The organism is Mucilaginibacter sp. Bleaf8, from assembly GCF_018390515.1.
Lineage (GTDB): Bacteria > Bacteroidota > Bacteroidia > Sphingobacteriales > Sphingobacteriaceae > Mucilaginibacter.
In genome coordinates this window covers 57,672-114,995 of record NZ_JAHBBK010000004.1, presented here as the reverse complement: position 1 = coordinate 114,995, position 57,324 = coordinate 57,672, and the positions used below count along the sequence as shown (strand labels likewise).

Sequence of the window (57,324 nt, the reverse complement as noted above, 5' to 3'; positions counted from 1 at the left end):
GATGTTGGGTTACCTGGTGCAACGCCCGGTATAAAGCCACCATTCTTTTTCATATCGTCTGACATCTGTTTAGGATTAACAGTGATTGCAGTATAGAAATACGTAAACAAGATGATCAATACCGCGAACACGATATTGTGTAACCATGACGTATAGCTCGACAAAGCAATCATTACACTGTTAGATGCCAGATTAGGAAAGAATGAAGAGATAGTAGCCGGAATAAACATCAACGCCTGAGCAAAGATGATTGGCATAACACCTGCGGCATTAACCTTTAATGGAATGTATTGACGAACGCCACCATATTGCTTATTACCAACAATACGTTTAGCATATTGAACAGCGATTTTACGGGTACCTTGTACAACTAAAATTGTGAACATAATAACCGCAACTAAAGCTAAAATTTCAACTACAAACAGCAATGGGCCACCGGTCGCATTTTTACCGCTGACACGTGAGCTGAACTCGTCAACAATAGCAGCAGGTAATTGAGCGATGATACCTACCATGATGATCAAAGAGATACCGTTACCAATACCTTTATCTGTAATTTTTTCTCCCAACCACATTACGAATAATGTACCGGCGGTTAGTATAATTACTGATGAGAAAGTAAATAGCGCCTGTCCCATAACCGGACTGATGGCAGTTTGGTTGATCTGCGAACGCACATAACCAACACCTTGCAGTAAGGTAATCAGGATAGTCAGGTAACGGGTCCATTGGTTTAATTTGGTACGGCCGCTCTCACCCTCTTTTTGCAACTTGGTGAAGTAAGGTACTGCAATACCTAATAACTGCACCACGATAGACGCAGAAATATAAGGCATTACACCTAACGCAAAAATGGAGGCACGTGAAAACGAGCCACCAGCAAACATATTCAATAAACCTAACAGGCCTTCTTTATTAGCCTGGTTACCTAATGCATTCGCGTCAACACCCGGAAGTGCAACGTATGAACCTACACGGTATATTAAAAGAAATAAGAGTGTGTTTATAATACGCACTCTTAAATCTTCAATTTTCCAAATATTGGATAATGTGTTGAAAAAATTTTTCATTGAAAATTACAACTTAACGATTGAACCGCCTGCTGCTTCAATAGCTTTTTGGGCCGTAGCAGAAAACGCATGAGCCTGAACATCGATTTTAGCAGTCAGTGTACCACGACCCAGTATTTTCACTACGTCGTTTTTAGACACTAAACCGTGTTCTTTCAATGTATCAAAGTTAATAGAAGATACTGAATAAGTATCAGCTAATTGTTGTAATGTATCTAAATTGATACCGTTATACTCAACACGGTTAGGGTTTTTGAAGCCTACTTTAGGTAAGCGACGTTGTAAAGGCATTTGACCACCTTCAAAACCTACTTTAGTGCTGGTACCTGAACGTGAACCCGCACCTTTGTGACCACGGGTTGATGTTCCGCCACGGCCTGAACCAGTACCACGGCCAATTCTTTTTCTATTTTTAGTAGAACCTTCTGCAGGTTTAAGATTACTTAAATTCATAACATTAAATGTTTTCTACTGCTACCAAATGATTAACTTTTCTAATCATGCCAATGATTGCAGGATTAGCTTCAACTTCAACGCTATGGTTAATTTTCTTTAAACCTAAAGCTTCGATGGTCTTTTTCTGGCGCTCGCTTCTATCGATCACGCTTTTAATCTGAGTTATTTTGATTTTCGCCATGACTGATTATCCGTTAAATACTTTACCTAAATTAACGCCACGGTGCTGAGCTACAGTATAAGCATCACGCAGTTGCGCTAACGCTGATACAGTTGCTTTAACCACGTTGTGCGGGTTTGATGAACCTTTTGATTTTGCCAATACGTTGTGTACTCCAGCACTTTCCAAAACGGCACGCATCGCACCACCTGCAATTACACCGGTACCGTTAGCAGCTGGCTTGATGAACACAAAACCACCTGAAAATTTACCAGTTTGCTCATGAGGAACAGTACCATTGATAATTGGAACTTTTACCAGGTTCTTTTTAGCATCATCAATACCTTTGGCAATAGCCTCAGTAACCTCTTTTGCTTTACCTAAACCGTAACCGACAACACCGTTTTCATCACCTACTACCACAATGGCAGAGAAGCTGAAAGTACGGCCACCTTTGGTTACTTTGGCAACACGTTGTATGCTTACCAAGCGATCTTTTAATTCAATTTCGCTTGTTTTTACTCTCTTAATATTTATAGTTGACATTACTTCTTACGGTTAAAAGTTTAAACCACCTTCACGTGCACCTTCAGCCAGTTGTTTAACACGGCCATGATATAAGTATCCGTTTCTATCAAACACTACTTGCTCGATACCAGCTGCTTTCGCTTTCTCAGCGATAAGTTTACCTACTGCTACTGATTGCTCACCTTTAGTACCTTCAGCACTGAAATCTTTAGATAAAGATGATGCTGATACGATAGTTTTGCCAGCAACATCGTCAATAATCTGTGCATAGATGCCTTTGTTGCTTCTGTACACTGACAAGCGCGGACGTTCTGCAGAACCTGAAAGACGTTTTCTAATTCCTTTTTTAATTCTGTCTCTTCTTGAAAATTTACCTGCCATGACGATTATTTTTTAGATGCTGATTTACCTGCTTTTCTTCTTAATACTTCGCCAACAAACTTGATACCTTTACCTTTGTATGGCTCTGGAGCACGCAGTGAGCGGATTTTAGCGGCAACCTGACCGATCAGCTGTTTGTCGATAGACTCCAGGATGATAGTTGGGTTTTTACCTTTCTCAGCAGTAGTGGATACTTTAATTTCTTTTGGTAACTCAAATACGTAGTGGTGAGAATAACCCAGCACTAAGTCTAAAGTATTACCAGTGTTGGTTGCACGGTAACCTACACCTACCAACTCTTGTTCCATTTTGTAACCAGCTGTAACACCAGTAACCATGTTGTTGATAAGCGCACGATACAAACCATGTAATGCTTTGTGACGTTTTTGATCAGTTGGACGGGTTACAGTTAACACGCCATCTTCTTGAGATACAGTGATATCACTGTCTATCGCCTGTTGCAGTTCGCCTTTTGGGCCTTTTACAGTTACAACGTTGCTGTCAGATACAGTAACGGTAACACCTGCAGGGATAGTAATTGGGGCTTTTCCTACTCTTGACATTTTCTAATTTCTACTTGCAATTAATAAACGAAGCATAATACCTCGCCACCGATGTTTTGCTGACGGGCCTCTTTATCAGTCATTACTCCTTTTGAAGTTGACAGGATAGCGATACCCAAACCATTTAATACTCTTGGCATAGTGTCCATGCCTGCATATTTTCTCAAACCTGGTTTGCTAACACGGGTTAACGTGCGGATTGCAGGAATTTTGGTTACTGGATGGTATTTCAAAGCAACTTTGATAGTTCCTTGAGGACCATTGTCTTCAAATTTGAAGTTAGCGATGTAACCTTTGTCGAAAAGCACTTTAGTGATTTCCTTTTTCAGATTTGATGCAGGAATTTCAACAACCCTATGGTTGGCTTTAATAGCATTCCTTACTCTGGTAAGATAATCTGCGATTGGATCTGTATTCATTATTGTTAAAATGTGATGGTGGTTTCCTTCACTTCACAGCGACGACCTTCCATCGGTTAAAAATTCTGTTTGGGCTATTGCAGGTATAATTTGCAAATTGCCGGCCGCAAAGGTAAGAAATTAATTCTCAACCTGCAACCGGCAATTATATACCTGTAATGCTGAATATTACCAGCTTGCTTTTTTTACTCCAGGGATTTTACCGGCCAGTGCCATTTCACGGAATGTAACACGTGAAATACCGAACTGACGCATATATCCGCGTGGGCGGCCAGTAAGCTTGCAACGATTGTGCAATTTAACAGGTGATGATGCTTTAGGTAATTGATCTAAAGCTACCCAATCACCAGCGGCTTTAAGGGCTGCTCTTTTTTCAGCATATCTAGCTACTAACTGAGCACGTTTACGTTCACGTGCTTTTACACCTTCTTTAGCCATTATTGATTATTTTGATTTTGATTCTTAAATGGTAAACCGAATTGTTTCAGCAATTCCAGAGCTTCAACGTCATTGGTTGCCGAAGTTACAAAGGTAATATCCATACCTTGGATTTTATTGATTTTGTCAATATTAATCTCCGGGAAAATGATTTGCTCGGTGATACCTAAGGTATAGTTGCCTTTACCGTCAAAACCTTTGTCGTTGATACCTTTGAAGTCACGGATACGTGGCAGGGCAACAGCGATCAAACGATCTAAGAACTCGTACATATTGTTATCACGTAAAGTTACACGTACACCTACCGGCATACCTTTACGCAATTTGAAGTTAGAGATATCCTTTTTAGATTTTGAAGAAACTGCTTTTTGACCAGTGATAGTAGTTAATTCAGAAATAGTAGTATCGATTAACTTCTTATCGGTAGTGGCAGCGCCAACACCTTGGTTGATAGCAATTTTTTCCAGCTTAGGAACTTGCATTACGCTTTTGTACTGAAACTTATCTTTCAGTGCAGTGCGGATCTCGTCTTTGTATTTAGATTTTAATCTTGGAACGTATGCCATTACTTAATTTCCTCCCCTGATTTTTTTGCAACTCTAACTAATTTACCAGCATCATTTTTCTTACGGCCAACGCGGGTAGCTGCACCTGTTTTAGGATCAACCAACGCCAGGTTAGAAATATGAATAGGAGCTTCTTTTTTTACAATACCACCGTTAGGGTTAGCTGCGTTTGGTTTAGTGTGTTTAGATATCATGTTGATACCTTCAACTACCGCACGGTTTTTCTCAACCAGAATTTCAGTTACTTTACCTTGCTGACCTTTAGAGTCGCCGGCGATAACTTTAACCAGGTCACCTTTACGGATCTTTAATTTAAATTTCTTGTTTTCCATGTTACAATACCTCCGGTGCTAATGATACAATTTTCATGAATTGTTTTTCGCGTAACTCTCTTGCTACCGGACCGAAGATACGTGTACCACGAGGCTCATCCTGGTTATTTAACAAAACAGCTGCGTTATCGTCGAAACGGATATAAGAACCATCTTTGCGGCGTACCTCTTTTTTGGTTCTTACTACTACGGCTTTAGATACAGTACCTTTTTTTACGTTACCTGATGGGATAGCGCTTTTTACAGTAACTACAATCTTATCGCCAACAGAGGCATAGCGTTTAGCTGTACCGCCTAAAACGCGGATAACCAACACTTCTTTAGCGCCGCTGTTATCAGCTACATTCAATCTTGATTCCTGTTGTACCATCTTATTTAGCCCTCTCTAGAATTTGAACTAATCTCCAATTTTTATTTTTACTCAGCGGACGAGTTTCCATGATCAGTACGGTATCACCAATACCACATGTGTTAGTCTCGTCATGAGCCATGAACTTGGCAGTTTTGTTTACGAACTTACCATAGATCGGGTGTTTCACCTTCCGCTCTACTGCAACAACAATAGATTTATCCATCTTATTGCTAACTACCAGACCGGTACGTGTTTTTCTTAAATTTCTTTCCATTGTTTCGACGCTTTAATTATTGCTGTTCAGAAGCTGACGCCGCTTTGCGCTTGGTTAATTCAGTACTTAAGCGAGCAACCTCCCTGCGTACATTTGTAATACGGATAGGGTTCTCAATCGCTGAAACCGCGTGAGCAAATTTCAGTTTAGTAAGATTGGTTTTTTCCTCGTTAATTCTTGCAACCAACTCTTCAGTTGACAGCGCTGATATTTCTGAGCTTTTCATTTTTGTTTCAATTTTGAATGGTGAGAGGTAAGTTGGAGCCTTACATCACGCTTCTTTCTGTTATTTAACTTTGTTTTCAGGTTACAGGTTGCAAGCTCTTACACTGAACCTGCAACCTGAAAATTTTTATGCTTCTACGTAATCTCTACGTACAACAAATTTGGTTTGTACCGGCAGTTTCTGAGCGGCCAGGCGAAGTGCTTCTTTAGCAATTTCTAATGGCACACCTTCTGCTTCGAAGATAATCCTTCCGGGGCGCACAACGGCTACCCAATATTCAGGAGCACCTTTACCTTTACCCATACGTACCTCTGCAGGCTTTTTGGTTACAGGTTTGTCAGGGAAAATTCTGATCCATACCTGACCTTCACGTTTCATGAAACGTGTTACAGCGATACGGGCGGCCTCGATTTGACGGCTGGTGATCCAAGCCGGCTCGAGTGATTTTATACCGAAAGATCCGAATGAAAGCTCAGCTCCGCGAGAAGCTACTCCTTTCATCCTGCCTTTTTGCATCTTTCTGAACTTCGTTCTTTTTGGCTGTAGCATTTTATTAGCTTTTTATATCTAAACGATGTCTGTCTCGACTTTGATTAATTATCTGTTGCCGCCTGGACGGTTACCACCTGGGCGATTGCCACCACCTGGACGGTTTTGGCCACCTGGACGGTTACCACCACCTTGGCCACCACGTTGGTTGTTGTTGTTACCACCTCTGCGGTCACCACCGCCTTGACGACGATCACCACCTCTGCGGTCATTACCACCACGCTCGTTGCCGTATGCAGCAGCGCCTTCCGGACGACCGCCTCTACCGCTTGGGTTGCTGGTTGAACCGATGTTTGGAGAAAGATCACGTTTACCGTAAACTTCACCTTTACAGATCCAAACTTTTACACCGATTTTACCATAAGTGGTTAAAGCTTCAGCTAAAGCGTAATCGATGTCAGCACGCAGTGTGTGCAGTGGAATTCTACCTTCTTTGTATTGCTCGGTACGTGCCATCTCAGCACCGCCTAAACGGCCAGATGTCATTACCTTGATACCTTCAGCACCCATTCTCATGGTTGATGCAATAGTAGTTTTCATTGCACGACGGAAAGAGATACGGGCTTCCAGTTGTTTTGCAATACCTTCGGCAACTAACTGAGCATCCAGTTCTGGACGTTTGATCTCGAAGATGTTGATTTGAACATCTTTTTTAGTTAGTTTCTTTAACTCTTCTTTAATCTTGTCAACTTCCTGACCACCTTTACCGATAACGATACCCGGGCGGGCGGTGTGGATAGTAACAGTGATACGTTTTAAAGTACGTTCAATAACTACTTTAGATACGCCACCTTTAGCGATACGAACTGAAAGATATTTGCGGATTTTTTCGTCCTCAACTAATTTATCGGAGTAGTTGTTGCCACCGAACCAGTTAGAATCCCAACCTCTGATGATTCCTAAACGGTTACCTATTGGATGTGCTTTCTGTCCCATTTTAATTAGTTGATTTCGGTTTTACTATCCACAATTAAAGTAACGTGGTTAGAGCGTTTACGGATACGGTATCCGCGGCCCTGAGGAGCCGGACGCAGTCTTTTTAACTGACGGCCACCACCAACTGAAACTTCTTTTACATATAAAGCGCTATCTTCAACGCGTTTGCCTTCATTTTTTGCTTCCCAGTTTTTGATAGCTGACAGCAATAATTTTTCGACACGGATAGCCGCTTCTTTGTTGGTATATTTTAAGATATACAGTGCTTTTTCTACCTGCTCACCGCGAATCAGATCTACCACTAAGCGCATTTTACGCGGCGAAGTTGGACAGTTCTGTAATTTGGCAACAGAAGCTCCTCCTTGCTGAGCTTTCTCCTGCTCTTTGCGTTGTCTGATTAAAACAGACTTTTTAATTTTTGTTGTTGCTTCCATTGCCTATTATTTTTTCTTTTCTGCGTGACCACGGAATGTACGGGTTGGAGCAAACTCTCCCAGCTTGTGACCAACCATGTTTTCTGTTACGTACACAGGGATAAATTTGTTACCGTTGTGTACTGCGAATGTATGACCAACGAAGTCAGGAGAAATCATGGAACGGCGTGACCATGTCTTTACAACTGACTTTTTACTGGTTTCATTTAACACCAGAACTTTACGCTCCAGGTTATGATCAATATAAGGTCCTTTTTTAATTGAACGAGCCATTATTTCTTCCTTCTTTCAATGATGTAACGATCCGATGTTTTCTTCTTGTCGCGGGTTTTGTAGCCTTTAGCTAATAAACCTTTGCGTGAACGTGGGTGACCACCTGATGAACGGCCTTCACCACCACCCATTGGGTGATCGACAGGGTTCATAGCAACACCACGTACTCTTGGACGACGGCCAATCCAACGTTTACGACCAGCTTTACCCAACACTTCGTTAGCTTTCTCAGCATTTGATACAGTACCGATAGTAGCTAAACAGGTTGACAAGATCATACGTGTTTCACCTGAAGGCAATTTGATGATGGCGTATTTACCATCACGAGCTGACAGCTGTGCGTAAGTACCTGCTGAACGGGCGATAGTACCACCCTGGCCAGGATTTAACTCAATGTTATGAATGATAGAACCTAAAGGAATGTTCTTTAAAGGCAAGGTATTACCTACTTCAGGAGGTGAACCTGCGCCTGAAAGAACTACCTGACCTACGGTCAAGCCTTCTGGAGCGATCATGTAGCGCTTTTCGCCATCTGCATAATGTAACAGGGCGATACGCGCTGAACGGTTTGGATCGTACTCAATAGTCGCAACTGTTGCGGGGATGTCAAACTTGTCACGTTTAAAGTCGATCAATCGGTATGATTTCTTATGTCCCCCACCGATGTAACGCATGGTCATTTTACCGGTGTTGTTACGACCACCTGATTTTTTGTGTGATACTACCAATGATTTTTCAGGAACGTTGGTTGTAACATCAGAGTAATCGGCGCCCACTCTGAAGCGGGTACCCGGGGTAACCGGTTTAAATCTTTTAACTGCCATTTCTCTTTTTATATAGTGCTATAAAAATCTATTGTTTCACCATCCTGTAAAGTTATAATCGCTTTTTTGAAAGCAGCTGGACGACCAGTTACGGTACCTGCTTTAGTGTAGCGGCTTTTCAGCTTGCCAGAATATTTCATAGTGTTTACTGCTTTCACATTCACACCATACATTGCTTCAATTGCTCCCTTGATCTGAATTTTGTTAGCTCTGGGATCAACTTTAAAAGCATAACGATTAAGTTTCTCTGTTAGCAGAGATACTTTTTCAGTAAGTAAAGGTTTTTTTAATATCTCCATAATTACTTAGCGAACGCTTCCTCCAGAGTTTTAACAGAACCAGTAGTTAATAACAGCTTGCCAGCGTTTAACACATCATAAGTGCTTAACTGATCAGCAGTGATAACTTTTGCTTTTTTCAGGTTTCTGCTTGATAAATAAATATTGTTATTAGCAGCAGGCAGTACCAGCAATGTTTTTTCGTTAGTGAAATTCAAGTCGGCTACCAGTTGTACGTAGTTTTTAGTTTTAACTGAATCAAAGTTAAAATCTTCTAAAACTACGATGCTGTTATCCTGAGCTTTATAGGTCAGTGCTGATTTACGAGCCAGTTGTTTAAGCTTTTTGTTCAGCTTAAAGCTATAGTCGCGAGGTTGCGGACCGAATACACGGCCACCACCGTTAAACAAAGGAGATTTGATGCTACCTGCACGGGCACCACCAGTACCTTTTTGTTTATGTAATTTGCGGGTTGAACCTGCAATTTCGTTACGTTGTTTTGCTTTGTGTGTACCTTGACGTTGGTTAGCTAAAAATTGCTTAACATCAAGATAGATAGCATGATCGTTAGGTTCGACACCGAAAACCGAATCAGGAAGCTGCACCTTGGCACCTGTTTCTTTACCTGATACATTTAATACATTAACTTCCATCTTATTTGTCTACGATTACGAATGAACCTTTAGCTCCTGGGATAGAACCTTTAACTACCAGCAGGTTTTGCTCAGCAAATACTTTAACCACTTCAAGGTTTTGTACTTTAACACGAACATTACCAGTTTGACCGGCCATACGCATACCTTTAAATACGCGTGAAGGCCATGATGAAGCACCCAGTGAACCTGGCGCACGCAAACGGTTATGCTGACCGTGAGTTTGCATACCCACACCACCGAAACCGTGACGTTTTACAACACCCTGAAAACCTTTACCTTTTGAGGTACCTACCACATCCACAAAATCTCCGGCAGCAAAAATCTCAACAGTAACAGTGTCACCAAGAGTTTTTTCGTCTACGAAGGTTTTGAATTCAACCACTTTGCGTTTAGGCGTAGTGTTTGCTTTTTGGAAGTGGCCTTTTAAAGGAGCAGGGGTGTTTTTTTCTTTTTGCTCATCATATGCCAGCTGAACAGCTGCATACCCGTCTGCTTCAACAGACTTCACTTGTGTAACTACACAAGGCCCAGCTTCGATTACTGTACAAGGAATATTCTTTCCTGCCTCATCGAAAATGCTGGTCATTCCTACTTTTTTACCAATAATTCCTGACATTTTTTTGTTTTTTTGTTTTGCCCATCGAAGCAGTAGGGCTTCGTTCAAGGCATAGTTGCCCCCGAAAGGGACGGCAAAGATAGAGAATTTTAATTAACTATCAAACAGTTACAAAATAATTTTTTGTAGTTTTTTAGTCTGATTCTCAGTCAAAAAGCGTCAGAAATTTTGGCACCAAACAGCCCACTTTAGGATAGAGGTGCTTATTTGTTACATAGGGTTAAAAACTTTGATGTATTTTTGGCGTTTTGCACGGCTACATTAGCCTCCTGATCAGATCTGCACTCTGCTTCTGCCCATCCTGCAATCGCCCCTGGAAAAAATTCTGCACCTGATTGAAATGCTTTTTATACCCCTCTATATCGCCGTAATTAATAATTGATGCCCATTCGCGTACAGCCGAGTGAAACTCCAGATCGTCGCCCCGTATAGATTTGTCGTAAAGTGCGGTTTGGATAGATTCTTCCAGCAGATCTTCATTCTTGAATAAGTATTCGGCTATGCCTAAACGCAGGCGAAAAGGCGGCGTTTGGCCAATCAGATTATCATAAGGGTTTACGCCCAGATGGTGCCAGGCATCAACCATACTTAATATACTTAAGTGCGAATTGGGTTTACGCTCATTTACTTCGCCATGAAAGGTAAATTCATCCATAATGGCGTCATTAAGCATTATAGGTGCGCGGCTTTCATGAAAAACAAAGTCTCGTGCGGCATATAGCCTTTTACGGAACGTATCTTCATCTTCCCGGATCATCAGCTTGAACAGCTCAGATTCGGATTGAGCATAACGTTTTACATGCTGCCGGGCATAGGGATTCAATATAGCTAGGCCGGCATATACGTGTGCCTTGTAACTGAATATACGGAGGGTTATCAGGATCTTAACATTATCAATCCCTCCCAGGTAGGAAGCATTTTCCCAGGGGAAGAAGCCGGCAGAGGCCCAGGCGGTACCCATGCTTTCAAATCCTACGTGCGTTACGGCCTGTGTATCGGCAGCTATCCGATCATGTTCATGATAGTCGGCCAGCTCAACGATATCCGTACCGATGGCAATAAACAAACTAAGCATGCGCTGGTAGGCTGCATCATCGGCCCGGTGGCGAATTAGAATTAACTTTTGCCCTGCCGGCTCAAAAGCGCCGCCATGCATAGCATGGAAGGTAATGATCTGCGCATCGGAAGGCAGATAGTTTTCAAAGATAGCTATCTCAGGGCTTTTAACCGACGTTTGGCCGGCTACTATAGCACCATATTTGGTTGATTCGCTACACTCTGCCACTACTTTGGCCATATGCTCAGCTTCAACCGAATAAATAATAAGATCAGATATACGCGACACTTGTTTACCATCATCCATTAAGGTTATATTCAGAGACGACAGTTCTTCCTCCAACGCCTCGCGGTTTTGCGGCAGGTCACAACCACATACCCGGTATCCGGCTTTAGCAAATGCTTTTGCATAAACCTTTCCCATGTCTCCCAGCCCTATAATTCCGATGTTCATGCCGCTAATATAATTATGATTGGTAAATTTAAGACGGATATGCTATTTTCGTTTTTTTAGAAGCTGCAAAGCATCCGCAGTAAAATACGTAGCGGCATTCTAAACAATTTCAAACTTACTTAATTTACATTGAATGAAATTGAGCAATCAACCTATGAACAAGTCCGGCTTTGTGAATACCTTAATGGCTGTTGTATTATCCTTAATAAGCCTAACCGCCTATACTCAAGATACAGCAAGAGCCAGCCGTAAACCCGCCACGCCTAAGCCATCGGGCTGGCAAAAACCGGCTGCTGCAGCAAAACCTGCAGCCACTTATCAGCCAACTGCCAGAACGCCTTATGGTACACAACCCGCTGTTGTTAATACCGATAAAAGCCTGAATGGACAATATCAATATCTGCTAACTAAGGTATATAACTATCAGCGTCCGCAACTATCTGCCTTTTATAAAAACTTAATGGATTCCTTGCGTACCGAGCGCCGAAAGCTTAAGGAGGCGCAGCAAAAGCTATCAGCACAGGGCAAAGCGGTTGAAAACCTGCAATCGGACGTAAGTGCTAAGGAACAAAGCCTGAACGAATCTAATTCAAAGGCTGATGCCATCAGCTTACTGGGAGTAGACGTATCAAAATCAACCTACAACATGATTATGTGGGGCTTGGTTATTGTATTTGGTATAGTTGCAACTGTAGTTATCATACAATCGGCCAGCGCCCGCCGCGAGGCCCGCTACCGTACCAAGCTTTATGATGAACTTGATGAGGAGTATAAATCTTACAAGATCAAAGCCAATGAGAAAGAGAAAAAGCTCGCCCGCGAATTACAAACTGAGCGGAATAAACTGGATGAGTTATTAGGTAGAGGATAGCTTAAAATACAATAAAACAGAAAGGGCAGATCTTTAAATAGTATCTGCCCTTTCTGTTAGTAGGTGTCCTACTCTGCTCTGAGGCTTTTTACCGGATTGGTAACTGCTGCTTTGATAGCCTGAAAGCTTACAGTTAGCAATGTGATCAATAAGGCTCCGGCAACAGCTGCTGCAAATATCCACCACGATGTATCTGTACGGTATTCATACCGCTGTAACCACTGGTTTAAGCTATACCATGCAATGGGTATGGCAATAAAGCAGGATATAAGCACCAGCGTTATAAAATCAGTAGACAGCATGCGCCATAAGTTATATACTGATGCACCGAGCACCTTGCGTACGCCAATTTCTTTCACACGCTGCTCGGCCACAAACGAGGCCAAACCAAATAAACCCAAACAAGATATAAATATGGCTAATATGGCGAAGAAGGTGGCCAGGTTGCCTATACGTTCTTCGTTAGCGAACTTCTTCGCATAGTCATCATCCACAAACTTATAATCAAAAGGGCTATCCGGGTTAAACTTCTTAAACGCCGGTTCAATCCGGGCTAACGCATCTCGTACCGGCATATCGGGTTTCAGTCTGATCGTAATCACATTTGACCACTCGTAACTAACCATAAAAATAGTTGGCTGTACCGGTATATAAGGCGAATCCATTACCATATCTTTTATAACGCCCACAATGGTAAGTGGCTTGCCATTAAACTTAATTATTTTCCCTATGGGATTTTTAAAGCCAATCATTTTTGCTGAAGCTTCGTTAATAATGGCCGCAGATGTGTCCGTAGAGAAACTGCGCGAAAAGTCGCGCCCCTGTTTAATTTGCCAGTTGATGGTATTTCCAAAATCTGGCGTAACAGCGATTGTTCCCAACAGTGGACTGCTGTTAGGTTCCATACCTTCCCACTCAAAACCAATCTGATTACTATTCACGGATGTTGACGGACTGGATGACTGAGCCATATTAGCCACGGCGCCTGTTCTAAGCAGATCTCCCCGTATAGCATCGTAATGCCCCCGTAAGGCGGGCGTATTCATTTCCACCATAATTAATCCGTCGCGACTGTAACCCACCGGCCTGTTCTTGGCATGCTGTATTTGCTTGAAAACGATGATGGTGCCTATAATCAATGTTACCGAAACAGTAAACTGGATCACAACCAGCACTTTGCGTGGCAGGGTGGCATATCGCCCGGCTTTAAATGTGCCCTTTAAAACTTTGACCGGATTGAAGCTGGATAAGTAAAATGCCGGATAACTACCCGATATGATACCCGTAAGCATGGTAAAGAACAACGACACTATCCAAAACACAGGGCTTCCCCATGGGAGTTGAATACGTTTGTCTGATAGACTATTAAACAAAGGCAGGCAAATCAGTACTAAAATAACACATAGCACAAATGCCAGTAAAGCCATCACTAATGATTCGCTTAAGAACTGAGCTATCACTTGTTTACGCATAGAGCCTATTGCTTTACGTATACCTACCTCCTTTGCTCTTTTCTCACTACGTGCGGTACTTAGGTTCATGAAGTTGATACAGGCAAGTAACAGCACAAAAATCCCGATAATGCCAAACAGCCACACAAACTGGATACGACCACCAACCGATTTACCGTTTACAAACTCGCTATATAAGTGCCAGCGGGGCATAGGATGCAATTGCATCTCGGCATTTCCTTCTTTAAAATGTACTTTCTCCAAATCCTTGATTTCGGCATTGATCTTTTTCAGATCAGCATTTTCATGCACCTGAGCAAATAACTGCCAACTATGATTTCCCCAATTATCTTGAGAATTCTTTATCCAATCCATTTTAGCATACTTACCCCAGGGCATGAAAATTTGCACTTCATTAAATTTGGTATTATAAGGCATATCTTCATATACACCAGCAATTTTTACATCCTCCATGTCATTAATCCGTACCGTTTTAGACATCGGATCCATATTACCAAACAGGGCCTTGGCAAGTGATTGGTTGATAATAGCCGATGAAGGATCGGCCAGTGCATTACGGCTCCCTTTAACCATTTTTAAAGTCAGCATCTCCGGCAAATCAGCCTGAACCCACATACCTTTACCCGACATGCTTTTATCACCAGTTTTGAGTACATAAGTTTCATCCCATGATGCTAAAGCCAAACGTTTAAAGTCCTGAGGAAACTTCGTTTTAAGTTCTTTAGCTAAGGGTATGGATACTGATTCGCTTGTGCTCACATGACCATTAAAGGTCTGTGTATTCATTACCTGCATTATGGTCTTGTAATTTTGATGATAGGTATCATACGACATTTCATCATAAATCCACAATCCAATTAGCATGGATACGGCCATACCTAATGCTAAGCCCCAGATATTAATTGATGAGTAAACTTTATTTTTAAGCAGACTGCGCCAGGCTATGGTAATGTAATTTTTAAGCATAAGTGATAACGGTTAGTAATATACGATTATACTGTTTACAAGGAAAGATACCAAAACGATGCCTGTAGCATAAACAACTGATTACCTGAATATTAAGACCACCCCAGGTAACAGAAGGTGTTCGCTTGCGATACAAATGCACGTTCAGTACCGAACAGGCTAAAAACAACAAAGGCTGCCTTTTGCAAGGCAGCCTTTGTTTGAAGTATCATTATAAAATCAAAAACTCACACTTTGATTTCAACTTCAACACCGCTAGGTAATTCAAGTTTCATTAAAGCGTCTACTGTTTTAGAGTTAGAGCTGTAAATATCCAGCAGGCGTTTGTAGCTGCACAGTTGGAATTGCTCACGCGCTTTTTTGTTTACGTGTGGTGAACGTAATACAGTAAAAGTTTTCTTTTCAGTAGGTAAAGGAAGCGGACCGCTTACTACAGCGCCGGTTGGCTTTACAGTTTTTACGATTTTCTCAGCTGATTTATCAACCAAGTTATAATCGTAAGATTTTAATTTGATTCTGATTCTTTGGCTCATTTTGTTGTTTGTTTAAACCATGTGTAAGAGCTATTTATTACAGCATGGCGGTTATTTATTTACAGATGTGCTGATATAAAATCAACACATCTGTTTAATTGCATTTAATTAAGCAATAGCGCCTTTTGATTTACCTTTTGATTTGGCAACCACTTCTTCTTGTACGTTACGTGGTGCTTCTTCATAATGGTCAAACTCCATGGTTGATGTTGCACGACCTGATGTGATAGTACGTAACTGTGTTACGTAACCAAACATTTCAGAAAGTGGAACCATCGCTTTAATTACCTGAGCACCGTTACGGCTGTCCATACCTTGCAGCTGGCCACGACGACGGTTCATGTCACCGATTACATCACCCATGTTTTCTTCAGGGGTTAAGATTTCGATTTTCATGATTGGCTCTAACAGTACAGGACGACATTTCGGTAATGCCTCGCGGTAAGCCGAACGTGCTGCAATCTCGAAAGATAATGCATCAGAATCGACTGCGTGGAATGAACCATCAATCAAACGTACTTTTAAGCTGGTTAAAGGATAGCCGGCTAATACACCATTTGCCATAGCAGCAGCAAAGCCTTTTTCAACAGATGGAATGAACTCACGAGGGATAGCACCACCAGTGATTTCGTTCACAAACTGTAAACCTTCTTTACCTTCGTCGGCAGGAGAAACGATGATTTGAATATCAGCGAATTTACCACGACCACCGGTTTGTTTCTTATAAGTTTCACGGTGTTGCGCCTGACCTGTGATAGCCTCTTTATAAGCCACCTGAGGAGCACCTTGGTTTACTTCCACTTTAAACTCACGTTTTAAGCGGTCCATGATGATGTCAAGGTGTAACTCGCCCATACCAGAAATAACGGTTTGACCAGTTTCTTCGTCAGAGTTTACACGGAAAGTTGGATCCTCTTCAGCTAATTTACCTAAAGCCATACCCAGTTTATCAACGTCGGCCTGAGTTTTAGGCTCAATAGCTAAACCGATAACCGGCTCAGGGAATACCATTGACTCCAGAACGATAGGGTTCTTTTCGTCGCAAAGGGTATCACCTGTTTTGATATCTTTAAAGCCTACTACCGCAGCAATATCACCTGCACCTACGTTAGGGATAGGGTTTTGCTTGTTAGCGTGCATTTGGAAGATACGTGAAATACGCTCTTTGTTATCTGAACGCATGTTATGCACATACGAACCAGCTTCCAGGTTACCTGAGTAAACGCGGATAAAGCACAAACGGCCTACAAACGGGTCGGTTGCAATTTTAAACGCTAAAGCAGCAAACGGCTCTTTTACGTCTGGTTTAACTAAAATTTCTTCGCCAGTGTTAGGGTTGGTACCAACTACACCTTTTGAATCAATTGGTGAAGGAAGTAATTCCATCACGTAATCCAGCATGGTTTGTACACCTTTATTTTTGAAAGATGAACCACAAGTCATCGGAACGATTTTACCAGCTAAAGTAGCTTGGCGTAAAGCGTCCAACACTTCGCGCTCAGTGATGGTAGTCGGATCGTCAAAGAATTTCTCCATTAACGTATCGTCATACTCAGCAACAGCTTCCAGTAATTTTTCTCTCCACTCAGTAGCTTCGTCAATCAGGTCGTCAGGGATTGGCACTTCGGTAAAGGTCATACCTTTATCATGCTCATTCCAAACCACACCACGGAAGTTGATTAAGTCAACCACACCTTTAAAGTTGTCTTCAGCACCGATAGGGATTTGCAGAGGCACCGCGTGGCTACCCAACATATCACGTACTTGCTTAACAACTTTCAGGAAATCAGCACCTGAACGGTCCATTTTGTTAACGAAACCGATACGTGGTACGTTGTAGTTGTTAGCCAAACGCCAGTTAGTTTCTGACTGAGGCTCAACACCGTCAACTGCCGAGAACAGGAACACTAAACCGTCCAGTACACGCAGTGAACGGTTTACCTCTACGGTAAAGTCCACGTGTCCTGGGGTATCGATTACGTTTACCTGATATTTATCACCACGATAGTTCCAGAATACGGTAGTAGCAGCCGAAGTGATGGTAATACCACGCTCCTGCTCCTGTGCCATCCAGTCCATGGTAGCTGCACCTTCGTGTACCTCACCAATTTTGTGGCTTACACCAGCATAGTAAAGGATACGCTCAGTAGTAGTGGTTTTACCGGCATCAATGTGAGCGGCAATACCAATGTTTCTTGTATATTTAAGATCTCTTGACATTTTCTTTTTTATTAAGCAAGGGAGCAATTATTCATTACTCCCTTACAACTTTCTATATTAGAAACGGAAATGCGAGAACGCTTTGTTGGCTTCAGCCATCTTGTGCGTGTCTTCTTTTTTCTTAACGGCAGCACCTTCACCTTTTGAAGCAGAGATGATCTCACCGGCTAGTTTCTCCATCATGGTTTTTTCACCACGACGACGGGCATAGCTGATTAACCATTTCATACCTAAAGCGATTTTACGCTCCGGACGAACCTCGGTAGGTACCTGGAAGTTAGCACCACCCACACGACGAGATTTAACCTCAACAGCAGGCATAACGTTGTTTAATGCTTTTTTCCAAGTTTCCAGACCATTCTCGCTGGTTTTTTTCTCAACGATTTCAACAGCGTTGTAGAAAATGCCGTATGCGGTAGATTTTTTACCGTCATACATCATGTTATTTACAAACCTGGTTACCAAAACATCATTGAATTTTGGATCAGGCAGAAGGATTCTCTTTTTTGGTTTTGACTTTCTCATTGTTACTATCCTCCTTTAATTATTTCTTTTTGCCTTTAGCTGGTGCACCTTTAGTTGCTGCTGCCGGTTGACCTGGTTTAGGGCGTTTAGTACCATATTTAGAACGACGTTGGTTACGACCGTTTACACCTGAGGTATCCAGTGCACCACGGATGATGTGGTAACGAACACCCGGTAAGTCTTTAACACGACCGCCACGGATCAACACGATAGAGTGCTCCTGTAAGTTGTGACCTTCACCAGGGATATAGGCATTCACCTCTTTACCGTTGGTTAGGCGCACACGGGCCACTTTACGCATTGCTGAGTTTGGTTTTTTAGGGGTAGTGGTGTATACACGGGTACACACGCCTCTTCGCTGTGGACAGCTGTCCAACGCTGGGGATTTACTCTTATCCTCCAGAGCTACTCTACCTTTTCTAACTAATTGTTGAATAGTAGGCATTTCTTCCTTTTGTTGTTTCTTTGTTTTATCCCGCCTGCCGTTCAGACAAGTATACTTTTCGGGACTGCAAAAGTACACAGTTATTTTTTGATTTTCAATAGGTTGAGCAAAAGTTTTTTCGATAAAAAGCAAATAGTTAATAAGTGCCTGTATTTCCGGCAAATCGCTATACTTCTGCGCATTACACTTAACAATAAGATTACAATCATTTGAAGCAAACGTGGTATGAACATTTACTATTGCCGCTTCTTTTTACACAAACAAAAAAGCCGCCCGGGGCTTTCGCCACGGGCAGCTTCATCATATATCAATCAACAATTATTAAGCTTTATCGGCTTTATGGTGACGGCGAAAGCCGCCATGCTCACGGCGATCTTTCATCAGCTCTTTCATTTTGACTTTCTGATCATCGCTTAGGGTAGCTACAAATGCTTTGTGGTTAGCTTTACGCACTTCTTTGTTGGCAGCCATCACTTTTTTCTGCTCGTCGGTCAGTGTACTGTTCAGCTTTTCTTTACGCTCCTTATGAGAAAGGGCTTTATCTTTCATAATCGCTTTCTGATCGGCGGTCAGTGTAGCGTGGAAAGCTTTCATGGCTTCACGTTGCTTTTCATGGTTTGCTTTCAACATCGCTTGCTGTTCCGGAGTCAGTATAGCCTTCAGCTTACTTCTAAAGTGGATGCTGTCAGCTTTGGCATGTACAGCATGAGTTTTAGTTTGGGCGTTAGCGCCGGCAACGGTTGCAGTAGCTAATACAGCAACCATCATTATAGATTTCAATAGCTTTTTCATTTTCTTTTCTTGCTTTGTTGATATCATAGATGCTTAGTTGGAGCAATGGTTTAATTAACATTTTTGTTACCAGCGGCTAATAATGGCTTTTAACACTTTTTAACGTTTTGCCCGGTTACCATTCAACGAATATCTGCATCTTGCATATACAACCCACCCTTGTTTGTAACATGAAATCACTACTATCTATACTGCTGTTTTTAACCATCGGCCAAATTGCTTTTGCACAAACGTATACGGTAAGCGGCACTATTAAAGACGACCAAGGCAAGCCGGTTCCCTTTGCCAGTATTCTGGTTAAAAGCACTAGCAAAGGCACATCGGCCAATAGTGAAGGGCACTATGCTCTTATTTTAAGCAAAGGAACTCATGAGCTGCTGTTTAAAGCCATTGGCTACCGGCAGGAAAGTCGCAAAATAAACGTGGACGATGATCAGCGTATCTCTATTGTATTAACGCCCGAAACCTATGAATTGCAAAATGTAACCATCCGCTCTGGCGGCGAGGACCCTGCATATGCCATTATCCGCAAAGCCATTCGCAAACGTAAAGCCTACCTTAACGAGGTAAAGGCTTACACTTGCGAAACCTATATCAAGGGACTGCAAAAGCTACTGGCTGCACCCAAAAAGTTTATGGGTCAGGATATTAACCAAATTGGCCGGGAGTTAGGGCTTGACTCAAACCGCAAAGGCATCGTTTACCTGTCCGAATCAGAGTCAAAATATAGTTTTATGCAACCCAATCTGGTACACGAGGAAATGATCTCCTCAAAAGTATCGGGCAGTAACCGAGCGTTCAGTTTTAACCGCGCATCCGAGTTAAACGTTAATTTCTATGAGAATCTGCAAAACTGGGAAGGAATCAGTAATCGCCCACTGGTATCCCCTATTGCCGATAACGCCTTATCATTCTATAACTATAAATGGCTGGGCATTACCATTGAAAATGGCGAAACTATCAACAAGATTGGCATTACGCCCAAACGCCCTTACGAACCTGCCTTTACCGGCTACATCTATATAATAGAGGACAGCTGGCGCATACATAGTGTAGACCTGGAGCTCAATAAATCGGCCGGTATAAATTTTGCCGATACCATACGGGTAAAACAACAATACATTCCTGTAGCTAACAAAGCATGGATGCCCTCGCTGGTTAAATTTGAGTTTAGCGGAGGCCTGTTTGGGTTTAGGCTGGGCGGCTACTTTCTGGCTTTATATAAAAACTATGACCTAAACCCAACATTTGATAAACATGCTTTCAAAGAAGTAATGCGTGTATCAACAAGTGTTAATAAAAAGGATTCCACCTACTGGCAGCAAACACGCCCTATACCACTAACGGACGAAGAAAAGACCGATTACCAGAAAAAGGAAGTTTTAGCCCAAAAGCGGGAATCGAAACCTTATCTGGATTCACTGGACAGTGTGTATAATAAAATCACTCCGGGCAAGATCTTATTAACCGGCATCAGCGTACGTAATCGCTACAATAAATCCTACTTTAATACCGATGGCCTGCTTGGCTCATTACTGTATAATACAGTAGAAGGCGTAGCTATAAACTATGGCACCAGTTATAGCAAACAGATAGACAGCCTAAATAACAGATACCTGCGCATAGGCGGTAAAATACGTTATGGTTTTAGCAACCAGCTATTACATGGCAGCCTTAATGCCACGGTACCGGTGAATAGTTATACCTGGAACTTTAACGTGGGCTCGGATGTGGTGGATATGAACAATACCTTGCCTATACCAGCATTCTTTAACACGGCTTCGAGTTTGCTTTATCGCCGCAATTACCAGAAGCTTTACGACAAGCACTTTGCATCCGTATCCTTGTCGCGCCGTATATCCGGTGGCTGGCAGGCCAGCATAACCGCCGAAGCTTCTGAACGCCGCTGGCTGGATAACACATCCTATTACAGCTTTTTTAATCGCGACAGAAAGTATGGCAGCAATAATCCATTAGTGCCATATCAGGAGGGTGCCCTTCCGTTGTTTGACCGTAACCAGTCGTTCAAAGTAAATATTTCTACAAGTTATAATTTCAGCAACCGTTATGTTACCTATCCATCCGGGCGGTATTATCTGCCATCGCGCTATCCGACTGTAGCTTTGTCTTACACCAAAGGCATCAAGAACATTTTTGGATCTGATGTGGACTATGATTTGCTTCAGGCCAGCGTTAGTAAAGACAATATCAACCTGGGGCTGTATGGCAACTTCTCGTTTTACGTTGGGGCCGGTAAGTTTCTAAACAATAAACAGTTGTATTATATAGATTACAAACACTTCTCGGGTAACCAAATGGTATTGTATCACAGTGCACCAAATGCGTTTTTAATGCTCGACTATTATCGTTACAGCACGTCGCAACAATACCTGGAAGCGCATATCAACCATTCATTCGGTGGCGTATTGCTCAGCAAAATACCATTGATCCGTTCTCTAAAACTACAGGAGGTTATTAACGCCAATTACCTTACCACACCCGATTTAAAAAGCTATACTGAACTGGGCGTAGGCATTAAGTATTTGAGTTTCCGGGTGCTTTATGGCTGGTCATTCAACCGGCAGGACAACAGCAAATCAGCCTTCCGCATCGACCTGAACTTTTAATTTAACCCATCAATAATTTTACCTTCATATAGCTGCTAAAAGATTATCTTAGCATCCTTTTAATTGAATAACATGAATATGTTTCACGGAACCGGTGTAGCTATGGTTACGCCGTTTGATGGCAGTGGACAGGTTGATTACGACGGCCTGAAAAACCTGATTAACTATTTGATTGACGGTGGTGTTGAGTACCTGGTATCATTAGGTACCACCGGCGAGAGCGCAACCCTGAGCAAGGAAGAAAAGAAAAAGATTTGGGCGTTTACTGCCGAGGTTGTAAACAAGCGTGTAAACCTGGTAGCCGGCATTGGCGGCAACAACACTTATGAAGTAGTTGAAGCTGTAAAGCAATTTGATACTACCGGTTATGATGCAATACTGTCTGCCAGTCCGTACTATAACAAGCCCATACAAGAAGGCATATATCAGCATTATAAGGCAATTGCCGAAGCATCGGCTTTGCCAATTATTTTATATAATGTACCGGGCCGTACCGGCAGCAATGTAAGCGCCGAAACCATTGTACGTTTAGCTAACGATTTTGAAAACATCATTGGCGTAAAGGAAGCATCGGGCAACTTTGACCAGTTTAACCAGATTATGCGCGATAAGCCGGAGAACTTCTTATTTATCTCGGGCGATGATCCGGTTACGCTGCCAATGATAGCAATGGGTGCCGTAGGTGTAATTTCGGTAGTAGGCAACGCCCTGCCGCGTCAGTTTTCGGACATGATACGTACCTGCCTGGCCGGCGATTTTAAAGCGGCTCAAAAAGCACACTACGCCATGATAGAATTTACCCGACTGATGTTTACAGAAGGCAGCCCCGGCGGCATCAAAACAGCATTAAAGCAAAGAGACGTTTGTGGCGATACACTTCGCTTGCCGTTAGTGCAGGTGAGCCCTAAAGTGGCTGAAAGCATTGCTGCTGAATTAACGAAGCTATTTTAGTTCGATTCTGATAACGCAAAAAGCCGGTTAAATAACCGGCTTTTTTTATGGAATATATTTTCCTGATAATTATTCAGCTTTGTTTTTAGCATCCTGAACTTCCAGACGGATAGCCTGAGCCAGGTTTTTCAAATCTTGCATACCTTTGCGAACGCGGGTACCGGCAGCGCTGTTACCTTTGTTGTAAAATTTGTCAACGTCGCCTTCTAAAGATGCGATAAGATTTTTTACTTCTGTGAATTTGTCCATTTTAAATTACTCCTTAAAAATTGGGATTTTGTTGTTTTTAAACTTGGGCTAATCTAAAACGTTTTTTTTGAATAAAAAAGATTTGAGGGCTTAAAAGCGGCCTCGAAAGGCATTTTAAGGCCGTTTTATGCAATCTAACTCAAACTGCTAACGATCAACTATCCTTTACCGCTAATAGTTTAACTATTACAATATCACTTACCTATAATTTAAAAAATGATCTATACAAAAAAGGCCCTGTGCATACACAGGGCCTTCCGTTTATTTAGTATTGCTGCTTATGCAACAACCATACTATTCTCTTTATAAAAACCAGCTTTTAATTTTTCAGACACCTCGCTGTAAGCATCCAATGTGCGCTGTACGTCCTCAAGTGAGTGAGTTGCTGTAGGTATCAATCGCAGTATAATTAATCCTTTAGGGATAACCGGATAAACCACGATGGAACAGAAGATACCATAGTTTTCGCGCAGATCACGTGTTAAGCTGGTGGCTTCAAACAAGTCGCCTTTTAAAAATACCGGTGTTACCATGGTATTGGTTACACCAATATCAAAACCGCGCTCTTTTAAACCAGCTTGTAAAGCGTTAGCCACTTCCCAAAGCTTTTCGCGTAATTGCGGCTGAGATTTTAGCAGCTCAAAACGTTTTTTCAAGCCCATAACCATTGGCATAGGCAATGCTTTGGCAAATGTTTGCGAACGCATGTTATAACGCAAGTAGCTTACAATATCTTTTTGAGCGGCTACAAACGCACCAATACCTGCCATTGATTTAGCAAAGGTTCCGAAGTATACATCTACCCCCTCTATACAATTCTGCTCTTCATGCGTACCGGCACCGGTTTTACCCATGGTACCAAAACCATGTGCATCATCAATCAGCAAACGGAAGTTATATTTGCTCTTCAGCTCGATAATTTCTTTTAATTTACCTTGTGCACCCGACATACCAAATACACCTTCGGTAATTACCAAAATACCACCACCCGACTGATCGGTTAGGCGTTTAGCGCGTTCCAGTTGTTTTTCAAAGCTGGCAATATCATTATGCTGGTAAACATAACGCTTACCCATGTGCAAACGTACACCATCAATAATGCAAGCATGCGATTCTGCATCATACACAATTACATCATTACGGTCAACCAGCGTATCAATTATTGATACCATACCCTGATAGCCATAGTTCAGTAAAAAGGCGTCTTCCATACCCACAAATTGAGCAAGACCTTGCTCTAACTGCTCGTGGTGAATGGTATTGCCAGACATCATACGGGCACCCATAGGGTAAGCTAAACCGTAATCGGCCGCTGCCTGAGCATCTGCCTCACGCACTTCGGGATGATTGGCCAGACCCAGGTAGTTATTCAAACTCCAAACGATATGCTCTTTCCCGTTAAACTTCATATGAGGGGCAATCTCGCCTTCCAGCTTTGGAAAGGAGAAGTAGCCATGCGACCATTTTTGGTGCTGACCGATTGGACCACCTACATTCTTTGATATTTTCTCAAATAAATCCACTACGCTCTAAATAATGTATTAATATCCATACAAATATAGTGCAAATTAAAAGGCTACACAATCATTATAACTTTTTATAATAGCTTATAACAACAAAAAGCCCTTACAAACCATAATTTGTAAGGGCTTTTCGTACAGTTATTTAATCTTTCTTAGTCTACATTATCATGCAGAAAAGAGTTATTTCTGCGGATTTCGGTGTTCCCGTCATTATCAGATAATGAGAATTTAGAGATCTGGCTTTCATTCGAAGCTGGTGTTTGCTGTAAGGCAATCTCTTTACGGCGATAAGCAGGAATGTTTTCCATTTCCTGGATATTACCGGTACGCAGCTTCATGCTCAGATCTTTTAAACGCAGAATACGCTCGCGGGATTTGCGCAATTGCTCCTCAATTGATTCATCCGTTTTATTTTCATCAGCACTTACTGGTGCTGGTTCTGGCTGTGCAACCTCCTTAGCCGGCTCAAAGTTCATTACCGACTCTGCTACCTTGAACACAAAATCATCCTGCTCCGGCTCGTGCGAGGCTTGTGGCTCTTCAGCCATTAAGCTGTGACGCACCACCACAGGCTCTTCGTTTTGCGGTAACATATCAAACAACCCGCTTTGTTTTTGTTGCGGAGCGGCTGCTTTAGCATATACAGGTTCTTTAGTGGTACCAGGTTTCACAAATTCGTTAACCGGCTTTACCAAAGGTGTATTTTCTGGCATCAGCATAGATACCACTTTTTTGTTGCTGTGCTCTTTTTCGCGCTCATCACGGGTTTGGAAACCAGTAGCAATAATAGTTACAGAAAGTTTATCACCCAATGTTTCATCAACACAGTTACCCCAAATCAAATCGGCGGCTAAGCCAGCTTCTTCCTGGATGTAGTCAGTAATAATACTTACCTCATCCATGGTTACTTCCTGCACACCAGAACTGATATTTAACAAGATGTAACGAGCACCTTCAATTTGGTTATCTTTTAACAGCGGAGATGACAATGCGCCTTCAACTGCACGCAATGCACGGTTATCACCTTCTGCTGCACTGCTACCCATGATAGCTACACCGCTGTCTTTCATTACTGTACGCACGTCTTTAAAATCGACGTTGATATAACCAGGGTGTGTAATAATTTCGGCAATACCTTTGGCTGCAGTAGTTAAAATATCATCAGCCATAGCAAACGCCGATCCCAAGGTTAAGTTACCATAAATCTGGCGCAGCCTGTCGTTAGAAATCACCAGGAAAGAATCGACGTACTTTTTCAGTTCTTCCAAACCTTCTTCGGCCTGCAGCTTACGGCGCTTGCCTTCAAAAGAGAATGGCGTGGTGATAATACCTACAGTTAAAATATCCAGTTCACGTGCTGCTTTTGCAATAATAGGGCTGGCACCGGTACCGGTACCACCACCCATACCTGCTGTGATGAACAGCATTTTGGTATTGGTGCCCAGCATTTGCTTCACGTCTTCAATATTTTCAATAGCTGAGTTTTTACCCACTTCCGGTATTGAGCCTGCTCCCATCCCCTCGGTTAAGCTGGCACCCAATTGTACTTTGTTTGGTATAGGGCTAAGCTCAAGAGCTTGTGCATCGGTGTTACAAATAATAAAGTCAACACCGGTTATACCTTGCTTGTACATATGGTTTACCGCATTACCACCGCCGCCGCCAACACCAACTACTTTGATGATTGACGACTTTTCTTTTAACATCTCAAACTGCATGGCTCTTATTTTCAGGAATATGTGTATTCGTGGATATTTTATTTTCGCAATCTCAATATTAACACTTTTTTCGGTTACATTTTTGAAATATTTATCATTTTATTGAGCAACATTTCAGGCCTGTTTTTACTTCAAAAAGTCTTCGTCTTTGATGTCATCCTTGATGAACTTTTTACCGGTTTCCAGTATTTTTCCAAGCAAACCAAACCGGCGCTCATCTGCATTAAACTTCGGCTTTTCAGTCTTAGTTTCTGTCTGCACGTTAGCCTGGTTGTTGTATTCCATTTTCTGAATACCTTTTATTAATAAACCGATACCAGTGGCAAATGTTGGGCTTTGCAGCTCTTCATAAATATTTTTTGGCAACACTTCATTTTTAGCCAAATGCTCGTTCGGGTAACCCACACGGCAATCCAAACCGGTTACATATTCAACCAACTGCGGCAAATGTTTTAACTGCGCACCACCACCTGTAATTACGATACCGGCAATCAGTTTCTTTTCGTAACCTGATGATTTGATCTCATAATAAACGTGCTCAATGATTTCCTCAACGCGTGCCTGAATAATGTAAGCTAAGTTTTTAACCGAAATCTCTTTAGCGTCGCGGCCACGTAAGCCCGGTACGCATACAATCTCGTTTTCACGGTTCTCATCGGCCAGGGCTGATCCGAATCTTACTTTCAATTGCTCAGCGATGTTACGCATTACGGAACAGCCTTCGCGGATATCTTCCGTTACACTGTTACCACCAAACGGGATAACGGCCGTATGGCGAATAATGCCCTCATGGAAAATTGCAACGTCAGTAGTACCGCCACCAATATCAACCAGCACTACACCAGCTTCTTTCTCTTCATCGCTCAATACCGATTCGGATGAAGCCAATGGTTCCAGAATAAGCTCCTGGCTTTCTAGATGTGCTTTAGTAACACATTTTACGATATTTTTGATAGCAGTAACCTGTCCGGAAATGATATGGAAATTCGCTTCCAGACGTACGCCCGACATCCCGATCGGATCTTTAATACCTGGCTCATTATCAACAGTAAACTCCTGCGGTAATACATGGATAATCTCTTCGCCCGGAGGCATCACCAGGTTATACATATCCTCAATCAGCTTTTCAATATCCTTACGGCTGATCTCAGAATTTAAATCACGACGGGTAATTAACCCGCGGTGCTGCAGGCTTTTGATGTGCTGACCGGCAATACCTACGTTTACCACACGAATTTCGACGTTGGATTGGGAACCGGCTATTTCAACAGCCTGGTTTATTCCCTGCACGGTCTTATCTATATTCGATACCATCCCGCGGGTAACGCCTGCCGACTCGGCTTTACCAATTCCTAATATTTCAATTTTGCCGTTTTTGCTGCGGCGGCCAACAATAGCGCATATTTTGGTTGTACCAATATCCAACCCTACTACTATCGGCGAACTCTTCTCTTGCGGTATGCTCTTTTCCATAATTTAATTCATTGGGGATGTTTCTTTATCCAGGACATCTGTTACAGAATCCTGTTTAACGGGCAAACTGCGCTTTGCCGCACTATCTGCCTTAAAATTTTCACTCTTAACACCAATCACCTGATTGGCGTATTTAATGTTTATTACCTTGTACTTGTCCCACCCGGTTTGCGGCAGGGCCTGTTTGTAAAATATCTTCAGGTTATGAAACTTGTTTTCCAGTGAGTCGGCGTCGCCCAGCAAAATCTTATGGCTACCCACACGCGGAACCAGTTCCATCTCATGGTTTTGATTCACATAAATCTGTGCAATCTGTGCATTCCACAAAGTATCCTTCCGGATAAAATCGGCAGTTCTAAACAAATCCTTAGCCAGTTTGGCATGCAAGCTATCTACCCGGTTAGCAAAAAGCTCATCGATATAACCATTGGCAACCAGTACCGGGGCCGTAAAATTTGCTGATAGCGGCAATTTCAGCCCATGCTGATCAACGTAAAAATCCTGATCGAACCGGTTGAGTATACGCATGATAGGTTGACGCTGACTGATCTCCACCCGGATGATCCCGTCCATATCGGCATACACTTTTGCTGATTCTATAAATGGATTTGCCTTTAACTTGTTTTCTAAATCATGAATATTTATTTCGTCCATTTTGCGGCCCACCAAACGGTGATTACTTACCTGCAAAATGTTGTCAACCTCCTCACGGTCAATGAACGATTGCGTACCTGGAATGTATACATTAACGGCACTGCAAACCACCTCCGACTTCTTTATATCAATAAAGCTCATCAGTACAACCAGGCCGCTCAGGCTGGCTATCCAGCTAAAGGCGATGCCTATACGTTTCCAAGGTATCCTACTCCACATATCCTAACGCACTCTTTAATGGTTCAATAATCTGATCAATATCTCCGGCGCCTACCGTTAACAGCAACTCAGGTTTTTCTTTGTGCACGCGGTCAATCACATCCTGCATACTGCCGCACATGCGCTTGTTTTTCAGCTTCATGCGGTCCAATATCATTTCCGAGTTTACACCATCAATAGGTAGCTCACGCGCAGGATAAATATCCAGCATTAGTAACTCGTCCGACAGATCAAGCGCTTCGGCAAAGCCATCCGCAAAATCACGGGTGCGGGTGTATAAATGCGGCTGAAATACGGTTGTAAGCTTACGATGCGGATACAACTTTTTAACAGATGACAAACACGCCTTCAACTCTTCGGGGTGATGGGCATAATCATCGATAAAAATATGCTGCCCTGTTTTGATAACATACTCGAACCGCCTTTTTACACCTTTAAACGAAGCTAATGCGGCTTTAACTTGTGCCGGCGAAACCCCCATATATAAAGCCGCTTGTACAGCAGCCGTTGCATTTTCCACATTATGTGTACCTGGAATACCCATTTTAATGTTTCCGATAACCGTATCCCGGCTCAGAAAATCAAAATAAAAATCACCACGCACTATCTTTATATTTTCGGCCACAGCGTCGGCATGCTCGCCTTTGATGCTGTATGATGTACTTAGTGGTGATGCTAACGGCAAGCCTTTTTTAACGATCAAACGGCCGTTTTCTTTTACCTGTGAGGCAAACATCCGGAATGATTCGTTCAGGTGCTCATGATCGCCATAGATATCCAGGTGGTCGGCATCCATAGACGTAACGATAGCCACATCCGGAAACAACGTCAGAAAAGAACGGTCATATTCATCAGCCTCGACCACTACGATATCCGACTTACCGTAAAGCACATTGCTTTTATAATTTACCGTTAATCCACCCAAAAATGCAGAGCAATCCTTACCCGACTGTTTAAGTATATGGGCAATCATGCTCGAAGTAGTGGTTTTGCCATGGGTACCGGCAACAGCAACGGTAAACTTGCCTTTACTGATAATACCCAATACCTGCGAGCGCTTATAAAGTTCAAACCCGTTATCCTGAAAGTAATTCAGGATCCGCAGATTTTTTGGAACAGCAGGTGTATAAATCACCAAAACGTTATCGCCGGGCTTACTGAATGCTGTCGGAATAAAATCGGGCGTATCTGAAAAAATCACGGATATGCCTTCTGCCTGTAAAGCGTCAGTAAGGGGTGTAGGGGTTTTATCGTAACCGCAAACAATACAACCCAAATGATGGAAATAGCGGGCCAGGCCGCTCATGCCTATACCGCCAATACCAATCAAATAAACGTGTTGTATTTTTTGCAGTTCCATATCTTTTATCTTCTTTATTGAGAAGAGTATTATTTATTAGTGTTAATAATTTCAATTACATGCTCGGCAATTACCTCGTCTGCACCAGGCAGGGCCAGTTTGCTAATGTTAGCGCTTAGCTTTTCTTGCTCTGCATTGTTGTTTAACAATTGCAAGGCCTGGGTTACCAGTTTGGCCTCGGCCTCTATATCGCTTACCAATACCGCCGCATCGTGCTCTACCAATGCCAAGGCATTTTTGGTTTGATGGTCTTCGGCTACGTTAGGCGATGGTACCAGCAATACCGGTTTTCCTACAATACATAGTTCGGCAATGGTACCGGCACCGGCACGTGATATGATCACATCGGCTGCGGCATAGGCCAGGTCCATCCGGTTTACAAACTCCATAATCCGGATATTGGGATGGTAATTTTCGCCCAGCTTTTCAATAATGCCTTTATAATACACCTTGCCGGTTTGCCAAATCAGCTGCACATCTACATCAATAATTTGCTGCAAGCCTGCGATAATGCTGTTATTGAGTGTACGTGCGCCCAAACTGCCACCGGTAACCAATATTGTTTTCTTTTGCGGAGACAAGCTGTATTCAGCAAAAGCAGCCTCGCGCTTGCCGGCCGTCTGTACGGATTCGCGGCGAACAGGGTTACCTGTTTTTATAATTTTATCGGCCGGAAAAAACTTATCCATGCCATCAAACGCTACACAAATCTTCTTAGCCTTTTTACTTAGCCATTTATTGGTAATACCTGCATAGGAGTTTTGCTCCTGTATCAGGGTTGGAATACCTTTTTGTGAAGCTGCGTACAGCAAAGGACCAGAGGCATAACCGCCTACACCAACCGCAGCATCCGGTTTAAAATCATCAATGATGCTACCTGCTTTACTGATGCTGCGCAGCAATTTGATAGGCAACATCAGGTTTTTCCAGATGGATTTACGCTGAATGCCCTGTATATCCAGACCTATAATTTGATAGCCTGCTGCCGGGACTTTTTCCATCTCCATGCGGCCATTGGCACCTACAAACAATATTTCGATGTCCGGGCGCAGCTTTTTCAATGCGTTGGCAATAGATACAGCCGGGAAAATATGCCCACCTGTGCCACCACCACTAATGATGATGCGCAACGCACGCCCCTGCGGGGATTGCATTGATTTAGCAGTATTTTCCTTTTCAGCTTGCATTATATCTTTAATCAAATGTGTTTAAACAAAAAATACCCACTGAAGGGTTTCAGGCTTTAAGCCTCTATAATTTGTCCGACTACAACTTTTTTATTCTCTTCGTTCTCGTCGATATGCCGGCTTACCGATAAAATAATACCGAAAGCCACACTGGTAAACAAAATGGACGTACCACCCATACTTACCAGCGGTAACGGCACCCCGGTTACCGGCCCCAGCCCTACTGCAACCGCCATGTTGGCAAAGGCCTGTATGGTTAAGCTAAAACTTAGCCCGGCTGCCAGCAAGGCCCCAAATGCCTTGGGTGCTTTGGTTACAATTTTTATACAACGGTAAAGCAGAAACAGGTAAATAACAATGATGGCAAAACCACCAAACAAACCATATTCTTCAATAATAGTAGCATATATAAAATCCGAATACGGGTGCGGCAAAAAGTTCCGCTCGGTACTATTGCCAGGCCCCTTGCCAAATACGCCGCCTGTTGCGATGGCTATTTTGGCATGATCGGATTGAAATGATTTATCGACATCTACCTTTTCGGGATGCATGTATGTATTGATACGCGAAATGTATGTTTTGCGACGCGGACCTAACAGCACAACCCCGGTTAACAAAACTGCCCCGGCCAAGCATACTACCGCAATTTGCTTTACACTGATACGACCTATGATCAACAACAAAATGCTTACACCAAAAAGCATCAATGCGGTTGACAGGTTAGCCAGTGCAATAAGGATAAACACCACGCAGACCGAGCCCATAATAGGGATAAACGATTGTTTAACATCCTTAATATTTTCCTGCTTACGCGATAAAGTACGTGCCAGATAAGTAATCAGTGCTAACTTAGCCAAATCCGATGTTTGAAAGGTAAAACCGGTACCCGGAATCACAATCCAGCGACTGGCATCATTTACGTGGCTACCAAACAACAGTGTGTATAACAACAACGGAATGGTTATGAGCATCAGCAATTTAGAAATACCAGCATAGTAGCGGTAGTCCAATTTGTGCGAGATGTACATCAAAGCCACACCACCAATCATCATAAACAAATGCTTCATCAATATCGATTCAGCCCCTACCCCACGTTTATAAGCCAACGTTCCGGTTGAACTGTATACAGCCAGCAGTGATATTACCGAAAGCATTATCACAATAAGCCATATCCAGCGGTCGCCCTTGGTTCTGCTTAAAATCCTATCCATTTTTCTCTTACCGAATTAATATAAATTCAACGAATCAGCTACGTATACAAGTACCTTTAATTACAGCTCCATTACAGCTCTCTTGAACTGCTCGCCACGGTCTTCGTAACTTTTGAACAGATCGAAGCTTGCGCAGGCAGGTGAAAGCAATACTGTGTCGCCTTTCTTAGCCAGCTCATAAGCAGCCTGTACCGCATCTTTAGCAGAAGCAGTATCAACGATATTTTTAACAACATCAGCAAATGCCTGATGAATGCGGCCGTTATCTTTACCTAAACAAACAATTGCTTTTACTTTTTTCTGTACCAGGTCGCGCAGTTCATTGTAATCGTTGCCTTTATCAACGCCGCCTAAAATAAGCACTACCTCGCCAGGCATGCTTTCCAAAGCGTACCATGTTGAATTTACGTTGGTAGCTTTTGAATCATTGATAAAATTGATACCGGAAATTTGCGCTACATGCTCCAGACGATGTTCAACATTTTTGAAATCGCCCATGCTTTCACGGATAGACTGATTCCGCAATTCCAATACTTTCGACACAATTCCGGACGCCATTGAATTGTAGATGTTGTGCTTACCCTGCAGGGCCAATTTGTTGATAGTCATTTGAAGATGGTTGTTTGGTGTATTTATATTAATCTCTTCGCCGTCGAGGTATGCCCCCAACGCTAATTTATTTTGAATAGAAAATGGCAGCAACTGTGCTGCAAACGTGCGGCCTTCCATGTACTTTACAGTTTCCGGATCATCGGCACAGTAGATAAAATAATCCTGAGCAGTTTGATTTTGCGTAATACGGAACTTGGAAGCCACATAGTTGGCCATCTGGTATTCGTAACGGTCCAGATGATCGGGCGTGATGTTGAGCAATACCGCAATGTTTACCCTAAATTGGTACATATCATCCAGCATAAAGCTGCTTAGTTCCAAAACGTAGTGATCAAACTTTTCGGTAGCTACCTGGTAGGCAAAGCTTTTACCAATATTGCCAGCCAAGCCAACATTTAATCCAGCATTTTTCAGGATATGATAAGTTAAGCTGGTAGTAGTGGTTTTGCCGTTTGACCCGGTAATACCAATAATATTTGCATTGGTGTAGCGGCCTGCAAATTCAATCTCAGAAATAATAGCAATTCCTCTCTCACGTAGTGCTTTTACAATCGGAGCCTTTTCGGGAATGCCCGGACTTTTCACAACCTCAACAGCTGTAAATATTTCTTCTTCGGTATGCTGCTTCTCTTCGAAGCGGATATCCCAGCCTTGTAACTGCTGTTTATATTTATCGGCTATAGCGCCAAAATCTGAAACAAAAACATCATACCCCTGCTGCTGAGCCAGGTAAGCAGCGCCTACGCCGCTTTCGCCGGCGCCCAGCACCACAAGCCTTGCCCCTGCTCCGTGCAATGCAGGAGAGTTAGCTTGGTTGGGTATGTTATTCGTTTCGTTCATTTTATTTATTTTTTACTATTGAACTGCTGCTTATCTCAGCTTTAAAGTGATTACCGTAATAATTGCCAGCATAATACCAATGATCCAGAAGCGGGTTACAATTTTAGCTTCATGAAAGCCTTTTTTCTGGTAATGGTGGTGCAACGGCGCCATCAGGAAAATACGGCGACCTTCGCCAAATCTTTTCTTGGTGAATTTAAAGTAACCTACCTGAAGCAATACCGAAGCATTTTCAAACAGGAACACACCGCATAGTATAGGCAATAGCAGTTCTTTGCGTATTACAATAGCAAATACAGCGATAATACCGCCAATAGCCAAGCTACCGGTATCACCCATAAATACTTGCGCCGGGAATGAGTTGTACCACAAGAAACCCACGCATGCTCCAACAAAAGCACCGGCAAAAATTACAAGCTCGCCGGAGTTGGGGATATACATAATATTCAGGTAATCCGACATAAGCACGTTACCCGAAACATAAGCCAAAATTGCCAGCGTAACGCCTATAATGGCCGATGTGCCTGTAGCCAAACCATCAATACCATCGGTAATATTTGCCCCGTTGGATATGAAGGTGATGATGAAGATAACAAACAGCAAAAACACCATCAGTGCATAGTGTTCATAACCCGGACCAATAAACTTTAATACCTTGCCGTAATCAAATTCATTGTTTTTGTAGAACGGCATGGTAGTTTTAGTGGATTTGATATCCTGCGTATATACCGGCGTATTGTTTTTCATGTGAAAGTTTACCGGTGCATCGTACTTTACAGGCAACTTTACTTCCTGACGGATGATAACGTCTGAATGGAAGTACAGCGTCCAGCCTACGATGAGTGATAAACCCACCTGGCCAACAATCTTGAAACGACCGGCCAAGCCTTCTTTGTTCTTTTTGAAAACTTTGATATAATCATCTAAAAAACCGATAGCGCCCAACCAAACAGTGGTAGTCAGCATCAGTATGATATAAATATTATCGAGCTTGGCAAACAGCAGCGTAGGAATTAAAATACCCAGCAAAATAATGATACCACCCATAGTAGGCGTACCGGCTTTTTGCATCTGGCCTTCCAAACCCAGGTTACGTACAGTTTCGCCCACTTGTTTAAAACGTAGATAGTCGATCAGCCTGCGGCCCCAAACGGTGGTTACAATCAGCGATACGATTACCGCCATAGCCATACGGAACGTAATGTACTGGAACACCCCTGCACCAGGGATATTATAGTTACGGTCCAAATAGCTAAACAGGTAATAAAGCATGTTCTATAAATTATGTATTGAGTTACTGAGCTAATGCGTTGAATGCGTTAATTAATTCTTCTTTATCGTCGAAGTGGTTTTTCACTCCTTTTATTTCCTGGTACTTTTCGTGCCCTTTGCCAGCCAGCAAAATAATGTCGCCCGGTTGTGCCAGGTGCACTGCAGTTTTAATGGCCTCATGCCTGTCGGCAATACTGATGGTTTTACGCCTGGCCGAAATATCTACACCAGCCTCCATATCTTTAATGATTTGAGCAGGATCTTCCGAGCGTGGATTATCAGAGGTCAATATCACCTTGTCGCTCCAGTCGCACGCCACCTTAGCCATTACCGGGCGCTTGGTTTTGTCACGATCTCCGCCACAGCCAATCACCGTAATTACCTGCTCGGTACCTTTGCGAATGTCACGCACGGTGCTCAATACATTTTGTACAGCATCGGGTGTATGGGCGTAATCAACAATACCAATCACCTTATTAGGTGCTATCACATAATCAAACCTGCCCTCAGCGCCGGATAGTGTGCTTAAACTGGTTAGCACCTTGCTTTTATCCTGTCGCAACAATACCGCAGCCGCATACACAGCCAGTAAGTTGTAAGCATTGAAGCTGCCTACCATCTTGAACCACACCTCGTCGCCATCTACATTGAGCAGCAGGCCACCGAATTGGTTTTCCAATACCTTAACCTTAAAGTCGGCCATGTTTTTAAGGCCATAGGTCTTTTTGGTGGCTTTGGTGTTTTGCAGCATCACGTTGCCATTTTTATCGTCAACATTGGTTAAAGCAAAAGCACCTTTAGGCAGCGCATCAAAAAACCCTTTCTTGGCTTTTAAGTAAGCATCGAAAGTTTTATGGTAATCGAGATGATCGTGTGTAATGTTGGAGAATATACCGCCTGCGAAGGTTAACCCTTCAATACGGTGTTGGGCCACGGCATGCGAACTCACTTCCATAAAGCAATAATCGCAACCTTTAGCCACCATTTCATCCAGCAGGCTATTAAGCGCCACCGGGTCGGGCGTAGTATGGGTTGATGGAATTACCTGCCCATTGATTTGATTTTCAACAGTTGAAAGCAATCCGCATTTGTAACCTAAATCGCGGAACAACTGGTATAAAAGTGTAGCAGTGGTAGTTTTGCCGTTGGTACCGGTTACACCAACCAGCTTTAGTTTTTGCGACGGGCTATCGTAAAAATTTGCCGCCACAATACCCAGCGCAACGGCTGAGTCAGCAACCATTAAAAAATCGGCCTCATTTATGGTATGACCCGGCAAATCTTCGCAGATGATGGCCACAGCACCATCTTTAACCGCCTGCTCAATATAATCATGACCATCTACATGGGTACCACGTACGGCCACAAACAGCGACCCCGGCACTACCTTGCGCGAATCGAAAACCACAGCTGTGATTTCCACATCGGCGCTACCCTGCAGTTCGGTAAAGGCCAGGCCTTCTATAATGTCGCTTAAATACTTCATTCTAATTCAATTGATATTTTAGACCCTTTCGGGATAACACTGCCGCCGGTAACCGACTGCTTGGCCACAAATCCGCTACCGCGAACAGTGGTTTTAAAGCCTGCGTTGCCTAACACATACAAGGCATCACTTAAACTCATGCCGGTTACCGATGGCACAGTACCCGGTTTATATTTAATATTTTGCGAAGGGATACCATTACTGGTATCTACACTTTTAGGCAGATTAGATGCATACAAGGGCTTTATACCCAACTTGGTGTAAACCTGTTGCAATGCTTTAAAATTGCCTGTTTTGATTTTTGGCAACTGCGTATTACCAACGTAATGCGTTGGCAGGTTTTGGTGCATTTCCAAGTCGCTTGAATACACACGATCGGCAATTTCCCGGAACACCGGACCAGCCACCTGAGCACCGTAGTAACCATTTTTTGGATCGTTGATTACCACAATCAGTGAATATTTAGGCTTATCGGCCGGGAAATAACCGCAAAAAGATGCCTGATACTGTAATTTAGCATGGTAACCATGACGGCCATCAGCCACCTGTGCAGTACCGGTTTTACCGGCTACTTTATACAATGGGTTATAGATAATGCCGTGGCCTGTACCTTCGTTAATTACACCTTCCAGCATGGCTTTAATCTTGTTCAAGGTTACGTCCGAGCATATTTTTTCGTTCACCACACGGGTTTGGAAACGCTCTACCGTATTACCCAGCCTTCTTATCTCACGCACAAAAATCGGCGTTACATATTTACCATTATTGGCAACCGCATTATAAAACGACAGCATCTTCAATGGCGTAAGCTGCATTTCATAACCGTAGGCCATTTGCGGCAGGGTCATGTTTTTATTCCAGCTTTTGTTGCTTGGATTTTTCACCACCGGCTGTGCCTCGCCCGGAATTTGCAATTGCATTTTCTCATTCAGGTGCCAATCATACAAATGGTCAGTAAATTTCGATTGGTTATCGTGGTAGCTTCTGTTTACCAGATAAGCTATAGCTGCGTTGGATGATTCTTCAAATGCCCTTTTTACAGTTACCACGCCAATACTACCATGCGAATCTTTAATGGTGTGACCCGGAATCTGGTATGTCCCAGTACCTACCATGGTATTGGTATCTACCATTTTATCTTCCAAAAGCGCCATATAAGAAGCTACTTTGAAGGTAGAACCCGGATCCTGGTTACCGGCTATAGCATAATTGAACTTTTCTTTATACTCGCCATCTGCTACTTTGGTGAAGTTGGCTACGGCACGTATTTCACCTGTAGCAACCTCCATTAAAATTACTGCACCGTGGTCGGCACTGCTTTTAATCAGCTGTTTTTTCAGGGCGCTTTGAGCCACATCCTGAAAGTTAACATCAATGGTTGAAATAATATCGGCACCATCTTTAGGCGCAATTTCCTCATCCTCATTTACTGGCATCCATACACCACCGGCAATGCGCTGCATTAAACGCTTGCCAGTTTCGCCGTTTATATAGCTGGCATAGGCGCCTTCCAAACCTACCGGGTTTTTAACATTTTCGTTTTTATAACCAATGGTACGCATAGCCAGGTCACGGAACGGCAGGATGCGCTTGTTTTTCTGAATTACAATGAGGCCGCCTTTGTATTTACCCATTTTGAAAATGGGAAACTGACGGATCTTTTTTAATTCCTGATAAGATACCTTACGGCGAATAAGTTGATAACGGGAGCTGTCACGGCGGGCTTCGCGTAATATGGCAGAGTACTCGCGGGCTGATTTATCACCAAAGTACTGCGACAGCTTCATTGCCAACGAGTCTACCTTGTCGTAAAAAATCTTATCATCAGCAATACCTCCTGCTAGCATATCCATGTGCAGCTCATACTCTGGAACTGATGTTGCCAGCAAACTACCATCCACAGCAAAAATATTACCGCGTGCGGCATCTACGTTTACATAACGTGTTGATAAACTATCGGCCATGGAACGCCACTTTTTGCCCTGTACAAACTGCAGGTGGCACAGTTTAAAAAACACCGCAAATGCCAAAAACACGATCAGGCCAAAGGCCAGATACACGCGCAGCAATATGTTGGTCCTGATATTCATGGCTTCACCTCCTCATCTATCAATTTTTGAGGCGGCTCTACAGGCTCACTTATACCTAATGTATCGGCACGCTTGGCCACTTCCGTAAGCGTGCTTTTATAGGCCAAATCCGCTTTGGTTGTTTTAAAATCCCAGCTCAATTCTTTTACTTCTTTACTCACTTTATCAATGCTGCGGATATTATTTTCGGCCAGGTGACGATTACCAATGTAAACCATACCTAAAAAGGCCAGGTAAAATACAAACGGCAATGCCTTGGTTACCGAATCCGTGGAAACCAAACCTTTGGACAGGAGGTTACTTAACGCAAAAGTATCCGGGTTATCAATTGCCGGGGTTTCTTTTACGATAAGCTCTCTTTCAGCTTCTTCTTCCTGAATTTCTGTACGCAAACGGTTGCTCATTTTTTTACAGCTATTCTTAGTTTAGCACTGCGTGCCCTGTTATTTTCTTTTATTTCTTCTTCTGTTGCAGTTATCACCCCACGGCTCACGGCCTCCAGCGGTTTTTGATCGTTGCCGTACAAATCCTTCTCAACCTCGCCGCTAAATTTACCTTTGGCAATAAAGTTTTTTACCAAACGATCTTCCAGCGAGTGATAAGACATAACCACTAACCTGCCGCCCGGTGCCAGCACATCGGCTGCCTGAGCTAAAAAGTCTTTTAGAACCTCCAACTCCTGATTTACCTCAATGCGCAAAGCCTGAAATACCTGCGCCAAATACTTATTTTCTTTACCACGGGGAATTAATCCCTGAATGGTATTTTTCAGATCGGCTACCGTATTCAGCGGGCCATTCAGCCTTGCGGTAGCAATGGTTTTAGCCAGTGATTTTGCATTTTGAATTTCACCATAAACACCAAAAATGCGATGCAAATCAGCCTCGGCATAAGTATTCACCACCTCTTTAGCGGTAAGTGAGGATGCCTGGTTCATGCGCATATCCAGCTCGGCATCAAAACGGATCGAAAAACCACGATCGGCCTGATCAAACTGATAGGATGATACACCCAAATCAGCCAGTATACCATGTACCGGAACGGCATCATGCAGGCGGCAAAAGTTTTTCAGGTACCTGAAGTTCTGATCCACAAACTCAAACCGATCATCATCAATTAAATTCTGCTGCGCATCGGCATCCTGGTCAAAAGCCAGCAACCTGCCGCCTTGGCCCAGATGTTTCAATATCTCGCGGGAATGACCACCACCACCAAAGGTTACATCTACATAAGTACCATCAGGGCGAATATCAAGCGCCTCGATACACTCCTGTAACATTACCGGCTTATGGTAATTACTCATTATCCCTCCTTCCGGCACCGCCCATTACTTCTTCGGCCAAACCGGCAAAGTTTTCAGGGGCGCTATCCATCTGCTCATCATATGCATTCTGATCCCAAACCTCAATTTTATTGAACTGGCAAGACAGTACCACATCAGCAGTAATGCCTGCATACTCCAACAAAGCTTTCGGTAAATTCACCCGGTTGGCTGAATCCAATGTCAACTCCGTAGCGCCTCGGGTAAAATAGCGTATAAACTCGCGGGTACGTTTTTCATACTGGTTCAGCTTACTTAAATCGTCCACAATTTTATCCCACTCTTTTCGGGTGTAAATAACCAGATGCCGCTCAAAACCACGGTTAATGACCAGGCCCTCGCGCTCAGCTTCGGGAAGCTGCTTCTTGAGGCCCGAAGGGATCATCATCCGCCCTTTGGCATCCAGTTTACACTCAAATTCACCTAAAAAGTGAGACATATTGACAACTCGGGTAAAATTCAATGTAAAAGTAACACAGAATTTCCACTTTCCTCCACTTTTCCCCACCAAAAAGTTATTAACACCACTGTTAAAAACTTTTCTCCCACTAAACGCAAACAGCCCGGTTTTTACCGGGCTGCAGCCATTTAACTCCTATTTATTAAGGTAAATGAGTATTTAAATATTTTAACTTTTAATAGTTGACCAAGAGAAATTTTGCTTGCTTATCAACACATGTTAAGAGCCGCTGTAAAGAAAGCTGTTAAACATTGTTACTTTCGCTCTCCTCAAGTGTACCTGTATCTGAGTTTGTTAAACCGGCAGGTAATATCTCACCACTGTTGTTAATAATACTTTTGATAACCTGATCCAGTTCTTTTACCGATATATCCAGATAGGATAATACCTGCGGATCGGGCGGAGCTGTGAGATTTTGAGTGATTAAGCCTGAAAGGCCCATAATACGTGCTAATGGCGCACGTATTACATGAGATTGCATAAATGCAATTTCCCTAAGCTTCTGATTTTGCTCTTCAATCGCTTTAATATGATTTAGTTGCTGGGTAATATCCCTGCCTATGGCCAAGCGGCATTCTTTTCCATCCAACGGAATAGTATTACATCTTAACTCTATAGATACGTTCTCGCCATCTTTATACCGGTGTTGCGTAACCAGCCGTTCACCTTCTTTTTTTGCCGGCTGCTTAAGCCCCGTTAATAGTTCGGTCAGGGCTTCGGGAGTGCATATGTTTTCAAACGTCATGCACAAAAATTCCGGTTCTGTATACTTATATTTAAGCACAGCTGCCTCATTGACCTGCAAAATCTGTAGCGTATCAATATCAAAAATCCACATGGGTGATGGATTTAAATAAAACAGGCTCTTATAATGCTCTTCTGACTCCTGCAATTGTTGATTGCGACTGTTAATTTCAATCAGCTTTTCTTCCAGCTGGCCAAGCAGTTGTACTTTATCCTGCAGGGTACGTTCTATACCATCCAATACATAGCTGATAGTAGAGACTATAACTACATTCAAAAACACAAAGTTGAGCGAATAAGCAATCCAAGTCCCGGCGGTATAAGCGTGAATTAAAGGCATATCAAATGGCTTCCAATAAATAACCATACCTAATAATGCATAGATAACAGCGTTAACTATTACGGTAAGATAAGCAGCCCCTCTGGAAAAAAGCAAAGCGGCATACGCAGCTATAGAGAGCAGATAAATACTACCTAAGCCAAATGAACCAAGCATGGTAATGAGGACGATGCTCAGAAAAGTAAGAGCTACGGCAACAAATTTCTTTTTAAATGACAGGGAAAAATAGCCACTGAATACCACTAGGCTAATAGCCAGCACAACGCTGATATCAATTAAGGGAACGTATTTATACCCCTGCAGATATTTAATTAAAATACTGGGTATGGCAGTTATGGAACTAAGCGGAAGTGCATAGAGAATAATCTTTTTAAACACCTTATCCTGCCAGTACGCCAAATCCTGTTGCTCCTGGTGCTCTCCCCTTTCAATAGCCGTCATCAATGACTGCTGAAAGTTTTCCCATATTGATGCGGCAGGCATCCTAAAGTTATTATTTTTCATTGGCGTTGATGAAACTGCAAATCGGAAGAGAATGAATTCGTCGGTATATTCTATCGTCCAATCAAATAGTCAAATTACATAGTTAAAGCAACACTCTTTAACACCTTGTTCCTCTTATTATTTCTATTCACAGAAACAAGCAAGTCCTTCTTCTGCGGCTACGCGAGTGTTTTACTGGTTTATTTAAATAAAAGTTACTAAAAAAGTATTCTATCGAAGCATATATAAAATAAAGTACTTGATTTTCAGCAACATAATACACCTATTTTATATTGAAGTACTTTAGACTAGCCCTCTTAATAACATCCGCTACAGCTAACCAGCGGGTAATCATAGGAAGCTTTTGAAAGACAAAGTAGTTATAAACAAAAACTGGCTGCCAGGGTGGCAACCAGTTTTTGTTTAGCTAAATGCGGAATCAGCTGCATTACGTTTATAAATTATTGATATATGCATCTAACTTATCATATTGTGCACTGTACCAGCTTTTCATGTAGCTTGTTTCTGTATTCAAATCCTGTTCAAAATTGTTCCAGGTGGCTTTTTCTCGTGCAAAAGCATTGGTAGAAACCAGCTGATTCCGGTACGCCTCAACGCGTTTATCGAATGCATTTTTGCTTAGCTGGTTATATTTCAAATTACTCCAGCGTTGTTTGATCAATTCCCGGGTACCACCTACGTTCCAGCTTACCAACCTGTCGAGTAAATTATTATCACCGGCACCTATGATAAAGTTGTCCGATTTTTCGCCTTTCCACAGTCTACCCAGCGTTGCATCAAGATCCCATACCGAGTAAAAGAACTTGTTGTTTTTTCTGTTGTCATAAAAACTCAGAAAAGTATTCTTGCTCTGGTTATCCTGCGCACTCAAGATGTTCATGAAAATATAGTAATCTACCATATTGTTGATATCAACCTTATCTGGTGCCTCACTTACAAAGTCTTGTTGGGAGGTTTTACTTACAAAGCCAACAAAATCGTATAAGTACTTCCAATCAGGGGCAGGTGTATCTCCCAACTCAGGATATTCCAGCTCCCACCCTCCCCAGGTATCGCTATTATTGTTGTAAGGCGCTACGCCTTTAAGGTCAACCTCTAGGCCTCTTTCGTTCGCTTTGTACATTACCCCATATTCTTTCTTGATTTTAAGCTGCTTACGATCAAGCTTTTCAGTTAAGCAATATACTCCGGCATACTCGTTATTAAGAAACACTTCGACCATATAGCCACGCGTACCATTTAAGGCTTTGGGTTCGCTATCAATATAAGGTACGTTGTTGAAGCTATTCCAAATGTCGGTACTCAGGCGGTTACGCATGCGTGACTGATCAATATACATGGCATCTAAAATCCAGCTATTGTCATCGCGCAGGCCCATAAGCGACTGGTCTATGTCCTCACCACTATTATCAACCAGCTTAACCGCATATGATTTTTTGGGATAAGCACGCGATGAAGCCCCTCTTATTTTAATGTTGATTTTCGATGCTATCTGCAACTGACTCTTCTGTGCAGCAAAATCAGGGTTGATCAAGGTAAAATCAGCGCCTATTTCATCATCGCCAATATCCTGCCGGGTGCTTAACTGAACTATAGGCAACCCTGTAATCAAGAGTTTGTAATTAAGCGTTCTGTTCTCTTTATCAGTAGCCTGTATTTGAACCTCCTGATTTGTTTTAAGGGCATAATTAACAGCTGCACCATTCGCAACTTTTACATCTCCAATTTGTACCGATGTTAAGGTAGAATCAAAGCTAAGTGTATAGTTATTAAGGGAAGCTCCAAGAGAAACCGGATAATAATAGGTACTATCAACCAGGGCACATGCTGCACCATTAATTTTAAGTGCTAAGCTCTTTACAATTGCAGGTTTTGACGGATCGATCTCTAAATCTGAAGTATCTTTTTTACACCCGGTAGCAGTAACAAAGAGTATTAAAAATACCGGCCATACTTTTTTCCATATTCTTTCCATCATTATCTATATAAATCAAATAAAATAAACGCAAAACTTTTTATCCGCAGCTACGATAAGCACAACACATCTTTAACAATTTATACAGTGCATACCGATGATATCAAATTGAATATTGCACAAAGCCGGGGTAGTTACCAGAATAACTTCGAAGAAAGAAACGGCTATAAATGGTTATAGAATAACTGCTATCCTTGTTATTCTATCCATTCGCCAGTGTGCTATGCGGATCCAACACCTACTATACATTTAACAGGCAATATGGTTTTGAGTAATCTCCATTTTACACTGCCTTTAAATTAGCAGCTACAGAGCACCTTAGGCAGTAGATGCAATAGGCGTTATAAAAACAATCCGTTTTTCGTTGAACGAAAGACCGCTTTATTTATACCCGCGGCTGCCGTCGGCACCAAACCACTTATCACTTCCATATCGAGAGAGGATATGAGGATCTTAATACGCAATCGGTTATTTGCAAATCAAATCAACTACGTCAATCGCCGCACATTGTATCCTATAGATACAAACAACTATCCTTTTGCATTTTATTTCTATCTTGACTGCATCATGGTAATTATTGTACAATGCAGCGACGCTGCCGGGCTGGTGGCCGGCGTATCCGGAACGCTTACCCGCCATCGGCTTAATATTATTTCATTAGATGAGTATGTTGATAAAGCAGAGGGCCGTTTTTACCTGCGCCTGAATGCAGAACCAACAGGCCAGAATGCTATAGACAATACCGCCCTGCAACGTGAACTTGCACAAGTGTTACCTCCTGGCGCTGTAATTAACATCAATCCCGAACCACAAAAGAAGATAGTAGTGCTGGTTACCAAAGAATATCATTGCCTGGCCGATATTTTGGTACGGCACTATTTTGGCACGCTGGGTGCGCAGGTACTGTGTGTTATAGGAAACCATATTACGTTACAAGATATTTGCCGCCGTTTTGACATCCCGTTCTTACTCATATCGCATGAGGGTTACAGCAAGGCCGCCTTTGAGCAGCGCATAGCGGATGCTATTTTACCCTATGAAGCCGATTATATTGTATTGGCAAAATTTATGCGCATTTTGTCGCCCGAGTTTGTTGCCCGGTTCCCGATGCAGCTCATTAATATACACCACTCGTTTTTACCGGCTTTTGTTGGTGCCAGCCCGTACCGGCAGGCTTACGAGCGTGGCGTGAAGCTGATTGGCGCCACGGCACATTTTGTAACAGACGATTTAGACGAAGGGCCTATCATTGCGCAGCAAACCATTCCGGTTAATCATAACTTTACGGCAGCTGATATGGTTAAAGCGGGCAAAGAAATAGAAACTGCTGTATTAGCCAAGGCGCTGCAACTGGTATTTGACGACCGGGTGTTTGTTTATAAAAACAAGACCATCGTTTTCGAATAAGCAGCTTATTAAACAATTTATCACCATATATTCTCATGATGAAAAAACAGTTACTATTCCTGATCCTGCTTAGCATTATTTACACGGCATGTACCCAACATACCACCAAGGCCATAAAGCTGGGTATACAAGGCAACTGGAAATTAACCGCTACCCTGGCCGATATAGGCGATGGTAAAGGCACCTGGACCAAAAGCACAGGTAGTGATTATGCAAAGTTCAATACTGATGGCACTATAACCGGCACGGCCCTCACCGATGCTATACACTATAAAGTAATTGACAGTGCGCATATGGAACTAACTATAAAGCATAATGCCGAGCCTGTAATATACCGCTACCAGCTTAATGCCAACACCCTGACACTGCAACCGCCCTGCCGCGAGGCTTGCGGCATTCGGTTTATACGTGTAAAATAATTCCCCCTTACAAACTATTATGCAAACTTTACCCAAATTAAGCCATGAGGAGATACGCGTTTTAGGCGCATTAATGGAAAAAAGTCGCACTACGCCCGAGTATTATCCGCTAACTGTAAACGCGCTGGTAACAGCATGTAATCAAAAGTCGGCCCGCAAGCCGGTAGTTAATTATGACGAGGATACCGTGGTAAGAACGGTTGACTCACTTAAAAAGAAGGGACTGGTATCAACAGCCACAGGCGGATCAAGCCGGGCTGTGAAATACAAGCACAACTTTGCCATTATGTTTCCGGTTATACCATCAGAAGTGGCATTGATTTGCCTGTTGTTATTGCGCGGACCGCAAACCCCAGGTGAGCTGAATACTAACTCGGGCCGGTTGTATGAATTTGAATCATTAGATGATATACAGCAAGCGCTTGAAAAGTTAAGTGGTGGCGATACGCCCTTTGTCACCCAGCTACCCCGCCGCAGCGGACAAAAAGAAGCCCGCTACATGCACCTGCTTGGTGAAACACTGGAGATACCCGAAGAGGAAGAGCCAGAAACATCAGGTACAGGCGCATCATCATCCACGTCAGCACTCGAAAGCCGCGTAAGCCAGTTGGAAGATGAATTAGCAACGCTACGCCAGGAATTTGATAAGCTATTGAAAGAACTGTTAGGATAATTATGATGTTAAGCCATATCAAGCCTGTTAAATAAGTTGATTAACAACTTATTTAACAGGCTTAAAATCTTAAAGGAAGTTTGTTACGTATATCCGGCAATTGTGTAACTTTTTATAATAAATTGTTTTTTAACTATACGATTTAACAATTAATTAACGTTACACCTTTTTAGAATATTAGCAGATACTTACTCATCTACCTTTGAGATTTTTTGTATGGACAAACCATTTTTGCATTGCCCTAAATGTAACCGCCCCTATCATTACCGGCTACCAACTCCTTTTATATTCAGGACGTTGTTTTTCTTTTTACCCATTAAAAGCTTTTTTTGTGCTAAGTGCGCCACATCCCGCTATTACTTAATGACACAAAAAAAAGCGGCCGAATATCATATCTAAATATGATATTCAGCGGCAGTACTTTAAGCTAAATTTCACCTTACATCGTCTTTACCTTCAAAAAGCTTGGATGCGCTTTTGAGGTATATACCCTATGGGTGGCTTTTTTGAAGTCGGTATCCTTGGCTTTCATAATATCCTGAAATTGCTGCGTATTGCGATCAATAAGCGGGAACCAGGTACTTTGTACCTGCACCATAATACGGTGCCCTTTTTTGAACGTGTGCAATACATCCTGCAATTCAAAATTAACCGGTGATACCTGCCCCGGAACAAACGCCGCAGGCTTATCAAACCCGGTGCGGAACTTGCCGCGCATAGCCTCGCTACGAACCATCTGCTGATAACCGCCCATCCCGGTGCCTTTGGTTGTCCATTGATTGTTTTTAGCCGTGTCGGGGTATACGTCAATTACTTTTACTACCCAGTCGGCATCGGTACCAGTGGTTGATACTTTGAGGTTCGCCCAGATGTTACCGGCTAAGGTAATATCATCAGTAAGCACGTCGGTTTGATAGGTAAGCACATCCGCACGCCCAGCCACAAAACGCTGGTCGGCGGTCATGTAGTCCCGATCCATGTCCATGCTCTTGCGATTCAGGAATGGAACAGGGTTATTCGGGTCGGATACGAACTCGTTGTAGGTATCTTTGCTGTCAGCAGGGGCTGTAAACGACAATTTGCCACCCGGTAAAAAGTACAGATTCTTTTCTTCGGCATCTTTAGGCGGCCAGGTTTTGTAGGCTTTCCACTGGTTTACACCGGTTTGAAAGGTTGACACTTTTGGAATATCCAATGGTGTACCTTTCAGGTAGTGGCTAAAAAACGCAAACTCAATTTTTTCGCGATAGTAAGGAGCCGTAGCACCACCAAAATCTACATCGCCTAAATGGTCGCCATTACCACGTGCCCAGCCACCATGCACCCAGGGCCCCATGGCAAAATATACCGGCGTATTCGGGTTTTTTGCTGTGAGTACTTTATAAGTGTTAATGGCACCATACAGGTCCTCAGCATCATACCAGCCACCGGTTACCAGGGTAGCCGTCTTGATATCGTGCAGGTGGGTAAGCACGTTTCGGTCTTTCCAATGCTGGTCATAATTCGGGTGATCCATCATTTCGTTCCACAGGCGAATGGTGTCTTTGTAATACTTATCATTCGAATTTTTCATGGAACCCATTTTCAGGAAGAAATCATAACCATCTTCCGTACCCGGATCAAAACCTTTCGAGCGGCGCTGGGTTGGCTTGTCATCCTGGCGGTTAGTAAAGCCGGGATAAAAGCCAAAGTTGGCTACCAGCATAAATGCCCCGTTATGAAAAGCATCATCACGGTACAAATCGGCAATTGGAGCCTGCGGCGATGCGGCCACCAGCGCAGGGTGCCGGCTCAGCAATGCCGTTGTAGTATAAAAGCCTGGATAGGATATACCCCATACCCCTACTTTACCGTTATTATTCGGAATGTTTTTAATGAGCCAGTCGATGGTATCATAAGTATCAGTACCCTCATCAACATCTTTGTTGGTTTTGTGCTCTTCCAGCTCGGGCGTCATTTCCTCGTAAATACCCTCACTCATCCAGCGGCCACGTACATCCTGGTAAACAAATATGTAACCATCGTGCAAAAATAAAGATGATGGGCCCAGGCTTGGTTTATACTTATCCGTACCGTAGGGCGCCACACTGTAACAGGTCCGGTCCATCATGAATGGATGCTGCTTGCTTTGATCTTTAGGCACGTATACCGACGTGAACAGCTTTTTACCGTCACGCATGGGTATTTGGTATTCATACTTGGTATAATTTTCTTTAACGAAAGCTGCGTCGGGGTTACCGCCGGGCTGGGCAAATGCCTGCAGGGTAAACAGGCAAAAAATTAGGAAAGCAAGTTTTTTCATTTTTATAAAGAGGTATCTAAACATACAAAAATGTCTGTATTATAGAAACCACCTTTATAGAAGTTATTTATCGTTTTACTATTTCCATCGCCAGTTTAGCTCCTGACAAATAGCTAAACCGTGCTTTTGCGCCATTTCAGTTAATTGCGCTGATAACGCATGTACATCAACACTATGTTTAGGCAGCGTGATAACGTCTTTAGAAGATAAGGCAATAAAAAAATAATTACCGGTTTCTGTGATACTCTCAACCTGTGAAGTGTTAATTATCACATTACCAATCTTACTTTCAGAGATGATTTGATCATCGGTAATGGTAAAATCGTATAAGATGTCTTTCAAGCTGTTATACCTATCGTTAGCAAACTTATTGTAATGCCTTCTGTAAGTCAGCTTCTGAAATGAGGGATATAATAATAACAGCACCAGTCCGGCAATTATACTACCCCACATCATGTACATATCTTCACCCACGTAGCTGGTTATGGCTGCGACTACAAAGAACAAGACCAGAAGAAGCCAGCTTTTGCGCCTGTTTCTTTTCATTCGATCTGATTTTGAGGCCACAAACAAATAATTGTTCAACAGATCTTCTTGCGTATAGGTTACTGAAAATTTCATATTGTAAGATAAGGGTGCTGAATGTATAACAAAAAAAGGCAAGTCATGCTTGCCTTTTTTTGTTAATAAAGTATATAAGTTTTACTCATTAATCGCCTTAACACCCGGCAACTCTTTGCCTTCCATATACTCCAGTAAAGCGCCGCCACCGGTAGAGACGTAGCTTACGCCATCAACCAGGTTAAACTTGGCTACAGCTGCAGCCGAGTCGCCACCACCAATCAACGAAAAAGCGCCGTTTTGAGTAGCCTTTACTACGGCTTCTGCTACGGCTTTGGTACCTTTTTCGAATTTTTCCATTTCGAAAACGCCCATCGGGCCGTTCCATAAAATGGTTTTTGATTCTTCCACTACCTTAGTAAAGGCAGCGATTGAATCCGGACCGATATCCAGGCCCATCCAACCTTCTTTGATATCGCTGTTTGGCGCCGTATCAGTATTGGCATCGGCAGCAAAAGCGTCAGCAATAATAGAATCCGTTGGCAGTAACAGGTTTACGCCTTTATCTTTTGCTTTTTGGATCAGGCTCAGGGTCAGTTCCAGCTTATCATCCTCAACCAGTGATTTACCAATATTGCCACCCTGTGCTTTGGCAAACGTATAAGCCATACCACCGCCAATAATCAGGTTATCGACCTTATCAAGCATATTCTCGATCAGCAGTAGCTTATCAGATACTTTAGCACCACCCATAATAGCGGTAAAAGGTTTAGCAGCACCATTCAGAACTTTTTCGGCATTGGCAAGCTCGGCACCCATCAGGTAACCGAAGAATTTGCCTTCAGGGAAAAACTGTGCAATAACGGCGGTTGAAGCGTGTGCACGGTGAGCGGTACCAAAAGCATCGTTTACATAAACATCGCCCAGTTTAGACAGCTTTTCAGCAAAATCTTTATCGCCTTTTTCTTCTTCTTTATAAAAACGCAGGTTTTCTAATAGTAACACTTGACCACCTTGTAAAGCAGCAGCCTTTTCGGTAGCCTCTGCACCAATACAATCGTCAGCAAATTGCACTTCTTTACCCAGCAGCTCGGCCAGGTGAGGTACAATGTGTTTCAGAGAATATTTTTCAGTAGGACCTTCTTTAGGTCGGCCTAAATGCGACATCAGTATCACGGCACCACCATCGTTAAGTATTTTGTTGATGGTAGGCAAAGCCGCCGTCATACGGTTATCATCCGTAATCGTATAGTCTTTATCCAGCGGAACATTGAAATCAACCCTGATCAGGGCTTTCTTTCCGGCAAAACTGATTTGATCTATTGTTTTCATGAGTTTCTACATCAAAAATGAGTTGCCAAATTCAGAAATAAAATCCACATCACATAAGCAAATAAAAAAAGGATTGGTAACAAATGAATATAGATAAACGTGTATCCGTACGAAATAATCAACCATCAATTATCACCAATACGAATAAACACGAAGCAGCATAATTTGTATATGCTTATAAAAGAGCACTTTAGTCTTATTTTTGATAATTGGCAAATTAATTGCTAATGTATATTTGACTTTTGCTGTTTGCTTTAGTCATACATTTATTCACACTACTTAAAAACATTTATTATGATACAGGCAAAGCGTTTATTAATAGTTACAGGCATATCGGTTGGTTTAATGGCATGCCATTCTAACCCAAACACATCAGCAAATAACACATCGGCTTCTACTCCTGTGGTTGCTAAAGTAGACAGCCCTGCTGTCAGTAAAGCAGACACTGCAGGACTTGCTGCTTTTAAAGCTGAAAAGAAAGCCCGTTATGAAGACAGCTTGAAAAGTGTAGGCGCTCAGCGTGAACGCGAAAAACGCCGTGCAAATACATCGTATGCTTCCACATCCAGATCAAGACGATCATATGCTTCATCTGGCTCGGCAACATCAACTGGTACATCAGGATATGCCAGCAGTGCAGATTACCCTACAGCCAGAAAGAAAAGCCACGCCGCACGTAACGGTGCTTTGATTGGTGCAGGTGCCGGTGCTTTGACAGGTGCATTAGTTACTAAGAAAAACAGAGGTGTAGGTGCGCTGATTGGTGGTGTAGCCGGTGGTGCCGCTGGTTTTGGTGTTGGTAAAATTGTAGAACACAAACAAAAGAAAAATCAGTAATCTATAGTTCAAAAAATAAAAAAAGCAACCTCAATGAGGTTGCTTTTTTTGTATATAACGTTTTTGATTCAGGCTATAGATATATCAATAAAAAGATTTAGACCACAAGCCTATTGTATCTTCAAATACATTACATAATGTGGCCCGATACCAGAAATCTCAAACTCGTCTGAAATCACTTCAAAACCAGAATTCTGATAAAAGCTTACGGCTACCTTACGGGCATTGCACCACATATAGTTTGCACCCTGCCCCTTTAGGTAAACAGTAGCGAAATTAACCAGTTGGGTACCCAAACCCTTACCCTGATAACCCGGCGCTGTAGCCATGCCACGCAGCTGATAACCACGACCTGTATATTCTTTATAATCTTGGGAATGAAAAGAAGCCACGCATACCAGCTGCTCATCACGAAAATAGCCTAAGTGAAAACTCTCAGCCAGTTCGTCCCCCGAAAAAACACACTCGTGTAATTGCAGTCGGCCGTCCCTCAATACTTCATTGCGAAGCGGTAGCACATCTTTCCCCGAAATAAATTTAACCATTGCTCAATATGTAGAATAATTACCCCGAATTTACTCAAAGTTATCGGGCTTACAATTAATGTAATTGCTTTGAACCTGGTAATCTGACAACCTTACCTCTTGAAGGAATAAAACACATCTGACTTATGTATAGAGCCCATTAGGCTGAGTTTTATCACTGATTAAAGGCACAATGGTTGCCAAACAACTGCCAGTAAAGATATAGTGAAAATGAAAAATTTAATCAGCGCCGCAGTAATAATTACTGCATTATCAGGATGTGGTAAAGAGAACGAAGCTAAGCCCAATGTAAGTGATAAAGATATTGCCATTTCTAATCCCATACAAAACCAACCTAACACCAGCCACACTACATTTAACGTAGGCTATGAATTGCCCGCACAAATAGTAACTACGCAGATTAATAGCAATAATTTAGTACTTACCTATAATGAGAATGTTAGTCTTCTGGTGAACCCTACCGAATATGACAGCTCCTGGGCATTGCACCTTAAAGAAGATTTTAGCCAGACGGGATTAAAAGATATTACCTACACTACCGTTACCCCTCATGGCATCACAGTTACCAACTGGATTGATGACAACTTAAACAATGTAACCATTAAAGCCAAGAAAGATACGATGGTTAATAGTAAAAACTTAATTAAGCTTACTATTGAACGCCAATTTAAATTTGCTCAGCTATATTCAAACCAACAGGAGGCCACAGCTGCCCGCGACAACTTTTTAACCCGCAAAAATGATGTAATAACATTTTCATCATTTTATTACTCGGAAGATAAAACTATTATGCCGGCTGCACAAACAGCAAAACTGGTTTATGTAACAGGATCATCATTGTAAGAAATGACATATAAAAAAAAATGCAGCACATCATCTGTGCTGCATTTTTTTTATGAAGGTTAGCCCTCCTGGCTTTGTATTCGCATTACCAAGTCGGCCAGCCGGCTGGCATATCCCATTTCGTTATCGTACCAGCCCACTACCTTAACCAAACCACCTACTATTGAAGTAAGCTGCGCATCAAAAATGCAGCTATGCGGATTGTCCAGAATATCGGTTGACACGATGGGGTCTTCCGTATATTCCAGAATATTTTTCATATCGGTACTGGCTGCCTGCTTAAAAGCAGCATTAATTTCAGCAACGGTTGCCGGCTTTTTCAAGGTACAGGTAAAATCAGTCAGCGAACCATTCAGTACCGGCACCCGGATGCCCGCTCCGCCCAGTTTACCATCCAAATGTGGAAATATAGAGGTAATAGCTTTAGCTGCCCCGGTGGTGGTTGGAATAATAGAGGCCGATGCTGCACGGGCGCGACGCAAATCTTTATGCGGCGCATCGTGCAGGTTCTGGTCGCCGGTCATGGAGTGCACCGTGGTAATATAACCTTCCACAATTCCCCAGTTATCTTCAAGCACCTTTACCATGGCAGCAACATTGTTAGTGGTACACGAAGCATTGGAAAGTATAGGCGAACACAAATCAATCTGACTATCATTTACCCCAAGCACTACAGTAGGCACGCCTTTGCTACTTGCAGGCGCCGAAATAATAACCTGTTTGGCACCGGCAGCCAAATGTTGCTGCCCACCCTCAAGCGAGGCAAATTTACCTGTCGACTCAATTACCAGATCAATCTCCAGCTGCTTCCAGGGCAAATTAGCCGGTTTATTTTCTGACAACACTTGTATGCGGCGGTTATTTACAACCAGTGTATTACCATCGGCATACACCTCGCCTTTAAAACCGCGATGGACAGAATCGTACTTAAAAAGATGGGCAAGCGTTGGCGTATCGGTAATATCATTAATGGCCACTACTTCAACACCGGCTTTATCTAATATATTTCGTAAAAAGATGCGGCCTATTCGACCAAATCCATTGATAGCAATCCTCATAATTCCGTTTAATTACACTGCAAAGCTATATAAAAAACACAGGCTGCTTATGGTTTCATTGTAAGCTTTATTTCATCCTTGCCCATCATCAAACAAGCCGGCATGATACTATTGTAACGGATTGATTACTTTTGCATATTCAGCGTATTTGATTTTATACTTATGATCAGCAAGCAACAAGCCTTAATTCCCCGCATTATTATATTCCTTTTAGCCATTTGGACCATTGTGCTGGGCATCATCAGCTATATGGCGCCGCCATCTATTTTCCCTGACCCAAGCTGGGGGTTTCAGGTAATGCGCTGTATGGAAAAAGGCGGAGGTTTCAATTTACTGATCAGTCCCAGCCAGGAAAACGTGGCCAAAAACACAGCCGAGTTTTTAACCTGGTGGTCGCCCGGCCAGTACCTGGCTCCGTATTTCTTCAAAAACTTGTTTGGTACCAATACAGGACAGGCAGCCGTAATTACTATTACCGTATGCCAGCTGTTAGGCATAGGCGGATTTTACGCCTTATTTAAAAAGGTTGGTTTCACGCGCCTGGTATCAGCCATAAGTGTGGCTTTTATTGTAGGCCAGCAATTCTTTTATATTCCATACTCTTTTTATAATGGCGGCGAGGTGTTACTATTTGCCTACGCAGGTTGGTTTTTGTACGGATGCTTAAGCTTCCGCAAAATCAGCATACCTATGCTGCTGTTTATACTGCTATCGGGATGGGCTGGATTTTTCTGCAAATCATCCATGATGTGGATTTACGCCTCGGGTTTGCTTTGCTTATGGATCAGGGTGTCCTACTATGAGAAAAGCTGGTGGCCGTGGATTAAAAACGGCTTATGGATGGCGCCGCCTGCTTTATTATCCGTAGCAAGCATTTATTTTTTCTACCTGAGCAAAGGCCAAAACCCTACCTCATCAGACCATACCGGCTTGCGGCTGGCCTGGGAAACATTGAGCTTTCCGCTGGCCTCGCCACTGTTATCCGGCTTTTCGGTTGATGAAATTACCCACGGATTGATTTACCACCCAGATGGCCCTATGTTTAGCCCAGTATGGACTATCATTATCTTACTACTGTTGGCGGTACTGAGCATTACTCTTATTATGGCCGTAGTAAAACGTGTACCCATGCGCGATTACAAGATTTTAATGCTCGTTTTTTATGGAGTTTCCGTACTATTTTTTGGCTATGCCTTTTTGCGGCAGCTGGCTATATCTTACGAAGGCCGACATTTTAGAATTGTGGGTTTACTGATAATTCCGGGTGCTATTTACCTCCTTAGCCAAACCAGATTTATTGTTTATAAGGTTGCCTTTGGATTGCTGTGGGCAGGCATTACGGTATTCAGCCTGATGAAATTAAAAAATGAATACGAGTATGATAGAGACGAAGCCGCACATGGCACATCGGGCCTTACCCAACAGTTTATAGACCAGCCTACACTTAATTATATTATGCAGCAGGACAAACAGCAGCATAACGCCTTATTTGTGTTCATCAGCGCTGATTTGGGTTTGGAAATAGAACATAACCGGTTTATCACCCTCGAACCTATTGGCAAAGACATAAAAATAGATTTTGAAGATTATACCCATGCCGGCCATGCCGGGCCATTATACATTGTGTTACCATCCGATTATGAAGAGCACGGGCGTGATAAACTAATTATGCGCTGCTTTCCGGGCTATAAAAATTTCAAGACATTAACGCTGACAGAGGATTATACGGTTTACTCGGCTGAGTAGCATAAGCATATTATAGAATAATTATTATTGTTATCACTTGTAATTACCAGAAAACTGAGTTTTTAAAACTGCAAGGATTATTGGAAATCCCATTGAAAAAAAAATAGGAAAAGCATACACCACCACGTCCAGCCAGTTCTGGCTTCTACCATCTTCAGGATCGTACCATGAAGACCTATTGTAAGTTGGTTCTACTCCATATGCTTGTACATAAGCATATCTTAAAGAGTTATAACTTACTACATAGATTAATGGAGAGTAAAAAGAATCTGATAGTGTTGGTTTTTTAAAAGTATTTTCATGCAGAGAAAGAAGGACTTGAAAGATAGCCATACAAAGACTTACTATCAATAATCCCAGTAAGGCTTTGTTATTGCGCATTACCTTATTCGAAGCCATTAAGATAGCTACACAAGTCACACCACATCCTAAGAATAACATAAATGGTTTATCGGTCAACATGTATACAACAGATTGTAAACTATCAAAAAATGGCAACAGTTTCTCTATCAAATCTGATAGGGTATAACTGCAGTCAAAGTTCAATCCCTAAAAAGCTTTTTAAGACAAAAAGATTGCCTTAATTATTAACGTCCCTTTTTTATTTACGGATAATTTTATTGGTTAATTGCTTTCCAAAGCATATCCTTAAGTGCATCGATACCCTGTTGTGCTACAGATGATATAAATACCGCCGTAATATCTTTCGGCAATTCCTGCTTCATTTCCTGCTTTAATTCATCATCCAGCAAATCGCTTTTGGTTATGGCTAACACACGTGGTTTGTGTATCAGCTCCGGGTTATATTCTTCCAATTCGTGTAATAGAATGTTATATTCTTCGGTAATGGTACGATTGGTATCAGCCGGCACCATAAACAGCAACACCGAGTTACGCTCAATGTGGCGCAAAAAGCGGAAGCCTAAGCCTTTTCCTTTAGATGCCCCCTCGATAATACCCGGAATATCAGCCATTACAAACGACTTACTGTCGCGGTAGGATACAATACCTAAGTTAGGCACAATGGTGGTAAATGCGTAATCAGCTATCTCGGGCTTGGCTGCCGATACTACCGACAATAAAGTGGATTTACCGGCATTCGGAAAACCTACCAAACCTA

Annotated in this window: 61 protein-coding genes (2 of these 61 running past the window's edge); 9 read left to right on the top strand and 52 right to left on the bottom strand. The window is 42.6% G+C overall.

Annotated elements, in window-relative coordinates; translation table 11 throughout:
* The 22 genes from secY to KHS38_RS18070 all read right to left on the bottom strand — a co-directional run.
* Positions 1–1,070, bottom strand: partial view of a preprotein translocase subunit SecY gene (secY, locus tag KHS38_RS18175; RefSeq protein ID WP_213489984.1) — the 5' portion only. The gene continues 289 nt to the left of window position 1, outside the view; the window shows 1,070 of its 1,359 coding nt (coding positions 1–1,070); the start codon lies at positions 1,068–1,070; the stop codon falls past the left edge of the window.
* Positions 1,071–1,076: 6 nt separating this feature from the next.
* Positions 1,077–1,523 carry a 50S ribosomal protein L15 gene (rplO, locus tag KHS38_RS18170; RefSeq protein WP_213489983.1) on the bottom strand — a complete coding sequence of 149 codons (447 nt, stop codon included), beginning with the start codon at positions 1,521–1,523 and terminating at the stop codon, positions 1,077–1,079.
* A 4-nt stretch (positions 1,524–1,527) separates the two neighbouring features.
* Positions 1,528–1,707 carry a 50S ribosomal protein L30 gene (rpmD, locus tag KHS38_RS18165; protein WP_158825038.1) on the bottom strand — a complete coding sequence of 60 codons (180 nt, stop codon included), beginning with the start codon at positions 1,705–1,707 and terminating at the stop codon, positions 1,528–1,530.
* A gap of 6 nt (positions 1,708–1,713) precedes the next feature.
* Positions 1,714–2,232, bottom strand: a complete 519-nt coding sequence (rpsE, locus tag KHS38_RS18160) for a 30S ribosomal protein S5 (RefSeq protein ID WP_213489982.1) — start codon at positions 2,230–2,232, stop codon at positions 1,714–1,716.
* 12 nt (positions 2,233–2,244) lie between these two features.
* On the bottom strand, positions 2,245–2,595 hold the full coding sequence (gene rplR / locus KHS38_RS18155; protein ID WP_213489981.1) for a 50S ribosomal protein L18: 351 nt from the start codon (positions 2,593–2,595) through the stop codon (positions 2,245–2,247).
* A 5-nt stretch (positions 2,596–2,600) separates the two neighbouring features.
* Complete coding sequence (gene rplF / locus KHS38_RS18150) at positions 2,601–3,158, bottom strand: 50S ribosomal protein L6 (protein ID WP_213489980.1); 558 nt, start codon at positions 3,156–3,158, stop codon at positions 2,601–2,603.
* A gap of 20 nt (positions 3,159–3,178) precedes the next feature.
* Complete coding sequence (rpsH, locus tag KHS38_RS18145; protein WP_213489979.1) at positions 3,179–3,577, bottom strand: 30S ribosomal protein S8; 399 nt, start codon at positions 3,575–3,577, stop codon at positions 3,179–3,181.
* A 168-nt stretch (positions 3,578–3,745) separates the two neighbouring features.
* On the bottom strand, positions 3,746–4,015 hold the full coding sequence (gene rpsN, locus KHS38_RS18140; RefSeq protein WP_213489978.1) for a 30S ribosomal protein S14: 270 nt from the start codon (positions 4,013–4,015) through the stop codon (positions 3,746–3,748).
* Positions 4,015–4,581, bottom strand: a complete 567-nt coding sequence (gene rplE / locus KHS38_RS18135) for a 50S ribosomal protein L5 (protein WP_213489977.1) — start codon at positions 4,579–4,581, stop codon at positions 4,015–4,017. Before rplE ends, rpsN begins: the two co-directional genes overlap by 1 nt.
* On the bottom strand, positions 4,581–4,913 hold the full coding sequence (gene rplX / locus KHS38_RS18130) for a 50S ribosomal protein L24 (protein ID WP_213489976.1): 333 nt from the start codon (positions 4,911–4,913) through the stop codon (positions 4,581–4,583). Before rplX ends, rplE begins: the two co-directional genes overlap by 1 nt.
* A gap of 1 nt (position 4,914) precedes the next feature.
* On the bottom strand, positions 4,915–5,283 hold the full coding sequence (rplN, locus tag KHS38_RS18125) for a 50S ribosomal protein L14 (RefSeq protein WP_158825046.1): 369 nt from the start codon (positions 5,281–5,283) through the stop codon (positions 4,915–4,917).
* A 1-nt stretch (position 5,284) separates the two neighbouring features.
* Complete coding sequence (rpsQ, locus tag KHS38_RS18120; protein WP_213489975.1) at positions 5,285–5,539, bottom strand: 30S ribosomal protein S17; 255 nt, start codon at positions 5,537–5,539, stop codon at positions 5,285–5,287.
* Positions 5,540–5,555: 16 nt separating this feature from the next.
* The gene (gene rpmC / locus KHS38_RS18115) at positions 5,556–5,765 is read right to left on the bottom strand and encodes a 50S ribosomal protein L29 (protein WP_213489974.1); all 210 of its coding nucleotides are present in this window, start codon (positions 5,763–5,765) and stop codon (positions 5,556–5,558) included.
* A gap of 126 nt (positions 5,766–5,891) precedes the next feature.
* Positions 5,892–6,314: a 50S ribosomal protein L16 gene (gene rplP, locus KHS38_RS18110; RefSeq protein WP_213489973.1), complete on the bottom strand. Its 423-nt coding sequence runs from the start codon at positions 6,312–6,314 to the stop codon at positions 5,892–5,894.
* A 48-nt stretch (positions 6,315–6,362) separates the two neighbouring features.
* Positions 6,363–7,250, bottom strand: coding sequence for a 30S ribosomal protein S3 (gene rpsC, locus KHS38_RS18105; protein ID WP_213489972.1), 888 nt, complete (start codon positions 7,248–7,250; stop codon positions 6,363–6,365).
* A 5-nt stretch (positions 7,251–7,255) separates the two neighbouring features.
* A complete protein-coding gene (gene rplV, locus KHS38_RS18100) occupies positions 7,256–7,684 on the bottom strand; it encodes a 50S ribosomal protein L22 (protein WP_158825051.1) in 429 nt (142 codons plus the stop codon).
* A 6-nt stretch (positions 7,685–7,690) separates the two neighbouring features.
* A complete protein-coding gene (gene rpsS, locus KHS38_RS18095) occupies positions 7,691–7,957 on the bottom strand; it encodes a 30S ribosomal protein S19 (RefSeq protein ID WP_213489971.1) in 267 nt (88 codons plus the stop codon).
* Positions 7,957–8,781, bottom strand: a complete 825-nt coding sequence (rplB, locus tag KHS38_RS18090) for a 50S ribosomal protein L2 (protein ID WP_213489970.1) — start codon at positions 8,779–8,781, stop codon at positions 7,957–7,959. The genes rpsS and rplB overlap by 1 nt, the downstream gene beginning before the upstream one ends.
* 8 nt (positions 8,782–8,789) lie before the next feature.
* A complete protein-coding gene (gene rplW, locus KHS38_RS18085) occupies positions 8,790–9,080 on the bottom strand; it encodes a 50S ribosomal protein L23 (protein ID WP_213489969.1) in 291 nt (96 codons plus the stop codon).
* A gap of 2 nt (positions 9,081–9,082) precedes the next feature.
* The gene (gene rplD, locus KHS38_RS18080) at positions 9,083–9,712 is read right to left on the bottom strand and encodes a 50S ribosomal protein L4 (protein WP_213489968.1); all 630 of its coding nucleotides are present in this window, start codon (positions 9,710–9,712) and stop codon (positions 9,083–9,085) included.
* 1 nt (position 9,713) lies between these two features.
* Complete coding sequence (gene rplC / locus KHS38_RS18075) at positions 9,714–10,331, bottom strand: 50S ribosomal protein L3 (RefSeq protein ID WP_213490110.1); 618 nt, start codon at positions 10,329–10,331, stop codon at positions 9,714–9,716.
* 256 nt (positions 10,332–10,587) lie between these two features.
* A complete protein-coding gene (locus tag KHS38_RS18070; protein ID WP_213489967.1) occupies positions 10,588–11,841 on the bottom strand; it encodes a prephenate dehydrogenase in 1,254 nt (417 codons plus the stop codon).
* A gap of 154 nt (positions 11,842–11,995) precedes the next feature.
* Between KHS38_RS18070 and KHS38_RS18065 the strand changes: the two genes are divergently transcribed.
* On the top strand, positions 11,996–12,712 hold the full coding sequence (locus KHS38_RS18065) for a hypothetical protein (RefSeq protein WP_213489966.1): 717 nt from the start codon (positions 11,996–11,998) through the stop codon (positions 12,710–12,712).
* Positions 12,713–12,780: 68 nt separating this feature from the next.
* Here KHS38_RS18065 and KHS38_RS18060 read toward each other — a convergent pair whose 3' ends face one another.
* The 6 genes from KHS38_RS18060 to KHS38_RS18035 all read right to left on the bottom strand — a co-directional run bounded on the left by KHS38_RS18060 (position 12,781) and on the right by KHS38_RS18035 (position 19,692).
* Positions 12,781–15,150 carry an ABC transporter permease gene (locus KHS38_RS18060; protein ID WP_213489965.1) on the bottom strand — a complete coding sequence of 790 codons (2,370 nt, stop codon included), beginning with the start codon at positions 15,148–15,150 and terminating at the stop codon, positions 12,781–12,783.
* 227 nt (positions 15,151–15,377) lie between these two features.
* A complete protein-coding gene (rpsJ, locus tag KHS38_RS18055) occupies positions 15,378–15,683 on the bottom strand; it encodes a 30S ribosomal protein S10 (protein WP_158825059.1) in 306 nt (101 codons plus the stop codon).
* 108 nt (positions 15,684–15,791) lie between these two features.
* Entirely contained in the window at positions 15,792–17,903 is a 2,112-nt protein-coding gene (gene fusA, locus KHS38_RS18050; RefSeq protein WP_213489964.1) for an elongation factor G, read from the bottom strand.
* 57 nt (positions 17,904–17,960) lie between these two features.
* Positions 17,961–18,428: a 30S ribosomal protein S7 gene (rpsG, locus tag KHS38_RS18045; RefSeq protein ID WP_213489963.1), complete on the bottom strand. Its 468-nt coding sequence runs from the start codon at positions 18,426–18,428 to the stop codon at positions 17,961–17,963.
* Positions 18,429–18,447: 19 nt separating this feature from the next.
* The gene (gene rpsL / locus KHS38_RS18040; protein WP_158825062.1) at positions 18,448–18,873 is read right to left on the bottom strand and encodes a 30S ribosomal protein S12; all 426 of its coding nucleotides are present in this window, start codon (positions 18,871–18,873) and stop codon (positions 18,448–18,450) included.
* A gap of 321 nt (positions 18,874–19,194) precedes the next feature.
* Positions 19,195–19,692, bottom strand: coding sequence for a hypothetical protein (locus tag KHS38_RS18035; RefSeq protein WP_213489962.1), 498 nt, complete (start codon positions 19,690–19,692; stop codon positions 19,195–19,197).
* Between the two features lie 143 nt (positions 19,693–19,835).
* Here KHS38_RS18035 and KHS38_RS18030 point away from each other — a divergent pair, with 143 nt between their 5' ends.
* Together KHS38_RS18030 and dapA are read left to right on the top strand one after the other, a co-directional pair.
* Complete coding sequence (locus KHS38_RS18030; RefSeq protein WP_213489961.1) at positions 19,836–22,292, top strand: DUF5686 and carboxypeptidase regulatory-like domain-containing protein; 2,457 nt, start codon at positions 19,836–19,838, stop codon at positions 22,290–22,292.
* Between the two features lie 72 nt (positions 22,293–22,364).
* A complete protein-coding gene (gene dapA, locus KHS38_RS18025) occupies positions 22,365–23,243 on the top strand; it encodes a 4-hydroxy-tetrahydrodipicolinate synthase (RefSeq protein WP_213489960.1) in 879 nt (292 codons plus the stop codon).
* 69 nt (positions 23,244–23,312) lie between these two features.
* Here the strand turns inward: dapA and KHS38_RS18020 are convergent, their stop codons facing one another.
* The 17 genes from KHS38_RS18020 to KHS38_RS17940 form a co-directional block, all read right to left on the bottom strand.
* A complete protein-coding gene (locus tag KHS38_RS18020; RefSeq protein ID WP_213489959.1) occupies positions 23,313–23,492 on the bottom strand; it encodes a BF3379 family histone-like protein in 180 nt (59 codons plus the stop codon).
* A 278-nt stretch (positions 23,493–23,770) separates the two neighbouring features.
* On the bottom strand, positions 23,771–25,015 hold the full coding sequence (locus KHS38_RS18015) for an aminotransferase class I/II-fold pyridoxal phosphate-dependent enzyme (RefSeq protein WP_213489958.1): 1,245 nt from the start codon (positions 25,013–25,015) through the stop codon (positions 23,771–23,773).
* A 152-nt stretch (positions 25,016–25,167) separates the two neighbouring features.
* Positions 25,168–26,733, bottom strand: a complete 1,566-nt coding sequence (gene ftsZ, locus KHS38_RS18010) for a cell division protein FtsZ (protein ID WP_213489957.1) — start codon at positions 26,731–26,733, stop codon at positions 25,168–25,170.
* A 126-nt stretch (positions 26,734–26,859) separates the two neighbouring features.
* The gene (gene ftsA / locus KHS38_RS18005; RefSeq protein WP_213489956.1) at positions 26,860–28,206 is read right to left on the bottom strand and encodes a cell division protein FtsA; all 1,347 of its coding nucleotides are present in this window, start codon (positions 28,204–28,206) and stop codon (positions 26,860–26,862) included.
* A 3-nt stretch (positions 28,207–28,209) separates the two neighbouring features.
* Entirely contained in the window at positions 28,210–29,079 is an 870-nt protein-coding gene (locus KHS38_RS18000; RefSeq protein ID WP_213489955.1) for a cell division protein FtsQ/DivIB, read from the bottom strand.
* A complete protein-coding gene (gene murC / locus KHS38_RS17995; RefSeq protein WP_213489954.1) occupies positions 29,069–30,439 on the bottom strand; it encodes a UDP-N-acetylmuramate--L-alanine ligase in 1,371 nt (456 codons plus the stop codon). Before murC ends, KHS38_RS18000 begins: the two co-directional genes overlap by 11 nt.
* Before the next feature lie 29 nt (positions 30,440–30,468).
* Entirely contained in the window at positions 30,469–31,593 is a 1,125-nt protein-coding gene (gene murG, locus KHS38_RS17990) for an undecaprenyldiphospho-muramoylpentapeptide beta-N-acetylglucosaminyltransferase (protein ID WP_249665468.1), read from the bottom strand.
* 89 nt (positions 31,594–31,682) lie between these two features.
* Complete coding sequence (locus tag KHS38_RS17985) at positions 31,683–32,837, bottom strand: FtsW/RodA/SpoVE family cell cycle protein (protein ID WP_213489952.1); 1,155 nt, start codon at positions 32,835–32,837, stop codon at positions 31,683–31,685.
* A gap of 60 nt (positions 32,838–32,897) precedes the next feature.
* Positions 32,898–34,289: a UDP-N-acetylmuramoyl-L-alanine--D-glutamate ligase gene (gene murD / locus KHS38_RS17980; RefSeq protein WP_213489951.1), complete on the bottom strand. Its 1,392-nt coding sequence runs from the start codon at positions 34,287–34,289 to the stop codon at positions 32,898–32,900.
* 30 nt (positions 34,290–34,319) lie between these two features.
* Positions 34,320–35,561 (bottom strand): phospho-N-acetylmuramoyl-pentapeptide-transferase, encoded by a 1,242-nt coding sequence (gene mraY / locus KHS38_RS17975; protein ID WP_213489950.1) that lies wholly within the window; start codon positions 35,559–35,561, stop codon positions 34,320–34,322.
* A gap of 22 nt (positions 35,562–35,583) precedes the next feature.
* The gene (locus KHS38_RS17970) at positions 35,584–37,047 is read right to left on the bottom strand and encodes a UDP-N-acetylmuramoyl-L-alanyl-D-glutamate--2,6-diaminopimelate ligase (protein ID WP_213489949.1); all 1,464 of its coding nucleotides are present in this window, start codon (positions 37,045–37,047) and stop codon (positions 35,584–35,586) included.
* On the bottom strand, positions 37,044–39,137 hold the full coding sequence (locus tag KHS38_RS17965; RefSeq protein ID WP_213489948.1) for a PASTA domain-containing penicillin-binding protein: 2,094 nt from the start codon (positions 39,135–39,137) through the stop codon (positions 37,044–37,046). The genes KHS38_RS17970 and KHS38_RS17965 overlap by 4 nt, the downstream gene beginning before the upstream one ends.
* The gene (locus KHS38_RS17960; protein ID WP_213489947.1) at positions 39,134–39,541 is read right to left on the bottom strand and encodes an FtsL-like putative cell division protein; all 408 of its coding nucleotides are present in this window, start codon (positions 39,539–39,541) and stop codon (positions 39,134–39,136) included. The genes KHS38_RS17965 and KHS38_RS17960 overlap by 4 nt, the downstream gene beginning before the upstream one ends.
* Entirely contained in the window at positions 39,538–40,440 is a 903-nt protein-coding gene (rsmH, locus tag KHS38_RS17955) for a 16S rRNA (cytosine(1402)-N(4))-methyltransferase RsmH (protein ID WP_213489946.1), read from the bottom strand. The genes KHS38_RS17960 and rsmH overlap by 4 nt, the downstream gene beginning before the upstream one ends.
* The gene (mraZ, locus tag KHS38_RS17950; protein ID WP_213489945.1) at positions 40,433–40,897 is read right to left on the bottom strand and encodes a division/cell wall cluster transcriptional repressor MraZ; all 465 of its coding nucleotides are present in this window, start codon (positions 40,895–40,897) and stop codon (positions 40,433–40,435) included. The genes rsmH and mraZ overlap by 8 nt, the downstream gene beginning before the upstream one ends.
* 265 nt (positions 40,898–41,162) lie before the next feature.
* Positions 41,163–42,506 carry a PAS domain-containing protein gene (locus tag KHS38_RS17945; protein WP_213489944.1) on the bottom strand — a complete coding sequence of 448 codons (1,344 nt, stop codon included), beginning with the start codon at positions 42,504–42,506 and terminating at the stop codon, positions 41,163–41,165.
* A gap of 433 nt (positions 42,507–42,939) precedes the next feature.
* Complete coding sequence (locus KHS38_RS17940) at positions 42,940–44,484, bottom strand: CotH kinase family protein (RefSeq protein WP_213489943.1); 1,545 nt, start codon at positions 44,482–44,484, stop codon at positions 42,940–42,942.
* A gap of 564 nt (positions 44,485–45,048) precedes the next feature.
* Between KHS38_RS17940 and purU the strand changes: the two genes are divergently transcribed.
* Genes purU through KHS38_RS17925 form a run of 3 tightly spaced genes read left to right on the top strand, consistent with a single transcriptional unit; the run spans position 45,049 to position 46,980 of the window.
* A complete protein-coding gene (gene purU / locus KHS38_RS17935) occupies positions 45,049–45,888 on the top strand; it encodes a formyltetrahydrofolate deformylase (RefSeq protein ID WP_213489942.1) in 840 nt (279 codons plus the stop codon).
* A 35-nt stretch (positions 45,889–45,923) separates the two neighbouring features.
* Positions 45,924–46,307 carry a hypothetical protein gene (locus KHS38_RS17930; RefSeq protein ID WP_213489941.1) on the top strand — a complete coding sequence of 128 codons (384 nt, stop codon included), beginning with the start codon at positions 45,924–45,926 and terminating at the stop codon, positions 46,305–46,307.
* A gap of 19 nt (positions 46,308–46,326) precedes the next feature.
* Entirely contained in the window at positions 46,327–46,980 is a 654-nt protein-coding gene (locus tag KHS38_RS17925; RefSeq protein ID WP_213489940.1) for a YceH family protein, read from the top strand.
* Positions 46,981–47,419: 439 nt separating this feature from the next.
* Here KHS38_RS17925 and KHS38_RS17920 read toward each other — a convergent pair whose 3' ends face one another.
* The 3 genes from KHS38_RS17920 to KHS38_RS17910 all read right to left on the bottom strand — a co-directional run bounded on the left by KHS38_RS17920 (position 47,420) and on the right by KHS38_RS17910 (position 51,175).
* Positions 47,420–49,282 carry a CocE/NonD family hydrolase gene (locus tag KHS38_RS17920; RefSeq protein WP_213489939.1) on the bottom strand — a complete coding sequence of 621 codons (1,863 nt, stop codon included), beginning with the start codon at positions 49,280–49,282 and terminating at the stop codon, positions 47,420–47,422.
* A gap of 78 nt (positions 49,283–49,360) precedes the next feature.
* Positions 49,361–49,828 carry a YcxB family protein gene (locus KHS38_RS17915; protein WP_213489938.1) on the bottom strand — a complete coding sequence of 156 codons (468 nt, stop codon included), beginning with the start codon at positions 49,826–49,828 and terminating at the stop codon, positions 49,361–49,363.
* A gap of 156 nt (positions 49,829–49,984) precedes the next feature.
* The gene (locus KHS38_RS17910; protein ID WP_213489937.1) at positions 49,985–51,175 is read right to left on the bottom strand and encodes a phosphoglycerate kinase; all 1,191 of its coding nucleotides are present in this window, start codon (positions 51,173–51,175) and stop codon (positions 49,985–49,987) included.
* 294 nt (positions 51,176–51,469) lie between these two features.
* Here KHS38_RS17910 and KHS38_RS17905 point away from each other — a divergent pair, with 294 nt between their 5' ends.
* Complete coding sequence (locus KHS38_RS17905) at positions 51,470–52,012, top strand: glycine zipper domain-containing protein (protein WP_213489936.1); 543 nt, start codon at positions 51,470–51,472, stop codon at positions 52,010–52,012.
* 110 nt (positions 52,013–52,122) lie between these two features.
* Here the strand turns inward: KHS38_RS17905 and KHS38_RS17900 are convergent, their stop codons facing one another.
* Positions 52,123–52,557: a GNAT family N-acetyltransferase gene (locus tag KHS38_RS17900; protein ID WP_213489935.1), complete on the bottom strand. Its 435-nt coding sequence runs from the start codon at positions 52,555–52,557 to the stop codon at positions 52,123–52,125.
* A 210-nt stretch (positions 52,558–52,767) separates the two neighbouring features.
* Between KHS38_RS17900 and KHS38_RS17895 the strand changes: the two genes are divergently transcribed.
* A complete protein-coding gene (locus KHS38_RS17895) occupies positions 52,768–53,400 on the top strand; it encodes a hypothetical protein (RefSeq protein WP_213489934.1) in 633 nt (210 codons plus the stop codon).
* A gap of 59 nt (positions 53,401–53,459) precedes the next feature.
* On the opposite strand, the gene gap is transcribed toward KHS38_RS17895, so the two are convergent.
* Positions 53,460–54,458, bottom strand: coding sequence for a type I glyceraldehyde-3-phosphate dehydrogenase (gene gap / locus KHS38_RS17890; RefSeq protein ID WP_213489933.1), 999 nt, complete (start codon positions 54,456–54,458; stop codon positions 53,460–53,462).
* A 162-nt stretch (positions 54,459–54,620) separates the two neighbouring features.
* Here gap and KHS38_RS17885 point away from each other — a divergent pair, with 162 nt between their 5' ends.
* Positions 54,621–56,204, top strand: a complete 1,584-nt coding sequence (locus tag KHS38_RS17885) for a hypothetical protein (protein WP_213489932.1) — start codon at positions 54,621–54,623, stop codon at positions 56,202–56,204.
* 33 nt (positions 56,205–56,237) lie between these two features.
* Here KHS38_RS17885 and KHS38_RS17880 read toward each other — a convergent pair whose 3' ends face one another.
* Complete coding sequence (locus tag KHS38_RS17880) at positions 56,238–56,717, bottom strand: hypothetical protein (protein ID WP_213489931.1); 480 nt, start codon at positions 56,715–56,717, stop codon at positions 56,238–56,240.
* 104 nt (positions 56,718–56,821) lie between these two features.
* On the bottom strand, positions 56,822–57,324 hold the 3' portion of the coding sequence (gene obgE, locus KHS38_RS17875; protein ID WP_213489930.1) for a GTPase ObgE. 496 nt of this gene lie beyond the right edge of the window; the window shows 503 of its 999 coding nt (coding positions 497–999); its start codon lies off the right edge, out of view — the gene reads right to left on this strand; it ends in the stop codon at positions 56,822–56,824.

Excerpts from the sequence above, each read along its gene's own strand:
- rplO (WP_213489983.1), bottom strand. The coding sequence starts at position 1,523 with ATGAATTTAAGTAATCTTAAACCTGCAGAAGGTTCTACTAAAAATAGA.
- rpmD (WP_158825038.1), bottom strand. The coding sequence starts at position 1,707 with ATGGCGAAAATCAAAATAACTCAGATTAAAAGCGTGATCGATAGAAGC.
- rpsE (WP_213489982.1), bottom strand. The coding sequence starts at position 2,232 with ATGTCAACTATAAATATTAAGAGAGTAAAAACAAGCGAAATTGAATTA.
- rplR (WP_213489981.1), bottom strand. The coding sequence starts at position 2,595 with ATGGCAGGTAAATTTTCAAGAAGAGACAGAATTAAAAAAGGAATTAGA.
- rplF (WP_213489980.1), bottom strand. The coding sequence starts at position 3,158 with ATGTCAAGAGTAGGAAAAGCCCCAATTACTATCCCTGCAGGTGTTACC.
- rpsH (WP_213489979.1), bottom strand. The coding sequence starts at position 3,577 with ATGAATACAGATCCAATCGCAGATTATCTTACCAGAGTAAGGAATGCT.
- rpsN (WP_213489978.1), bottom strand. The coding sequence starts at position 4,015 with ATGGCTAAAGAAGGTGTAAAAGCACGTGAACGTAAACGTGCTCAGTTA.
- rplE (WP_213489977.1), bottom strand. The coding sequence starts at position 4,581 with ATGGCATACGTTCCAAGATTAAAATCTAAATACAAAGACGAGATCCGC.
- rplX (WP_213489976.1), bottom strand. The coding sequence starts at position 4,913 with ATGGAAAACAAGAAATTTAAATTAAAGATCCGTAAAGGTGACCTGGTT.
- rplN (WP_158825046.1), bottom strand. The coding sequence starts at position 5,283 with ATGGTACAACAGGAATCAAGATTGAATGTAGCTGATAACAGCGGCGCT.
- rpsQ (WP_213489975.1), bottom strand. The coding sequence starts at position 5,539 with ATGGAAAGAAATTTAAGAAAAACACGTACCGGTCTGGTAGTTAGCAAT.
- rpmC (WP_213489974.1), bottom strand. The coding sequence starts at position 5,765 with ATGAAAAGCTCAGAAATATCAGCGCTGTCAACTGAAGAGTTGGTTGCA.
- rplP (WP_213489973.1), bottom strand. The coding sequence starts at position 6,314 with ATGCTACAGCCAAAAAGAACGAAGTTCAGAAAGATGCAAAAAGGCAGG.
- rpsC (WP_213489972.1), bottom strand. The coding sequence starts at position 7,250 with ATGGGACAGAAAGCACATCCAATAGGTAACCGTTTAGGAATCATCAGA.
- rplV (WP_158825051.1), bottom strand. The coding sequence starts at position 7,684 with ATGGAAGCAACAACAAAAATTAAAAAGTCTGTTTTAATCAGACAACGC.
- rpsS (WP_213489971.1), bottom strand. The coding sequence starts at position 7,957 with ATGGCTCGTTCAATTAAAAAAGGACCTTATATTGATCATAACCTGGAG.
- rplB (WP_213489970.1), bottom strand. The coding sequence starts at position 8,781 with ATGGCAGTTAAAAGATTTAAACCGGTTACCCCGGGTACCCGCTTCAGA.
- rplW (WP_213489969.1), bottom strand. The coding sequence starts at position 9,080 with ATGGAGATATTAAAAAAACCTTTACTTACTGAAAAAGTATCTCTGCTA.
- rplD (WP_213489968.1), bottom strand. The coding sequence starts at position 9,712 with ATGGAAGTTAATGTATTAAATGTATCAGGTAAAGAAACAGGTGCCAAG.
- rplC (WP_213490110.1), bottom strand. The coding sequence starts at position 10,331 with ATGTCAGGAATTATTGGTAAAAAAGTAGGAATGACCAGCATTTTCGAT.
- KHS38_RS18070 (WP_213489967.1), bottom strand. The coding sequence starts at position 11,841 with ATGAACATCGGAATTATAGGGCTGGGAGACATGGGAAAGGTTTATGCA.
- KHS38_RS18065 (WP_213489966.1), top strand. The coding sequence starts at position 11,996 with ATGAACAAGTCCGGCTTTGTGAATACCTTAATGGCTGTTGTATTATCC.
- KHS38_RS18060 (WP_213489965.1), bottom strand. The coding sequence starts at position 15,150 with ATGCTTAAAAATTACATTACCATAGCCTGGCGCAGTCTGCTTAAAAAT.
- rpsJ (WP_158825059.1), bottom strand. The coding sequence starts at position 15,683 with ATGAGCCAAAGAATCAGAATCAAATTAAAATCTTACGATTATAACTTG.
- fusA (WP_213489964.1), bottom strand. The coding sequence starts at position 17,903 with ATGTCAAGAGATCTTAAATATACAAGAAACATTGGTATTGCCGCTCAC.
- rpsG (WP_213489963.1), bottom strand. The coding sequence starts at position 18,428 with ATGAGAAAGTCAAAACCAAAAAAGAGAATCCTTCTGCCTGATCCAAAA.
- rpsL (WP_158825062.1), bottom strand. The coding sequence starts at position 18,873 with ATGCCTACTATTCAACAATTAGTTAGAAAAGGTAGAGTAGCTCTGGAG.
- KHS38_RS18035 (WP_213489962.1), bottom strand. The coding sequence starts at position 19,692 with ATGATATCAACAAAGCAAGAAAAGAAAATGAAAAAGCTATTGAAATCT.
- KHS38_RS18030 (WP_213489961.1), top strand. The coding sequence starts at position 19,836 with ATGAAATCACTACTATCTATACTGCTGTTTTTAACCATCGGCCAAATT.
- dapA (WP_213489960.1), top strand. The coding sequence starts at position 22,365 with ATGAATATGTTTCACGGAACCGGTGTAGCTATGGTTACGCCGTTTGAT.
- KHS38_RS18020 (WP_213489959.1), bottom strand. The coding sequence starts at position 23,492 with ATGGACAAATTCACAGAAGTAAAAAATCTTATCGCATCTTTAGAAGGC.
- ftsZ (WP_213489957.1), bottom strand. The coding sequence starts at position 26,733 with ATGCAGTTTGAGATGTTAAAAGAAAAGTCGTCAATCATCAAAGTAGTT.
- ftsA (WP_213489956.1), bottom strand. The coding sequence starts at position 28,206 with ATGGAAAAGAGCATACCGCAAGAGAAGAGTTCGCCGATAGTAGTAGGG.
- KHS38_RS18000 (WP_213489955.1), bottom strand. The coding sequence starts at position 29,079 with ATGTGGAGTAGGATACCTTGGAAACGTATAGGCATCGCCTTTAGCTGG.
- murC (WP_213489954.1), bottom strand. The coding sequence starts at position 30,439 with ATGGAACTGCAAAAAATACAACACGTTTATTTGATTGGTATTGGCGGT.
- murG (WP_249665468.1), bottom strand. The coding sequence starts at position 31,593 with ATGCAATCCCCGCAGGGGCGTGCGTTGCGCATCATCATTAGTGGTGGT.
- KHS38_RS17985 (WP_213489952.1), bottom strand. The coding sequence starts at position 32,837 with ATGGATAGGATTTTAAGCAGAACCAAGGGCGACCGCTGGATATGGCTT.
- murD (WP_213489951.1), bottom strand. The coding sequence starts at position 34,289 with ATGAACGAAACGAATAACATACCCAACCAAGCTAACTCTCCTGCATTG.
- mraY (WP_213489950.1), bottom strand. The coding sequence starts at position 35,561 with ATGCTTTATTACCTGTTTAGCTATTTGGACCGTAACTATAATATCCCT.
- KHS38_RS17970 (WP_213489949.1), bottom strand. The coding sequence starts at position 37,047 with ATGAAGTATTTAAGCGACATTATAGAAGGCCTGGCCTTTACCGAACTG.
- KHS38_RS17965 (WP_213489948.1), bottom strand. The coding sequence starts at position 39,137 with ATGAATATCAGGACCAACATATTGCTGCGCGTGTATCTGGCCTTTGGC.
- KHS38_RS17960 (WP_213489947.1), bottom strand. The coding sequence starts at position 39,541 with ATGAGCAACCGTTTGCGTACAGAAATTCAGGAAGAAGAAGCTGAAAGA.
- rsmH (WP_213489946.1), bottom strand. The coding sequence starts at position 40,440 with ATGAGTAATTACCATAAGCCGGTAATGTTACAGGAGTGTATCGAGGCG.
- mraZ (WP_213489945.1), bottom strand. The coding sequence starts at position 40,897 with ATGTCTCACTTTTTAGGTGAATTTGAGTGTAAACTGGATGCCAAAGGG.
- KHS38_RS17945 (WP_213489944.1), bottom strand. The coding sequence starts at position 42,506 with ATGAAAAATAATAACTTTAGGATGCCTGCCGCATCAATATGGGAAAAC.
- KHS38_RS17940 (WP_213489943.1), bottom strand. The coding sequence starts at position 44,484 with ATGATGGAAAGAATATGGAAAAAAGTATGGCCGGTATTTTTAATACTC.
- purU (WP_213489942.1), top strand. The coding sequence starts at position 45,049 with ATGGTAATTATTGTACAATGCAGCGACGCTGCCGGGCTGGTGGCCGGC.
- KHS38_RS17930 (WP_213489941.1), top strand. The coding sequence starts at position 45,924 with ATGATGAAAAAACAGTTACTATTCCTGATCCTGCTTAGCATTATTTAC.
- KHS38_RS17925 (WP_213489940.1), top strand. The coding sequence starts at position 46,327 with ATGCAAACTTTACCCAAATTAAGCCATGAGGAGATACGCGTTTTAGGC.
- KHS38_RS17920 (WP_213489939.1), bottom strand. The coding sequence starts at position 49,282 with ATGAAAAAACTTGCTTTCCTAATTTTTTGCCTGTTTACCCTGCAGGCA.
- KHS38_RS17915 (WP_213489938.1), bottom strand. The coding sequence starts at position 49,828 with ATGAAAAGAAACAGGCGCAAAAGCTGGCTTCTTCTGGTCTTGTTCTTT.
- KHS38_RS17910 (WP_213489937.1), bottom strand. The coding sequence starts at position 51,175 with ATGAAAACAATAGATCAAATCAGTTTTGCCGGAAAGAAAGCCCTGATC.
- KHS38_RS17905 (WP_213489936.1), top strand. The coding sequence starts at position 51,470 with ATGATACAGGCAAAGCGTTTATTAATAGTTACAGGCATATCGGTTGGT.
- KHS38_RS17900 (WP_213489935.1), bottom strand. The coding sequence starts at position 52,557 with ATGGTTAAATTTATTTCGGGGAAAGATGTGCTACCGCTTCGCAATGAA.
- KHS38_RS17895 (WP_213489934.1), top strand. The coding sequence starts at position 52,768 with ATGAAAAATTTAATCAGCGCCGCAGTAATAATTACTGCATTATCAGGA.
- gap (WP_213489933.1), bottom strand. The coding sequence starts at position 54,458 with ATGAGGATTGCTATCAATGGATTTGGTCGAATAGGCCGCATCTTTTTA.
- KHS38_RS17885 (WP_213489932.1), top strand. The coding sequence starts at position 54,621 with ATGATCAGCAAGCAACAAGCCTTAATTCCCCGCATTATTATATTCCTT.